Raw genomic sequence first — 55,651 nt, 5'->3', positions numbered from 1 at the left:
CGCGCGCCGCAGCGGCAGCAGCTTCGGCGGCTGATCGATCCATGCAGCGTATCCAGATTGCCGAGCGCGCCCATTGGCGGGCGCGCGCGGAGGAAGCCGGTTTCCGCTTCCACACCATCGACGGCCAGCCGTACTGGGACGAGCGCGCGTACTACGCCTTCACCCTGCGCCAGATCGAACAGGACATCGAAGATCCCAGCGCCGAACTGCACCAGATGGCGCTGGACCTGGTGGGCGATGTGATTGCCAGCGAACGCCTGATGGACCAGTTGGCCATTCCGGCGCATTACCGCGACTGGATCGCCGAGAGCTGGCGCCAGCGCCAGCCGCACCTGTACGGGCGCCTGGACCTGGCGTATGACGGCACCGGCCCGGCCAAGCTGTACGAACTGAACTACGACACGCCCACTTCGCTGTTCGAGGCCAGTTTCTTCCAGTGGCAGTGGCTGGAGGACCAGCGCAACGCGGGCCGCCTGCCGCAGCACGCTGACCAGTTCAACGGCATGCACGAGGCACTGGTCGAGCGCTTCGGCGCGCTGGCCGGGCAGCTGCCGCCGCCGTTGTACTTCAGCGCGGTGGGCAGTTCCGAAGAAGACCGCGGCACGGTGGACTACCTGCGCGATTGCGCGTCGCAGGCCGGCCTGCACGGCCAGGCCATTGCCATTGAAGATATCGGCCTGTCCGAGGACGGCCGTTTCACCGCGCTGGACGATTCGGTGATCGGCACGCTGTTCAAGCTGTACCCGCTGGAAGACCTGATAGCCGAGGAATTCGGCCGCGCGCTGCCCGGGTCGGGTATCCAGCTGCTGGAACCGGCGTGGAAGGCGGTGCTGAGCAACAAGGGCATCCTGCCGCTGCTGTGGCAGCGCAACGTGGGCCACCCGAACCTGTTGGAAGCGCATTTCGACGATGGCAGCACGCTGGCCTCGGGCTGGGTGCGCAAGCCGTTGTTCTCGCGCGAAGGCGCCAACATCGAAATGCACCTGGCCGATGGCAGCACCCAGCGCAGCGACGGCCCGTACGAAGGGCCGGCGATCATCCAGCGCGCGCACCCGCTCACCCGGTTCGACGGCGGTTACCCGCTGATCGGCAGCTGGGTGATCGGCGACCACGCCTGCGGCATCGGCATCCGCGAGGATGACAGCGCGATCACCCGCGACAGTGCGCGCTTCGTGCCGCATGCGATCGTGGACGAGGCGCCGACGCGGATCTACGTCTGATGGCGGTGCGGCGGCCCTTGGGCCGGCGCGGGCGAACAACGCCGGTGCCGGGGCGGCACTTCGATGATGGCCGCACGCTGCACGCCTTCGCCGGACGCGTGGCGGTGCGCTGCCATCGCTGTGACACGCCGGGCTGGGTGGTTGCCAGCTGGCAGCCTCACCGCTGGACGGCGCGCTTCCGTTGCACCGGCTGCAGCGTGGCGCTGGAGAGCGGCGCCTGGGTGGGCGCGGTGCGCATCGATGGCCGCCGCCCGTGCGGTTATTGTGGTCACCAGTGGGTGTGCGTGCACCAGCATCGGCCGTCGGCCTCCACGGCCGTGCCCGAGGTGCTGCCGGCCAAGTGCGCGCAGTGCGGGCGCACCAGCGAAGTGAAAGTCAGCGTCTGCCCGCTGCGCGATGCCGAGCCGGCAGATCCGCATTTCGGCCTGCCGCTGCAGTTGGTTGAGCCCACATGCGCAGGTCTGCTGTGGGCCTACAACGCCGAGCACCTGCACGTGCTGCATGACTACGCGACGTCGGCGCTGCGCGAGCATGGCGGCGTGCACAACGCCTCGATGTTCTCGCGCCTGCCGCAGTGGATGAAGCTGGCCCGCAACCGGGTGCTGCTGCAGCGTGCGGTGGAGCGGTTGCAGCGGCGATTGCTGAAGGGGTGATGCCAAGTTTGGTGCGCGCTGTGGGTCTGTGCCAACCAAGGTTGGCACCTACCGGGGCGCTACCAAGGTTGGCACCTACCAGCGCGGTGTGGCGGTCATAGCAGGCCTTCGCGCTTCACTGCCAGATAGCGGTCGACCAGCGCGGCGGGCAGGGCATCGGCGGTGACGTCCAACACCATCACTTTTTCGGCGCGCAGCGCGTCGTGCGCCTGTGCGCGCTGCTGCAGGTACAGCGCGGTGGCGCCGGCCTGGGCGGCCTCTTCCAGCGTGTTCACTTCGCCTTCCAGAACCCCTTCCAGCTCGCTTTCGCGCAGGCTGGCCACGCACACCAGATGGCGGCGCTGCAGCAGGCGCACCGCAGCCAGCAGGTCTTCGATGTCCTCGTCACGCACGTTGCTGACCAGCATCAACAGCGCGCGCCGCTGCTGGCGCAGGGCCACTTCGGTGGCGGCGGCCAGGTAATCGGTGGCCACCGGTTGCGGTTGCAGGTCGTAGCTGGCACGCAGCAGGTGTTCCACCGTGCCCATGCCACGCCTCGGTGCCACCCAGCGGCGTTCGCCGCCAGCGGCGAACAGGCCCACCGCATCGCCCTGGCGCAGCGCCAGGTAGGCCACCACCAGCGACGCATTCAAGGCATGGTCGAAATGCGAAAGCCCGCCTTCGCTGGCCAGCATGCGCCGGCCGCTGTCGAGCATCAGCAGCAACTGCTGGTTCTTCTCGTCCTGGTACTCGCGCGAGATCAGCTTGCGCGCGCGCGCGGTGGCTTTCCAATCCAGCTGGCGCAGGCTGTCGCCGGTGCGGTATTCCCGCATCTGGTGGAAATCGGTGCCTTCGCCGCGGCGGCGCTTCACGTGTGCGCCCACCAGCCGCGATGCCTGGTCGGCACTGAACAAGGCGAAGCGGGTGAGCGGCACGAAGTTCGGGTACACCCGTACATCCAGCGCGGGCGGCAGGGTACGCTGCTGCCACCACAGGCGCCACGGCGAACGCAGGCGCAGGTGCACGCCGTCGAAACTGAAACGTCCGCGCTGCTGCGGGTGCACGTGGTAGTGCAGGGTGCTGGCATGGCCGGGGCGCAGCTGCAGCTGCTGCGGCAGATCTTCCATGGACCAGCCACCGGGCGCCAGGTCGAACACCTGCACATACTGGGCGCGCTCGGCCTGCAGGCGCAGGCCCACCTCGCGCCGCACGCCCAGCGCCAGCGCTTCGGGCAGTTGCCGCTGCACCTGCGGCGAAGACTGCCGGGCCACCCGCCAGGCATCGAGCAGTGCCAGCACCAGCACTGCCGCGCCCATTGCGGCCCAGCTCCAGCGCGGCAGCAGGCCGGCCAGCACCACGCCGCCCAGCACGGCCCAGGCCACCAGTACAGCCAGCAGCAGCGGCGCAGGCCTCATCGGCGCGGTGCTTCCACCTTGGCCAGCAGGGCGCCCAGCACGTCATCCGGGCCCTGGCCTTCAATCTGCAGTTCCGGGGCCAACGCGATGCGATGGCGCAGCGCAGGCCGGGCGATGTCGCGCACGTCGTCGGGGGTGACGAAATCGCGCCCGGCCAGCACTGCCTGCGCGCGCGCCGCCCGCACCAGGGCGATGCTGCCACGCGGGCCGGCGCCGACGGCGATGCCCGGCCAGGAACGCGTGGCGGCTACGATCCGTACCGCGTAGTCGATCACTTCGTCATCGACGGTGATGGCGGCGGTGGCCTGCTGCAGCGACAGCAGTTCGCCGGCACCGAGCACGCGCGGGACCTGGCTCAGGTCGAAGTCGCTGGCGGCGCGACCACGGGTGATGGCCGTGACCATGTGCTTCTCGTCTTCCAGCTGCGGGTAGTCGATCAGCACCTTCAGCAGGAAGCGGTCCAGCTGTGCTTCCGGCAGCGGATAGGTGCCTTCCTGTTCCAGCGGGTTCTGCGTGGCCAGGGCCATGAACGGCGGCGCCAGGGTGAACGCCTTGCCTTCGATGGTGACCTGGCCTTCCTGCATCACTTCCAGCAACGCCGACTGCGTCTTGGCCGGGGCGCGATTGATTTCATCGGCCAGCAGCAGATTGGTGAACACCGGGCCGCGGCGGATCTTGAAGCTCTCGCTCTTCGGGTCGTACACCGCGTGGCCACTTACATCGCTGGGCATCAGGTCCGGGGTGAACTGCACGCGCCCGTAGTCCAGTTCCAGCGCCTGTGCCAGCGCCCGCACCAGCAGGGTCTTGCCCAGCCCGGGCACGCCTTCGATCAGCACATGGCCGCCGGCCAGCAGCGCGACCAGAATCTGGTCCAGTACATCGGTCTGGCCGATGAAGGCACGGCCAACCGCTTCGCGGATGGCATCAACGCGCTCGATCAGGCCGGTGGCAGTGGCGGACGGAAGCTCAGGGGCATCGGTCATAGCAGGGATCTCATCTGGAGCAGCAAGCGGATGCGCTCGCGCAGGGCGGAGGAATCGTTGGCGGCGGGCACGGTAAGCGCGCTGGCGACGCGCGCTACCGGCCAGCGCAGAAGTTCGGCGATGGCCTGGTCGCGCGCGCCGCCGTCCAGCGCGGCGGCCACCGGCGCGCGCAGGCGCAGCCGGTGCAGGAACAGCGCCTGCACTGCGCGGTACAGGTGTGGCCCCTGGCCGAAGCGCAGCAGCAGTTCGCCGCTGGCACGCACGTGTTCCAGCAGGGAACGGCGTGCCACCACCGGTGACGGCTGCGCACTGCCCAGCCGCTGCGAGCGCGCCCATAGCCAGCCCAGGATCGCCATCAGCAGTGGCACCCATACCGGCCAGCCCTGCAGCACCAGGCGGGCGAACAGCGTGGGCGGCCGCGTGCCGTAGACCAGCCAGACCGTGCCACGGCCATAGTTGGGGTCCAGCAGGTAGCGGGTCAGATCGCGATGGGCGAGGTCGTTCAGGCCACCACGTGGGCGTTGCCCGGGATCCAGCACACGCCTTTCGGTGATGGCCGCGGCGCCGTTGCCGCGCATGAACTCCATATCGGCCAGCACATCGATGCGGCCCTGGCCATGGCGCAGGCGCGCGAACACCAGACCGTGCTCGCTGCCCCAGAGGCGTTCGGCATTGGCCGTAGCGCGGAAGCCGAGCGAGAAACGGCGGCCTTTGCAGAACACCCTCTGGTCGGAATCATCGGCCACAGTGAAGCGCTGGCAGCTGCTGTCGTGGAACAGGCTGTCCACGCCGATGCGATCCAGCAGCGGGCCCTGGGTGCTGCGAGGGGTGTCCTTGTGCCGGCCATTACCGGGTGGAGGCGTGCGCAGCAGCAGATGCCCGCCCTGTTCCACCCAGGCAAGCAGGGCCTGCGCGGTGTGCGGTGCCAGATCGCGGGTGTCCTGCAGCAGCACCAGGGTATCGCCCGCGGCCAGCGGCATGTCGCGCAGCTGCAGCTGCTGCCGCGTCTGTACCTGCAGACCGTCTGCGCGCAGTGCCTGGCCCAGCACGTACAGCGGATTGAAGCTGGCCTCGCCCTGCGGCGGCAGTACCAGGGTCTGGGTGACCTTTTCGTGGGTACGCAGGAACAGGATCGTCAGTGGCACCCCCAGCACGATCAACGCGCCCAACAGCAGCGACCAGAACAGGCGCGGGTTCATGCCTGCCACCGGAACTGCTGCTGCAGTGCTGTGGACAGTGCGTCGAAATCACCACGGTTCGGCAGGCGCCCGCCGTAGGCAGCGAACTGCCACATGCGCACGATGCGCGCGAACAGCTCGCGGTCGCTGGCCTCGGGCATGCGCCGCGATGCGCGCAGGCACTGCGCTTCGGTAGCGCCGGGCGGCAGGACCACGCCGCTGCGGTCCACCACCGTGCCGACGCTGGCGCGATACAGCAGGGCCAGCGCCTGGCGCGGGCAGCCCTGGTCCCACAGCCGCGCGGCCTGGGTGGCCACATCCGGCGGCAGCACGTCAGGCAGGACGATGCTGTCTTCGCGGATGGCGGGGGCCGCTGCGGCCTTGCGCCTGCCGCTGCCACGCAGCCAGGGCAGCCACAACCGGGCAGTCAACAGCAGTACCACCACCAGCAAGCCCAGGCCGCCCCACAGGGCCCACTCGGCAGCGCGCGCCATCCACAGGCGCATGTCCTGGCGAGTCTTGCGCGTGCGATGGCCGTCGGTGTCGTTCTGCAGCGCCTTTTTCTGTTTCGCTTCCTTCTCCGGCGGGTCGATCGGCTGCCATCGGGTGATCTGACGCAGCGGGCGCTGCAGCGGATCTTCGTAGGCGCGGTTCACCGCCTGGCGGAAGCCGGCAGTGTCCACCGGCGCGTCGCCGAAGATCACCGCCGGGGTGTTGACCGGGTCTTCGGCCGCCTTGTCGCGCTTGCCCATGGTCTTTTCGCTCTGCTCCGTCGCACCCGCGCGATCGTCGCTGTCCTGTGCGTGGGCCGGCGCCAGCGGCAGCAGCAGGCACAGCAGCAGCGCCAGCGAAGACGCGGCCGGCAGCAGGCGGTCACGCAGCCGGCGCAGGGCCATTTCCACGTCCCAGGCCTCCATTTCCGTGCGCCGGTTCAGATACAGCCCGAAGCCGGCACCGACGTACAGCGGGCCGACCAGCGCCGAGGCCAGCCAGCACAGCAGATTGAGCAGCAACAGGGCCCACGGCGGAGGCGCCACGCGCACCAGGTCCAGCGCCGCACGCCACGAGTCGGGCAGCAGGTCCAGCGGAATGAACAGGAAGGCCGAGGCGATCGCGCCCAGCACCAGCACCAGTTCGAAGCCCAGACACAGGCAGCACAGCATCATCGCCGAACCGCCCGCACCGGCCGCCACCGCGCGTCGGCGCGGCGCGCGCTGTTCCGGCGGGTTGCCTTCCAGCAGGTTCACCGGCAGGCACAGGCTGCGCAGCCCACTGAAGCGGCGCCAGCCGAGGTAACCCCAGAACCCGGTGTTGCCCCAGTGCCGCTGCGCACGCAGCGCCGCGCGCGGCGCCACCTGTTCGCCGAAGATGCCGCGCGACAGCGCGTACAGCGGCGCGCGTTCGAACAGGGGTTTGCACCACCACATCAACAACCAGGCCCAGCCGAACGCATCCAGCCACCAGGCCAGCGCGTTGAACACGACGAACAGGGGGGCGCTGGCCAGCAGCCAGCTGCCCCATACGCTGCGCGCGTGGCGACGTGCCAGGGCCATGCCCAGTTCCATCGCTTCCCAGCTGCTGCGTGTGCGCAGCGCCACGTTCAGATGTTCAATCCGCACGGTTGCCCCCGCGCCCACCGCGCCACAGCCACAGCAGCACACCGGCCCACAGCAGGCCGCCCACGCCGAATTTCAGCCAGGCTGGAATATCGGCAATGGAGGACCAGAACGCCTCCACGAAGGCCGCCAGCAGCAGCATGAAGGCCGCGCCCAGGCACAGGCGTGCGCCGATGCGCCCGCCCTCCACCAGCGCGTCCACGCGGCGCTGCCGGTCCGGTGCCAGCAGGCGCATGCCCAGCTGCAGGCCCGCACCGCCGGCAATCACGATGGCGGTCAGCTCGAAGGCGGCATGCCCGACCACGAAGCGCCAGAACGGATCGCCATGGCCGATCTGCTGCAGGTGGCCGGCTACCGCACCGAGGGTGACCCCGTTGAACAGCAGCACCAGCAGCGTGCCCAGCCCGGCCAGCAGGCCGCTGGCGAAGGTGCGCAGGGCAATGCCGATGTTGTTGAGGATGTAGTAGCCGAACATCATCCAGTCGGTACCGCTGTCACGCCCCAGGCGGTCGGCCGAGGGGTCGTACATGCGTTCCATGCTGGCAATCTGCGCGTTGTCCATAAGCAGGTACACGCTGTCCGGGTGCCACTGCACCAGTACGAAGCAGGCGATGGCGGGCACCGCGAACATGGCCAGCGCCGCCCACATGCTGCGTGCCTGGCTGCGCACCAGCAGCGGAAAATCAGCGACCAGGAATTCCAGTGCACGCTGCCAGCGCGTGGGCGGCGTGCGGTACAGCACGTCGTGGCCCTGCTGCATCAGCCCCTGCAGGCGCTGCACCAGCTGCGGGCTGTAGCCGCGCTCGCGGGCCAGTGCCAGCTGCTGGCACAGCCGCCGATAGCGCTGGGCGAAAGCGGTGTCACCGGGATCTTCACTGCCCACGGCAGGGCGCCGCCGCCGCAATACGGCCGCGCGCTTCTGCAGCCACTGTTCCAGCGCATGCCATTCCTGCTGATGGCGGGCGACGAACTGTTCCTGTTTCATCGCCGGCCCAACAGCCAGTTGGCCATGGCGTACAGACGCAGCACGCCCACCTGACCGTTGGCCCCGGTGAGGGGCTGGGCCAGCCCAGCCAGTTCCTGCTGGCGGGCCGGCGACAGCCGCGGCGCGCGCTCGGCGAAAGCCATTACCGCCGTCTGCTCTTCCGGCCGCAGTGGTTGTGCCGGTGCCAGCACACTGTCGATGGTGACCGGCGGCGGCAGGTAGAACGGCGGTGCATGCACCACCACGGTGCCGGCGACCAGATCGCCCAGGCGTCGCCCATGTGGATCGAACAGGCTGCTGAGCAGACCCAGGGCGTAGGCGAAGGGCAACATGTCCACGGTGCGCAACAGGTTGCGGGTAATCGCCCCGGTCCAGCCCAGCGGCGCGCCATCGCGCATCACCACGCGCAGCCCGAGCGCTCGCTTGCCGGGGGTACGGCCCCACAGCGCTTCGCAGACGATGGGGTAGGCCCACATCAACAGGAACAGGATGGCCAGATAGATGCCGCGGCCGAACTCGTCCAGCAGCGCCAGCGGAAAGGCCAGCACGAAGCCAGCGCCCACGCGGATGCCCAGGTCGATCAGCCAGGCCAGCGCACGCGGCATCGGTCCGGCAACCGGCAACTGCAGCAGCACGCCTTCGGGCGTGACCACCTCGCGGTAGGTATCGAGCATGGGCGCGACCATCAGGGTGATGTTCGCGGATGTGGGCGCTGGAGTCCTCTCCGGCGTGCGGCCACGGGCATGGGCGGGGTCTCGACGGTTCCTGGTCGGGCCCCGACTGTAGCAGAGCGTGATCGCCGCGGAGCGGCTCAGCCCAGGTATTCGTTCTTCAGACGTACGTAGTGGTCGGCCGAGTAGTGCAGCGATTCGATCTCCTTGTCGCTGAGCGTGCGCGCCGGCCGCGCCGGGTTGCCCACCCACAGCTCGCCTTCGCCCACCACCTTGCCGGGGCCGACCACCGCGCCAGCGCCGACGAAGGCATGGCGGGCGATCTGCGCGCCGTCCAGGATGCATGCGCCCATGCCGATCAGGCTGTAATCGCCAATGCTGCAGGCGTGGATGATGCAGCCGTGGCCGACGGTCACGCCCTCACCGATCAGGGTGGGGTAGCCGGCCTTGTTGTAGGGACTGTGGTGGCTGACATGGATGATGGTGCCGTCCTGCACGTTTGTGCGTGTGCCGATGCGCACATGATTCACGTCACCACGGATCACCGTTCCCGGCCAGATCGACACGTCGTCGGCCAGTTCCACATCGCCGATGAGGGTGCATGCCGGGTCGATGTACACGCGTTCGCCGAGTACGGGCATCTTGTCGCGGAAAGGGCGCAGCGGGGTCATCGGTGTCTCCAGCATTCGGGGCATTCGCGACGATGATACGCGTGCCGCTGCGCTCGCCGGGCATGGCCCGGCGCTACCGCCTATGCCGGCGCGTGCGCGGCCAGCATCTGCCGGAACAGATCATCCAGCCACGCCGCATCCCCATGCCCTGCGGGCAGTCGTGGGCCGTCGGCGCGCGCAGCCAGTTCCGCATCGATGTAATCGCTGATGGCGGCAATGCGTGGCCCGGCGGCGACTTCGGCGCTGGCACGCTTCACCATCAGCAGCGCATCGATGGCCGCGCGTACCGGGCCGTGGGGCAGCAGCCGGTCCAGCAGGTCCTCGAAGGCCATCGGCGGCGGCGTCTGCTCGTGTTCGATCCATTGGCAGGCCAGCAGCGGCCGAAGTACGTACAGGTATTTCTTGGTGCGCACCGTGTCGCCGCGCAGGTAGCCGCGATGGTTGGAGCGGGCCATGTTGAAGTAGTGCCACCACGTGCCCAGCGGCGAGTAGAAGTGCTCGGCGGCCTGCCACAGCTGGGCCACGGCAGCGCCGTCCTGCTGGTAGATGATCGACGAGCGCAGCCATTCGATCAGGGTCGGGTTGGACTTGGATACCAGCCGCAGCGCCTTGCGCAGGTCCCAGCCGCTGACGTCCAGTTCGTCGTCGATGGGCAGCTCGATCACATCGCGCTGCGCCTGGCCGGGGCCGGTGGCTTCGTTCACGCTCAGGTACCACGGCTGGCGGTGCACGTAGATGAAGCGCGCGTCGTAGTCACTGTCCGGCGACGAGAAACCCCAGCCACGGCTGCCCGATTCGCAGGCCAGCAGCACGCGCACGTCATGCGTGCGTTCGATGTCGGCCAGGGTGGAAAGGATGGCGGCGCGCTTGTCCGGCGCGATCGGGTGGATGTCGTCCATGCAGAGCAGATTCGTAGAGTCGAGCGTGCTCGACTGTAACGCACGCGTGGCGCATGCATGCGTGTCGACCAAGGTCGACACCTACCCACCGGTCCCGGTAGGTGTCGACCTTGGTCGACACGCAGGCAGGGGGGTTACGCCACGCGGCCGCGGCGGGCGCGTTCCAGGTGCACCAGCAGCAGCGAGATCGCTGCCGGGGTCATGCCCGGAATGCGCTGGGCCTGGCCGATGGTCTGCGGGCGCACGCGTTCAAGCTTCTGCAGCGCTTCGGCCGACAGGCCGCGCACGATCGCGTAATCGAAATCCTGGGCAATGGGCGTGGCTTCATGCCGCTGCTGGCGTTCGATCTCCTCGCGTTGGCGGTCGAGGTAGCCGGCGTACTTCACGCCGATCTCGACCTGTTCGGCCACCTTGCCATCGGCCACGGCCGGGCCCAGCGACGGCACCTGCATCAGCTGCGCGTAGTCCAGCTCCGGGCGCTTGATCAGGTCCAGCACGTTGGTTTCGCGGCTGACCGCCACGCCCAGCGTCTCCTGCACTTCGCGGCCCAGCGCATTGGCCGGGGTCGCCCACAGCGCACCCAGGCGCGCGCGTTCGGCGGCCACCGCGGCCTGCTTGGTCTCGAAGGCGCTCCAGCGGCGGTCATCGACCAGACCCATCTCGCGGCCGGCCGGGGTCAGGCGCTGGTCGGCGTTGTCCTCGCGCAGCTGCAGGCGGTACTCGGCGCGGCTGGTGAACATGCGGTACGGCTCGTTGGTGCCGTGGGTGATCAGGTCATCGACCAGCACGCCCAGGTACGCCTCGTCGCGGCGTGGGCACCACCCGTCCAGCCCACGCACCTGGCGCGCGGCGTTCAGGCCGGCCAGCAGGCCCTGCGCGGCGGCTTCTTCGTAGCCGGTGGTGCCGTTGATCTGGCCGGCGAAGAACAGGCCGTTGACCAGCTTGGTTTCCAGCGAGGCCTTCAGCCCGCGCGGGTCGAAGAAGTCGTATTCGATGGCGTAACCCGGGCGGGTGATGTGCGCGTTCTGGAAACCGACGATGCTGCGCACCATCTCCAGCTGCACGTCGAACGGCAGCGAGGTGGAAATGCCGTTGGGATAGATCTCGACGATGCCCAGGCCTTCGGGTTCCACGAAGATCTGGTGGCTGGCCTTCTCGGCGAAGCGCACCACCTTGTCTTCGATGGACGGGCAGTAGCGCGGGCCGATGCCTTCGATCTGGCCGCTGTACAGCGGCGAGCGGTGCAGGGCGTCGCGGATGATCTGATGGGTCTGCTCGGTGGTGTGGGTGATCCAGCAGCTGACCTGCTGCGGATGCTCGTCCACCGAACCGAGGAAGGACATGACCGGCCGCGGCGTATCGCCGGGCTGCTCGTCCATCACGCTGTAATCGAGCGAACGGCCATCGATGCGCGGCGGCGTGCCGGTCTTCAGGCGGTCCACCTGGAACGGGCGCTCGCGCAGGCGTGCGGCCAGCGTGGTGGCCGGCGGGTCGCCCATGCGGCCGGCTGCGTACTGGGTGGGGCCGACGTGGATCTTGCCGGCCAGGAAGGTGCCCGCCGTCAGCACCACAGCCTCAGCGTCGAAGCGCAGGCCGGTCTGGGTGATGACCCCGCGTACCGCATCGCCTTCGATGACCAGGTCATCGACGGCCGCCTGGAATACGGTCAGGTTGGCCTGGCCTTCGACGATGGCGCGGATCGCCATGCGGTACAGGTTGCGGTCGGCCTGGCAGCGGGTGGCGCGCACGGCCGGGCCCTTGGAGGCGTTGAGCGTGCGCCACTGGATGCCGGCACGGTCGGCGGCATGTGCCATCGCACCGCCCAGGGCGTCTATTTCCTTGACCAGGTGGCCCTTGCCGATGCCGCCGATGGCCGGGTTGCAGCTCATGGCGCCCACGGTTTCGATGTTGTGGGTCAGCAGCAGGGTGCGCACGCCGGTACGGGCCGCCGCCAGCGCGGCTTCGGTGCCGGCGTGGCCGCCGCCAATGACGATGACATCGTAACGATGGAAGGACGGGTTCATAGGGGCAGGTCAACAGGGGCGGGCGCGCCAGGGGCGCTGCCGGGGTGGCGATTTTAGCGCCATTCGGCGGGGGGCGACGGGGGCGCCAGCAGGCGTGGGTGAAATCAACCCTAAAGTTGGCAGGAAAGTTGCAGATAACCCAATAGCACCCATCGTGGCTGGCGCTCAGGCGTTGGTGACCGGAATTGGAACAGGGGCCGGTACAGGCGCACGATGGGGAAGCAGGGGGCCGGTGGTCGGGGGACTGCCGGCCCCGTTTTTTTGATGGTTTACCGGGAAAGGCCCATCCACGCCATGCGTGGATGCCTTGCGCGAGCATCCAAGACAAACGGCCCCGCATTGCGGGGCCGTCTGCTTTCAGAGGTGCCGACATCCGACAGGGCCGGAACAGGGGGGATCCAGATGTTCCTGTCGGATATCGACGTAGAGCTGTTTGCGACGGCCCCTTAACGTTTTTGTCACTTTGTGACGCGGGCCGTCACCACCCGCGTAGAGTGCGGTCTGAACCGCGTGAATTGCAAGATGGTTCAGCGCTCAACTGTGCGCTGCGTCGCACGATTCATGTTTCCCCGCAGGCAACGGTTCATCGTTCCAGGTTTCGCCACGGGGAACCGTTCGACCTCGGCGCTCGCGGTGCCGGTGCCGGACGTGCCTGCGGAGGCGCGGCCGGGCGGGCTTGGGGCGGTGCGGATGGACGCGCCTGCGGCGGACCCGACGGGCGGTCGGCCTGCGGCGGACGGCGCATCGAATCGAGGTTGCGCCACGGCGACCCGCCGTTGTTCTGCCGGGGCGGCGGCGGCGGACGGTTCTCGCCGCCATTGCCCGGGCGCGGCGGCGGACGGTGGTTGTGCGGCGGCGGGCGGTAGACCGGTCGCGAGTAATACGGATTGCCATAGCCGTAATAGCCATAGCCGCCGTAGTACGGGTACCCCGAATCGTAGGGATAGCCGTAGGGGTAGCGGTACTCCGTCGAGGGGGCACCGTGGTAGTAACCGCCACCGCGGCCACCGCCAACGTAATCGTAGGTTGCGCAGCCGGTGAGGGCCAACATCAGGCCACCGGCAAACAACAGGCGCATTTTCATGTGGAGTCCCCCCAAGGACGGGTGTAGTGCCAGCTTCGGGCGCGCGCGTTGAATCGGCCCTTAATCCCGCCGGCCAGAATGAATGGCGGTGAAGGACTGCATGCTGGCACGCTTGCGTGCATCGCCGCCAGCGCGGGGGCTTACGTTAACCTTGCGTCATGAGCGATTCACTGTTGCCTACCCCCGCCGATGTGCTGGCTGCCGCAGCGCGCATTGCGCCCCATGCCCATGTCACCCCGGTGCTGCGTTCGCACGCACTGGATGCATTGGCCGGGGCGTCGTTGGCCTTCAAGGCCGAGCACCTGCAGCGCGGCGGGGCATTCAAGTTCCGCGGCGCGTGCAATGCGGTGTGGTCGCTGCCGGACGATCAGGCGGCAGCGGGCGTGGTGACCCATTCGTCGGGCAACCACGGCGCTGCGCTGGCGCTGGCGGCGCGTACCCGCGGTATTCCCTGCCACGTGGTGGTGCCGGAAGGCGCGGTGGCCGCCAAGCTGGCCAACATCGCCCGCCACGGCGCCACGCTGTGGCGCTGTCCGCCCACCATCGCCGACCGCGAAGCCACCTGCGCCCAGGTGCAGGCCGATACCGGCGCCACCCTGGTGCACCCCTATGCCGATGCCGCGGTGATGGCCGGGCAGGGCACCGCAGCGCTGGAACTGCTGCACGGTGATGGCCCGTTCGATGTGCTGGTGGTACCCGTGGGCGGTGGTGGCCTGGCCAGCGGCACTGCGCTGGCGCTGCAGCAAGCCAGTCCGCACACCCGTCTGGTGCTGGCCGAACCGGCCGGCGCCGATGACACGGCCCGTTCGCTGGCCGCCGGCACCCGCCAGGGACCGTTCACCCCAGACACGATCTGCGATGGCCTGCGCACCCTGGTCGGGGTGCCCAACTTCGCCCTGCTGCAGGCTGCCGGCGCCGAGGTGATCGTGGTGGATGACGCCGCCACGATGGCCGCCATGCGCCTGCTGTGGGAGGTGCTGAAGCAGGTGGTCGAACCTTCTTCGGCCACGGTGCTGGCCGCGGTGCTGGCGCAGCCGCAGCGGTTTGCCGGCCTGCGCGTGGGCCTGGTGTTGTCCGGTGGCAACGTGGATCTGCCGGCATTGCGCTGGGGGGCGGCGTGAGCCGCGGCCGGCACCGTGCCCGCACCGGCCTGCTGGGCTGGCTGTGGCGGCTGTTCGTGCTGGTGGTGGTGTGGTTGCTGGGCGTGACGGCGTGGATCGTCTGGGTGGGCGAGCGCGACCAGGCAGCCAAGGCCGATGCGATCATCGTGCTGGGTGCTGCCGCGTATGATGCCAAGCCGTCGCCGGTGTTCGAAGAGCGCATCCGCCATGGGCTGGACCTGTACCAGGCCGGCTACGCGCCGTTGCTGATCTTCACCGGCGGCTACGGTGGCAGCGGTGCGCGCTTCTCTGAATCGCAGGTGGCGCGCCGTTATGCGCTGAAGCATGGCGTGCCCGATGACGCGATTCTCATCGAAACCGCCTCGCGCAATACCGTGCAGAACCTGGTGGAAGCCAAGCGCCTGATGGAACAGCGGCACCTGCAGCGGGTCATCATTGTCAGCGACCCGCTGCACATGGCTCGCGCGCTGCGCCTGAGCCAGGCGATGGGGATTGAAGCGCTGGCCTCGTCCACGCCCAGCACGCGCTTCCGCAGCTTCCACACCAGCTGGCGTTTCCTGTTGCAGGAAATCTACTTCTTCCACCGTGACCTGGTGCGCCCGCCGTTGAGTTCGCCGGGTAATACCTGAGCGGTTGCCGCTTCGCTCGCCGGGCATGGCCCGGCGGCACTTCTGGATCAGGGCTGCTTGCGGCGGATCGGGATGGCCGACACGGGGACCGACGCGATGTCGTGGCCGCCTTCGCGGATCGGCGCGCCGGGGTCCGGCGCCCAGGCGTGGGCGTAGATCACTTCCCAACTGCTGGGCAGCTTGCCGTCGGCACGGCGCATCGGTTCGTACGCTGCAGCAGCAGCGGCAAAACGACCGCGCCCGGTCAGCGTGTGGCGGCGGTCCACCCGTGCATTGGTTGCGCCCATCGCGCGCAGCTCGCGCATCAGCGCGGGCAGGTCGTCGTAGGTCAGGGTGAACAGATCGCGGTCCAGCACCGGATCGCGGAAGCCGGCCATCATCAACGCATCGCCGAACTGGGCGATCTGCGCGAAACGACTCACGTGCGGGCGGTCATCGGCGGCGGCGAACGCTTCGTTGAGCTCGATCAGCGTTTCCGGGCCGAAGGTGGAACACAGCAGCAGACCGCCGGGCTTGAGCACGCGGCGGAAGCCGGCAAACACCGCCGGCAGGTCGTCCAGCCACTGCAGGCACAGGTTGCTGAAGATCACATCGACGCTGTTGTCGGCCAGCGGCAGCGCGGCGGCATCGCCGCACAGGCGCTGGAACGGCTTCCACCAGCCGGCCTGGCGTTTGGCCTGGCCCAGCATGGGCAGGGCGACATCCAGCGCGATCACCTGCGCCTTCGGCCAGCGCTTCTTCATCAGCGCGCTGGCGTGGCCGGTGCCCGAACCAATGTCCAGCACCACGGCCGGCGTGCGTGCTTCCAGGTAGTCCAGCGATTCGATCAGCCGCGACTGCACCTCGCGCTGCAGGGCAGCGGCGGCGTCGTAACTGCTGGCGGCGCGGCCGAAGGCGCGGCGGACGTGGCGGGCATCGAAGTAGGACGGCATTGCGAAAGTCTCTTAGAACGTACCGGGGTAGGCGCCACCGTCGATCAGCAGGTTCTGCCCGGTGAGGTAACCGGCCTGTGCGCTGCACAGGAAGGCGCAGGCCGCGCCGAATTCGTCCGGCGTGCCGAAGCGGCCGGCGGGAATCTGCTGGCGGCGGCGCTCGGCCACGGCCTGGGCATCACCGTCCTGGCCCGCTGCATGGGCGAAGTTGGCGCGCAGGCGGTCGGTGTCGAACTGGCCGGGCAGCAGGTTGTTGAGGGTGACGTTGTGGCCGACCGTCCGTCGCGCCAGCCCGGCCACGAAGCCGGTCAAGCCGCTGCGCGCGCCGTTGGACAGCGCCAGCGTGTCGATCGGCGCCTTCACCGAGGACGAGGTGATGTTGACGATGCGGCCGAAACCGCGCGCGATCATCGCGTCCACGGTGGCGCGGATCAGCGCGATCGGCGCCAGCATGTTGGCGTCCAGCGCGGCGATCCAGTCGTCGCGTTCAAACGTGCGGAAATCGCCCGGCGGTGGACCGCCGGCATTGGTTACCAGGATGTCCACCTGCGGACAGGCGGCCAGCGCCTGCGTGCGCCCAGCCTCGGTGGTGACGTCGGCGGCGACCGTGCGCACCTCGGCGGCAGCGGGCAGGGCGCGCAGTTCCTCAGCGGCGGCCTGCAGGGCGGTTTCGCCACGGGCCACGATCACCACGTTCACGCCCTCGGCCACCAGCGCACGCGCGCAGCCCAGGCCGAGGCCCTTGCTTGCGCCGCAGACCAGTGCCCAGCGGCCGGAAATACCGAGATCCATGCGTCAACCCTGCCGAATGCGGAAAGTACTCATTGTCCGCCATCGGCTGGTGACAGGCCGGCAACGAAGTGTTGCAGGGCAGCGGCCACCTGGTCGGCATGGCCGAGGAAGGGTGCATGACCGCCGTGGGCGATGGTCAGTGCCTGCGCGTTCGGTGCCAGCGCTGCGGCGGCCTGCATGGCCGCCGGTGACACCAGGCGGTCGCGCTGGCCGGCGATCCACAGGCTGGGTGTGCCCAGCGCCGGCAGGGCGCCGCGCAGGTCGGTGCCTTCCAGCAGCCGCAGGCCTTCCAGCAGGGCGCGCTCGGTTGGCGCGCCACGTTCCACCAGTCGCTGGCGCAGGGTGCGCAGTTCCTCGCGGGCATGCGCCGAGCCCATCACGTCCAGGGCCAGGAAGCGTTCCAGGGTGCCGGCGAAATCGCTGGCCAGGTCGCGGCCGAACTGCTCGAACACCGCCGGCTCCACAGCGTGGGGCCAGTCATCGCCGCGGACGAAGCGCGGGGTGGCGGCGATCATCGCCAGGCCGCGCACCTTGGGTACCGTGGCCGCCGCATGCAGGGCGAACAGCCCGCCCAGCGACCAGCCACACCACACCGCTGGCGGGGTGGCCGTGGCGATCGCGTTCACCACGTAGGGCAGGCGCAGCGGCGTGCTGTCGTCACGGCTGTGGCCGTGGCCGGGCAGGTCCACCACGTGCAGGGTGAAGTGCTCGGCCAGACGTTCCACCAGCGGCGCGAACACGCCGCCCTGCAGGGCCCAGCCATGGATCAGCACCAGGTCCGGCCCGCGGCCGGTGACATCGATATGCATGCGCGGCCCTGCGTGTATCAGGCGATGGCGCGGTCGAACGGCAGCGACGGCGGCAGCGGATCGGGGGCGAGGGCGGCGCGGCCGACCTGGTCGCGCGCGCTGGCAATGGCGTCCACCAGACCGCGCACCTGTTCGGGCGTATGCAGCGCCGACAGCGTGATGCGCAGCCGCGCCTTGCCTTCAGGCACGGTGGGTGGGCGGATGGCACCGACCAGCCAGCCGGTCTGTTCCAGCGCCTGCGACATCGCCACGGCGGTTTGGTCATCGCCGCACAGCAGCGGCTGGATCGGCGTTTCCGAGGCCATCACGTCCAGGCCCTGGCGGCGTGCTTCGCTGCGGAACAAGGCGATCAGATCGGTCAGGCGCTCGCGCCGCCAATGGTCGCGGCGGGCCAGGCGCACCGCTTCCAGCGCGGCGGCGGCCAGGGCCGGCGGCAGCGCGGTGGTGTAGATGTACGGGCGTGCGGTTTCGGCCAGGTGTTCAATCAGGTCGTCGCGGCCCAGCACCAGCGCGCCAGCGCCACCGAGGGCCTTGCCCAACGTGACCAGCTGCAACGGCACATCGTCCACGCCCAGCCCGGCACCAGCCACGGCACCGCGGCCGTCACCCAGCACGCCTACGCCGTGCGCATCGTCCACATAGAACAGCGCCTGCTGCAGGCGCGCCACCAGTGACAGCGCACGCAGCGGCGCGATATCGCCATCCATGCTGAAGACACCGTCGGTGGCCAGCATGGCCGCGCCGTCGGGCGCGTGCTTGAGCTGGCGCATGGCGCCTTCCGGGTCCAGGTGCGGGTAGCGGCGCAGGCGTGCGCCGGCCAGCCGGGTGGCATCGAGCAGGCTGGCGTGGTTCAACTTGTCCTGCACGCAGACGTCGTTCTCTTCGCTCAGCAGCGCCTGCTGCACGGCCAGGTTGGCGGCGAAGCCGCTGCCGAACAGCAGGGCGCGCGGGTACCCCAGCCAGTCGGCGACTTCGCGTTCCAGTGCGTCGTGCAGCGCGTGGTGGCCGCAGACCAGATGCGAGGCACCGGCACCGGCGCCTTCGCGCGCGGCGGCGTCCTGCAGCGCGTTGACCACACTGAACTGCTGGGCCAGGCCCAGGTAATCGTTGCTGCAGAAGCCGGTGAGCCAGCGCCCGTCAACTTCCAGGCGCACGCCATCGCGGCGCGACACCGTGCGCCGGGGGCGGCGACGGCCTTGGGCATCGCGCAACGCGCGCTGGGCTTGAAGGCGGGCGGTCAGGTCGGGGCGGGCCATGGTGGCTACGGGCGACGACGGGGCGGCTAGGGTAGCGCGTTGCCGTCGTGCCCGCTTGTGCCCCGCGTCACGCGGCGCTGGCACGTGCGCAGCCGCCGATGTCGGCATGCACGGTGCCGCCGTGGTCATGGCCGGCCGCGTCCACCTGCCGCGGCATCGGCTGCAGGCCCAGGCGCGCGAACAGGGCCTGGTCGCGTTCGCCTTCCGGGTTGCCGGTGGTCAGCAGTTTCTCGCCGTAGAAGATCGAATTGGCACCGGCCAGGAAGCACAGCGCCTGCAGCTCATCACTCATGGCTTCGCGACCGGCCGACAGCCGCACCATCGAACGCGGCATGACGATGCGGGCCACGGCAATCATGCGCACGAACTCGAACGGGTCCAGTTCGGCGCTGCCATGGAGCGGTGTACCGGGCACCTGCACCAGCTGATTGATGGGTACCGAATCGGGGTGGGCCGGCAACGTGGCCAGCGCCAGCAGCAGGCCGATGCGCTGCGCGCGCGTTTCGCCCATGCCGACGATACCGCCACAGCAGGTTTTCAGTCCTGCATCGCGCACGTGGCCCAGCGTATCCAGGCGGTCCTGGTACCGGCGGGTGTGGATGATCGAATCGTAGTAATCCGGCGCGGTGTCCAGATTGTGGTTGTAGTAGTCCAGGCCGGCCTCTTTCAGGGCACGTGCCTGTTCGCCGCTGAGCATGCCCAGGGTGGCGCAGGTTTCCAGGCCGAGCGCCTTCACCCCGGCGATCATCGCGGCCACCTTCGGAATATCGCGGTCCTTCGGCGAACGCCATGCGGCGCCCATGCAGAAGCGCGATGCACCGGCGGCCCTGGCCTGGCGTGCCTTGGCCAGCACCGCCTCGGTGTCCATCAGCTTCTGCGCGTTCACGCCGGTGTTGTAGCGCTGCGCCTGCGGGCAGTACGCGCAGTCTTCCGGGCAGCCGCCGGTCTTTACCGAGAGCAGAGTGGACACCTGCACCTGCGCCGGATCGAACTGCGCGCGATGCACGCTGGCGGCACGGAACAGCAGTTCGGGCAGCGGCAGGTCGAACAGCGCCTGCAGTTCATCGTGCTGCCAGTCGTGGCGGATGGCCGATGCCATGGCGGGACCTTGGAGGGGCGTGGAGCGAGGGCGGCAGTGTGGTTGGGCTGGTGAAGTCTGTCAACTGTTCGTGGTGCGCTATGGTTTACAGGATATTGGGCCCTGACCGCACCGCTACACTGGGCCGCCCAGCAACGGAACTGCCATGGATCTGCCGCGCTTCACCTATCACCCCGATCCCATCGCCACCGGTAGCGTGATCGCCGCCGATACGTCGTGCGTGTGCTGCGGACAGTCGCGCGGCTACGTCTACACCGGCCCGGTCTATGCCGAAGAAGAGTACGGACAGGAAATCTGCCCGTGGTGCATTGCTGATGGCTCCGCGCATGAGCGCCTCGGCGTCACGTTCACTGATGAGGAAGGCGTCGGTGGTGGCGGCGAGTGGGATGAAGTCGCTGAGGAGATCATCGACGTGATCGCGCAGCGCACCCCTGGTTTCAACGGCTGGCAGCAGGAACAATGGTGGACCCATTGCGGGGATGCCGCGCAGTTCATCGGCCGCGCCGGTCGCGTTGAACTGGAAGCACAGGGGGCAGCTGCACTTGCCGCGATCCAGGACAGTACTGGACTGGACGACGGCCCACATTGGCAGCACTTCCTGGCGGCGCTGGACAAGGACGGATCCCCCACGGCCTACCTGTTCCGCTGCCGGCACTGCGGCGAAGTGGGCGGCTACCAGGACTGCGACTGACAGGAGCCACGCCTACATGCAGGCACGCCGATACGCTCGTGTTTCCCGATGCGCCACTGCGGTGGCAAGCGCGCTGGCCTGCCTGCTTCCGCTGCAGGGCGGGGCGCAGCAGGCGATGGCCACCGACATTCCCTACGCCACGCCAGACCTTGCCTTGCATGCCCTGCGTGCGCTGCCGCAGGTACGCGAGCGCCAGGACAACGACTGGGTGGTGCTGCACGACATGCAGGGCCAGGTGTTCTGGTCGGTCACCCTGCCGGGCAATGGCTGGCACCCGTCGATCGTTCGCCGGCAACTGCGCGAGCAGCAGGGTGAAGTCAGCGTCGACATGCAGGTGCGCTGCGGCGCTGCCGAAGATGAGTGTGACCGCTTGGTGCAGGTGTTCCAGGCCAGCAACGAGAACCTGCGTGCGGCCGCCAGGTCGTTGGCCGAATCGCCGGACAACGACTGAGCCCGACATGTGCGAAGGGCAACCCAATCGCCTGGGGCTGTAAGCCACTAAAGCCCCGGCGTGCAGTGCAGTGGCTTCAGGCCGCCCTTGCCTGCTGGCGCGCGCGTGCGCGGCGTTCGATGCTGGCGGCGAACAGCGGGGTTTCGCGGCCATTGTGATCGCCGCCGTCGCGCTGGCGTGCTTCGGCCGCTTCTTCGAACGGGGTGCCATGTTCGGCGATGAAGTCCAGGAATTCCTGGGTGGGGTGGGCGACCACGCTGTTGGTGTATTCGCAGGTGGTGTCGTCGATCTTCTTCACGCTTCGCGTCCAGATCACCTGCACCCGGGTGCGCCCGTTCGGGGTGAAGGCATCGGAGGTGGACACCATGCGGCACAGGCTGGGCGTGGCGACCTCGGCCACGTAGTGCTGCACCATCAGGGTCTTGCCGATCATTTCCACATTGATGGACATGCGCGTGCCATCGTCGGTGGTGGTGCTGCCGGCGGAAATATGGTCCGGCGGGCAGCAGCGCTGGTACTCCGCTTCGGGCAGGTTGAACAGCCATTCGGCGATGTCCACCTGTTCAATGGGCAAGTTGATGACGGCGCTGTAAGCCGAGGAGGACAGCTGCTTGTCGCTGATGATGATGTCGGACATGGGCGGGCTCCGCAGGGGTGGGGTGTGTGACCACTATCGGTTGCCGCTGCGCGCAGGGCAGCCACCTGTTGGCATGGTGGCGTGCATCCATGCGGGCAGCGGCGCCAGACCAAGGTATGGCGCCTGCAGCAGACTGCCCGCTTACACCTGGGCCATGCCACCGTCCACGAACAACTCGACGCCATTGATGAAGCTGGCCGCATCCGAGGACAGGAAGGCCACGGCATTGGCCACCTCCTGCGGTTCGCCCAGGCGTGCCAGCGGCACCTGCGCGGCCAGGTGATCGAACAGGTCCTGGCGGGCTTCATCGGGCACCAGGTCGCCCAGGCCAGGGGTGCGGATCGGGCCCGGGCTGACCACATTCACGCGGATCTTCCGGTCCTTCAGGTCCAGCGACCACGAGCGGGCGAAGTTGCGCACCGCCGCCTTGCTGGCGCTGTACACGCTGAAGCTGGCGGTGCCCTGGATCGACACGGTCGAACCGGTCAGCACGATCGAGGCGCCGTCGACCAGCAGCGGCAGCGCCTTCTGCACGGTGAACAGCACGCCGCGCACGTTGGTAGCGAAGATGCGGTCGAAGTGTTCTTCGGTGATCGCCCCCAGCGGCAGCATGTCACCGCCGCCGGCATTGGCGAACAGGATGTCCAGGCGGCCGGCCTGGCGGGCGATCTGCGCGTAGACCGCATCGAGATCGCTCGGCTGCGAGGCGTCGGCACGGATGCCGGTGGCCTGCGCGCCGATGCTGGCCACGGCGGCATCCAGTTCCGGCTGGCGGCGGCCGGTGATGAAGACCGTTGCGCCCAGGCGTGCCAGGTGCTGGGCGGTGGCCAGGCCGATGCCGGTGGTGCCACCGGTGACCAGGGCGATCTTGCCGTTGAAATCAGTGCTCATGGTGTTCTCCTGTAGGGGCTGCCGGGGAGGGAGGTGGCAGCGGGTGGGAGAATGATGGGCGGCCGCGCTTGGGCGATAAATCATGCGCAATGACAATCACTATGCACCTACATGCATAATGTGCGGCATGAACCAGCTCAACGCCATCCATGCCTTTGCCCGCGTGGTCGAGACCGGCAGCTTCACCCGCGCCGCCGATTCACTGGACATGCCCACCACCTCGCTGAGCAAGCTGGTGCGCGAGCTGGAGGCGCACCTGGGCGTGCGGCTGCTGCAGCGGACCACGCGCCGGGTGGCGGTGACCGCCGAAGGCCAGACGTACTACGAGAAGGCTGGCCGCCTGCTGCGCGACCTGCAGGATGTCGATGCCTCGTTCAGTGCGGCACGCGGAACGCCGCGCGGCCTGCTGCGCGTGGACATCGGCGGTTCCACCGCGCGTGACGTGCTGATTCCGCTGCTGCCGGCGTTCATGGCGCGCTACCCGGAGATCCGCATCGAGCTGGGCGTGTCCGACCGCACGGTGAACCTGATCGGCGAGAACGTGGACTGCGTGATCCGCGGCGGCGCGCTGGATGACTCGTCGCTGGTCGCACGGCACCTGGGCGATGCGCGCCTGATCACCTGCGCCAGCCCGGCCTATCTGAAGGCCCATGGAGTGCCGGCGTATCCGCAGGAGCTGCGCAATGGCCACCGCTTGATCAGCTATCTGCTGCCATCGAACGGGCGCGCCGTGCCGTTCCGGTTCCGCGGCCCCGACGGTGCCTTCGAGATCAAGGCCGAGCACAGCCTGGGCATCAATGAAAGCAATGGCCATCTGGCCGCGGCGGTGGCAGGCCTGGGCCTGGTGCAGACCTTCGGTTATGCCGCAGGCGCGGCGCTGCGCAGCAAGGCGCTGGTGGAGGTGCTGCGGCCTTGGCGACCGGCGTCGTACCCGTTCCATGTGGTGTACCCGGATAACCGCCATGTCAGCCCGCGGCTGCGGGTGTTCATCGACTGGCTGGTGGAGGTGATGCCGCCGTTGCTGGGGGCGGCACCCTGAGCCGTAAGCGCAGCATTACCTGCGGCGCGGCCGCACGGATACGTGTGGGTGGTCCGGCACATGCCAGCGCCAAGGGAAGTCCACGGCACGGCTGATGCCGATGCGCGGTCCCACCACGGGTGCGGCCGGCGGTGGCGTGCCGTCGGAGGCGATGACGATGCCACGGTCGGCGCCGACCAGGTCCGCACCATCCAGCTCGCGGGTAATGCCGAAGGCCTGGGAGAGCTTGCCGGGCCCGCTGGCAAGATCGCGCTCGCGCCTGGCAGCCGGCCGCGCCGCCTGCATGGCGGCCACACCGGCCAACGGTTCGGCCGCCCTCAGCAGTACGCCGACGCCTTCGCCGACCTCTCCACACACCGCATTGCTGCCCCAGTGCATGCCATACGTGAAGTACACATAGAGGTGGCCGGCCTCGCCGAACATCGTGGCATTGCGTGCGGTCTGCCCTCGATACGAGTGCGCGGCCGGGTCTTCGCTTCCCGCATAGGCCTCTACCTCCACGATACGCGCGGCGCGGCCGTCGTCACGCACGATCAGCTTGTTCAACAACTGCGGCGCGACCACGGTGGGATGGCGTCGGTAGAAATCGCGCGGCAACGCACTCCACTGGGCGGGAAGCCAATCGGGCGAGGGCAGGGTGTGCGGCATCGGATCGCTCAAGGCCTGGCCTGCTCCTGCTGCATTTTCTGCGCCTCGTTCTGCAGGCCGGGGTCGTGGGATTCGCCCTGTTTGAAGTACCACAGCACCGTGGGCAGGACCATGGCCAAGAGGCCGACGATCAGTACGACAATGACGATTCGGGTCCGCTTGTTCATCTGGATTCCGCAGAAGAGGGATACAGGCGACGAACGCTAGCAGCGGCGCTGTGCAGCGTCTGTGTCGGCGTATCCGACAGGCTGAAGGAGGGGAAACCGGCAGTACGACGGGCACATACCCGATGCCTGTGGCAACCGTCCAGCACGCAGACTGGATGGATGTTGACGGAAAGGCTGCTGTTCATGGCTGGGCGTGTGCAACGTGCCCTGCTGCCCCTGCGCTGTCTGGTCTGTGGCGAGCCCGGCCACGATGGCCTGGATCTGTGCGCAGCCTGTCTGGCCGATATCCCCTGGTCAGGACGCGCTTGCAACCGCTGCGCCTTGCCGCTGCCCGACACCGCACTGCCGGTGTGCGGCACCTGCCGTGACGAACCGCCGCCGCAGACGGCCACGCATGCCAGCCTGTTGTATCTGCCGCCGGTGGACCAGTTGCTGCTGCGCTTCAAGTTCCACCATGACCTGGCGGCCGGGCGACTGCTGGCGCAGCTGATGCTGCGCCATCCCCCGGCGTGGACCTGCCCGCCGCTGGCGCCGGTGCCGCTGCATCGCCGTCGCCTGCGCCTGCGCGGCTACAACCAGGCTGGTGAGCTGTGCCGGTTCCTGCAGCAGCCGGTGTGGCGCGGGCTGTACCGCCGTCGCCATACCGCGCCGCAGTCAGAACGCAGTGCCGAGCAGCGCAGGGAGAACCTGTTCGATGCGTTCGACGTGCGCGGACCGGTGCCCACACAGGTGACGCTAGTGGATGACGTGATGACCACCGGAAGCACGCTGCTGGAAATCGCCGAGACACTGAAGCTGATGGGCGTGGGCGAGATACGCGCGTGGGTCTGCGCACGGGTGCCATGAAGGCATGCGGTTCCGAACGTGTGTAGAGGGCGTGGATGGCCGGCCTTGCGCGCGCGCTAGGATCCAGATTGGATACTGATCGAAGGAGTGGTCATGCTGTCTCCAGACTCGTCCCGCCCAGCATTGGTAACTGCCATTGGCCGCAGCTGGCCGATCCTGCTGCTGTACGGTGTGGTGGCGCTTGGATTTGGCATCGCCGCGGTGGGCTGGCCGCTGTCGGCGGCCACCGCACTGGCGTGGGTGCTGGGGGTGATGGCCATTGCCGAAGGGGTGATCAGTCTGCTGGCGCTGATCAGCGGCGGCAGTGGCGCGCCGCGCGGCTGGCTGCTGCTGTATGCCCTGGCCTCGCTGGGTTTTGGCGTTCTGGCGATCGTCAATCCGCTGGCCACGGCCAGTGTGCTGGTGCTGCTGCTCGCCGTGTGGCTGCTGCTGGCCGGGCTGTACCGCATCGTCTTCGCCATTCGTGTGCGCAAGCAGATCCAGGGCGAGTGGCTGCTGATACTCAGTGGCCTGCTGGCGGTGGTGCTGGGCGTTCTGCTGGCCGCCAACCCGGTGGCAGGCCTGGCGGTCACCACACTGTGGATCGGCATTGGCAGCCTGGTGTATGGGGTATTGCAGATCGTAGTGGCGTTGAAGCTGCGCAAGCTGACGTAGCGTCGAGCGTGCGCGACGGCTGTTCGCGGCAACCAGCGCGGGTCGACCAAGCGGGGCCCAGGTAGAGTCGAGCTTGCTCGACTGCTGTTGGATGGTAGACCAAGGTCGACCGCTACCAAGCAAAGTGGTCGATCCCTACCGGAAATGCGCTTCGATCTCTTCCAGCGACTTGCCCTTGGTTTCCGGCAGCCACAGCGCGGCCACCAGGAAGAACACGAACGTGCAGCCGGCCCAGAACAGGAACATGCTGGCGTAGCCGTAGTGGCCCACCGTGGGCAGGAACAATGCCGCAATCGTGGTCGAAACGAACTGGTTGATCAGCAGCGCGATGCTCATGCCGTTGGAGCGGATGCGGTTGGGCATCAGCTCGGACAGCGCCAGCCATACGCACACACCGGGGCCGACGGCGAAGAAGCCGACGAACACCAGGATGCACGCGGCTACGGCCCAGCCATGGGCCGGCGGCGGTACCGGGCCGATGCGCGCCTGTTCGATGCGCAGCGGCGCCTGCGCGGCGCTGGCCGGGTCGGCGAAGGGATTCAGGTGCAGGCGGCGGAAGAACGTGCCGATCACGCTGTCCGGCTGCACGGTGCCGGCACGCTCGATGCGCAGCTCGCGGTCACCCGGGTTGTCGCTGCGCAACGCGCGCACATTGGTGAAATCGCCGTAGGCGTACGACACCGTCAGTTGCAGCGGCCGCCCTTCGCGGTCGATGCCCGCGCCCAACTGCTGCCACTGCGCGTCATCCAGCACCAGGCGCAGGCCATCGCCCTGTACCGCTGCGTGCAACTGCGGCTGCACATCGGCACGGCCGCGCTCGGCCTGGAAGAACAGGGTGGCGGCTGCCAGCAGCGCTACGCAGATGCCACCACTGCCCAGCATCAACAGGAACTTGCGACCCTTGCGATCGACCAGCAGCAGCGCGGCCACGGTCATCAGCGCGTTGAGCAGCTTGATGGCCACGTCGGCACCATTGGCCACTGAACCCGACAGGCCGGCCTGGTTGAGGATGTTCACCGCATAGGCCAGCACCGAGTTGATGCCGGTGGCCTGGGTGCAGGCCAGCACCACGCAGGCCAGCAGGAAGGGCTTCACGTAGCGGCGGCTGAGCAGCGGCTCACGCTTGCCGTCGGCACTGTGGGCATCCGGTGCCTGGATCTGCGCCAGCGTGGCCTCCACCCGGTCGGGCGCAAGTACACGCTGCAGGCTGCGCCGCGCGTCAACCACGCGCCCACGCCGCACCAGCCAGCGCGGCGATTCAGACAGCCAGAACAGGCCCACGCAGAACACGATGCCCGGGGTCAGGCAGCTCCAGAAAATGGTGCGCCAGGCATGATCCTTGGCCGCGAACAGTGCCTGCGCCTGCTGTGCGTCGGGCAGGCGGCGCGCGGCTTCGGTGGCCGCATCCACCGCATGGGCCTGGTACAGACCGATCAACGCGGCCAGCACCAGGCCAATGGTCAGCAGCAGCTGGAACATGGCCGCACCACGGCCGCGTCGTTCCGGGCTGAGCACTTCGGCCAGGTAAAGCGGCACCACCACGCCGATCAGGCCGCCGCTGATGCCTTGCAGCAGGCGCCCCAGCAGCAGCGGTGTGTAGCCCGAAGCGAGTGCCATGATCGGAATGGATGCGGTGAACAGCACGCCGGCCAGCAGCATGGCGCCACGGCGGCCGATCAGATCGGCCACCAGCCCGGCGAACAGCGAAGACAGCACACTGCCCAGCAGCACCGCCGCCACCACGAAGCCCAGCTGCTGGCTGCTCAGGTGCCAGGCCTGGCTGGCGGTGGCTTCCAGGTAGGGCAGGGCGCCGGCAATGATGCCGATGTCGATGCCGTACAACAGACCACCGAGGCCGCCGATGAACAGCAGGTAGCGAACGGGCCAGCGCGGAGCGGTACGTGCAGTCATCGACAGGTTTCCTGTGCGGCAATTCGGTGCGGATTGCTTCTGTAGAGTCGAGCCATGCTCGACTGCGCTTCGTTCCGGTATCTCGCACGATCAGTCGAGCATGGCTCGACTCTACAAAGGCGTGGTGCGTCAGGCGGGTGCAGCGTTGAGGTCAATCACGTGCCCACCCACCACCACCTGCTGCAGGCGCAGGCTGGCGTCGAGCACCACCAGGTCGGCCAGGGTGTCGGGCGCAATGCGGCCGCGATCCTGCAGGCCCAGGTAATCGGCCGGGAAGGTGGATACGCGCTGCGCGGCGTCGGCCAGGTCCAGGCCCACCTGCACCAGGTTGCGCAGTGCCTGGTCCATGGTCAGCGCGCTGCCGGCCAGCGAACCGCTGGCCAGGCGCACGCAGCCGCCACACTTGTGTACCCGCTGCTCGCCCAGTGCGTATTCGCCATCGGGCATGCCGGTGGCGGCGGTCGCATCGGTGACCGCGTACAGGCGCGGAATCGCGCGCGCGGCCAAGCGGATCACGCCCGGATGGATGTGCTGCAGATCGGGAATGATTTCCGCGTACTGCGCATGCGCCAGTGCGGCGGCGGCAATGCCGGGGCGGTAATGGTCCACGCCGGTCATGCCGTTGAACAGATGCGTGAACCCAGACGCGCCGGCCTGCAAGGCGGCCACGCCTTCGTCGTAGCTGCCGGCACTGTGGCCCAGCTGCACACGGATGCCCATGGCGGCCAGCGCGGGAATCAGTGCGGTGTGCTCGCCGATCTCCGGTGCCAGCGTCATCACCCGGATAGGGGCGAGCGCATGCAGTTGCTGCACCAGTGCCAGGGTGGCCTCGATGGTGCGGTTGGGCTGTGCGCCCAGGCGCTGCGGACTGATGAAGGGCCCTTCCAGATGCACGCCGGCAATGCGCGCGGCATCGGCCTGCGGCGCGGCCTGGGCCGCCGCGACGCCGCGCAGGGCGTGTTCGATCTCGTCCAGCCCGGCGGTCATGGTAGTGGCCAGCAGGGTGGTGGTGCCGAACCGGGTATGGGTGCGGGCGATGGTGCGCGCCACGTCGCCGCCCTGCATCAGGTCCACGCCCGCCGCACCGTGCACGTGCAGGTCGATGAAGCCGGGCAGGATCACCGGCAACTGCAGGTCATCCGCGCCGCTGTGGTCATCCACCTGCAACTGGCGCACGTGTGAATCGAAGTGGACGTGGCCGCGCCGCCAGCCCAGCGGGGTCAGGATGCGGCCGTACAGGGTGCGTGTCGGGTTCATGGCGGTGTCTCGGCGATGATCACTTCGATGCCCAGCCGCTGCAGCCCCTCGCGGGTGGCTTCGTCGATGCCCGGATCGGTGATGACAGCGTGGATCTGGTCGAGGCGGGCGATGCGGTGCAGGCTGACGCGGCCGAACTTGGACGCATCGGTGAGCACCACGATGCGCCGCGCGCGTTCCACCATGCGGTGGTTGAGGCGGGCTTCGGCTTCATCGTGGGTGGTCAGGCCGAACTGCAGGTCCAGGCCATCCACGCCCAGGAACAGGGTGTCGAAGCTGTAGGAGTTGAGGCTGGCCTCGGCCTGGCTGCCCTGCAGCGACAGCGACTGCTGGCGAAGCAGGCCGCCGGTCAGCAGCACGTTGATGCCCGGCGCGTTGGCCAGTTCCCAGGCAATGTTCAGGCCGTTGGTCATCACCGTCACATCGCGGTGGCCGCGCAGGTGGCGGGCCAGGGTCATGGTGGTGGAGCCGGAGTCGATGATGATGTTGTCACCGCCCTGCACCAGCCGCGCGGCGCGGGCGCCGATCGATTCCTTCAGCGGCAGGTTCAGCGCATCCTTTTCGTGGATGTCCTGTTCCTGGGGTGGCGTGCGCACCAAGGTGGCGCCGCCGTGGGTACGGGTGGCCAGGCCCTGTGCTTCGAAATGGCTCAGGTCGGCGCGGATGGTCACCGCCGACACGCCATAGCGCTCCACCAGGTCAGCCACCTGCACGGTGCCGTGTTCGATCAGGCGCTGCAGGATCTGTTGGCGACGGGAGCGGGTGTTGCGCATGGCCATCTCTCGGTTCCGTGTGAAAGGTAGAGATTAGCCGTTCGCAAGAACGCTGGCAGCAGAACTTGCGTTCTGCTTGCGGCTACCGGCCTGGTTGGCGCTGCACGCACGTGCGTACTCGCCCAGGCATTGACCCACCCTGTGCTGCACCAGCGCGGCGGGCGTGTTGGCCAAGGTGCCTTCGCGCACCGCACGGTACTGCTCGGGCAGGTGCTGGCTGAGCAGCACCAGCGGCGGCGCGTGCTGTTCCAGGTTGGCGAACAGGGTCTGCACCGCCTGCACCAGCGCCGGCTCGCCCCAGTAATAGCGGCAGCGGTCGCTGAAGGAGAACGCGCGCAGCAGGCGCAGAGCGGGCTCGTCACCCTGATAGTACGACTGCCAGTACTTCGGCTGCGCCACCATCACGTCATCCAGCACCTGCGGCAGGCGCGAACACTGTGCGGCCGGCAGCAGCTCGGCTTCGATCGCGGCCAGTGCGAACAGCGCTTCGCGATAGGCGAAGGTGGCCGCCGGGCCCACTTTGAGGATGGCGAAGTGATCGCGCACCAGCGCGTGCAGGCCGCTTTCGCGCTGGTAATCGGTGGAATGTGCTTCGAAGACGATGCGCGGTTGCTGTTCCAGGAAGTCGGCCAGTTTGCCCGCCGCCGCTGGGTCGTACTCGTGCACGCTGCTGTGGTCGAAGTCCACGCCCGGCTGCACCACCATGGCGATCACCCGCTGCCAGGCCTCGCGCAGCTGCGGCGTATCGAAGGCATGCTGGTGGATGGCCAGGGTCTGCGCGGCGGCCGCCGGCGTGGTCACCTGCAGGCCTTCAGCCAGCGAGGCTTCGCCACCGGGAATCGGCACTTCGGTACCGATCACGTAGACCGGCGGCGGCAGACCGTGCTCGGCGGCGGTGCGTTCGGCAATCCCGGCCAGCTCGGCCGAACGCGCGGCCACGATGGCATCGGGCAGCGGCACCGGGTCGTCGGCGCAGGACATGCTGCAGTCCAGGTGGATCTTGTGGAAACCGGCGGCCACATAAGCCTCGATCAGCACGCGCGCATGGGTCATCGCTTCGGCGGCGGGGCGCTTCTGCCAGGCATTGGGACCCAGATGGTCACCGCCCAGTATCAAGCGTTCGCGCGGGAAACCTTCTTCATCGGCCAGCGTGCCCACGTAGTCGCGGTACTGCGGCGGCGTCATGCCGGTGTAGCCACCGAACTGGTCCACCTGGTTGGAGGTGGCTTCGATCAGCAGCAGCGTGCCATGGGCCAGCGCCACGTGCATGGCCGCGCGCAGCACCTGTTCGTTGCTGCAGCAGACGCTGTACAGGCCAACGTTGGCACCGGCACGGTGGGAAGCAAGCAGTGTCTGCAGCGGGGACATGGTCAGGCTCCGGTCGATCAGGAAAGCGAGGGGTGGCAGGCCAGCAGGGCGGCACCGCGGGCACCACCGGCATCGCCGAATCGCGGCGGCACGATGGGCGGTACCTGCACGCCGTTGAACAGATGCGCGGCGACGGCCGCGGGCAGCTGCTGGTACAGCGGCGCGTACTGCGACAGGCCACCGCCGAGCACGATCACGTGCGGGTCCAGCGCCAGCACCAGGGCGGCCAGGCTGTGGCCCAGCAGGTCGCGGTGGATATCCAGTGCCTGCCGTGCACGCGCATCGCCTGCTTCGGCGTTGGCGATCACGGCGCTGGCATCGGCAGCGCTGCCGCCCAGGTGGCGCTCGATCATGGCCAGGCCGCTGCCGGACACGTAGCGCTCCACGCAGCCCTGCAGGCCGCAAGCGCAGGCGATCAGCGGCAGGCCGTGGCGCCGCAGCAGGTGGCCGGGCACGCTCCAGTGGCCCCATTCGCCCGCCAGGCCGTTGAAGCCGGACAGCAGGCGACCGTGCAGGCAGAAACCACCGCCGGCAGCGGTGCCGAGGATTGCGCCGAACATGCTGGGGTAGCCTTCGGCGGCGCCGCCGTGTGCTTCGGACAGGGCGAAACATTGCAGGTCGTTGCCGAAGTGCAGCGGGCGCTGCAGGCGGGCCTGCAGATCGGCGGCCACGGTCTGCCCGGTCAATGCGGGTACGTTCGCACTCAGTTGCCGACCACTGCGGCGGTCGCGCACGCCAGGCAGGGCAATGCCGATGGCCGCGGCCGGGCTGCCGAGCGCGGTATCGGCCTCGGCCACCAGGGCCGCCACCGCCTGCAGGAAACCGGCGTAGTCGCCCTGCGGCGTGGCCACGCGGCGGCGCCAGCTGACCTGCAACGTCGTATCGCAGGCCACCAGCTCAATCTTGGTGCCGCCAATATCGATGCCGTAGCAGGCGTGGGCGATCAGCTCAGCCATGGTGGATGGTGACGCCCTGCACGACGCGGTTGACGGTGCCGTCGGGGAACGGGTTGTCCGGGGTCAGGCCGAGCGCGGCCGAACGCTGCAGCGCGTAGAGCTGGGCGAAGCCCAGCCACACCGGCGCCAGCCACGGATCATCGAGCGCTGGCACCGCCAGGGTGTAGTCATCATCGGCGCCGATATCGGCATGCGGGCCGATGGCCAGCACCTGCCCGGCCACGCCGTCGCGGCGCAGCTCTTCCAGCAGATCCTGTTCGTAGCGGCGGGCCAACGCTTGGCCGCTGCGCAGCACTACCACCAGGGTCTGTGCATCCAGCGTCGATTTCGGGCCATGGCGGAAGCCCAGCGGCGTGTTGGCCAGCGCCAGCACGCGGCCGGCGGTCAGCTCCAGCACTTTCAGCGCGCTTTCGCGGGCCAGCGCTTCCAGCGGGCCACTGGCCAGGTAGATCACCCGGTTGAAGGGACGCTGCGCCAGTGCCGCCACCGGTGCATCCCAGGCGGCCAGGCCTTCGCGGCCCAGCGCGCCAATCTGCTTCAGGCGCGCGATGCGGGCCTCCCACGGCGCGCGATCAAACACGGTCAGCGCGGCCAGCAGCATGCAGGTCAGGCTGCTGGTCATCGCGAACGCGCGGTCGCAGCTGGCCGAGGGCATCAGCAGGGTGCAGGTATCGGCACGACCGGCGCCACGCCGGGCCAGTTCGCCATCGGCATTGCAGGTGATGTCCAGGAAGCGCGCCTGCGCCACGTCGCTGCGCACGCGGTCCACCGCGGCCACGCTTTCCGGGCTGGAACCGCTGCGCCCGAACGACACCAGCAGGGTGGGGCGGTCGCGCTGTAGGTACAGCGCCGGGTGGGTCAGCAGGCTGGTGGTGTGCACCACGCGCACCTCGGCCGGCCACTGCGCGTTGATCGCATCGGCCACCATTTCGGCGATGAAGCCGGAGCTGCCGGCGCCGGTGAACAGCACGCGCTGGTTCGGATCGTTGAGGCTGTCGCCAAGGAAGGCCTGCAGGCGGTCGCGGGCACGCGACAGGTCCTGCGCCAGGGTTTCCCACAGCGCCGGCTGCTGGGCGATCTCGGTAGCGGTGTCGGCTCCGCCAAGGCGCTGCCAGGCGGGCACATCGGAAAGCAGGGTGACGTCCATTCAGAGGTTCCAGTTGGGCCAGCGCACCATCTGCGTTTTCTTTCGAAATGTCAAACATCGAAAGCAAAAAGAAAGAAATGGATTGGCGTGACTTGCTCGGGACGGGGCCGATCGCGAAACGCAAGAATCGGTCGGATGCCGTATCGCACAATGCTTAACAGGGGACTGCAAGCGATTACACAAAGTATTGCGGCGCACCAACTTTCGTTTGTATCAAATATATCTTCCTTTTTCCTTTCAGTTTATTGACATCTTTCGAATCGCTGCCCTAGAGTCGGCCCAACCGCTTTCGAAACGCCCGGTGAACGGGTTGGGAGTCTGTGTGGAGAACTGCGTTCGTCGCTCGCCGCTGCTGCTGGCCCTGCTGCCGACATTGATGCTGGCAGCGCCATCGGCCCAGGCCGAGCCGGTCGGCAACCTGCGTTCGGTCAGCGCCAGTGGCAGCCGCGACGGCGTGCAGGGCTGGGATCTGCAGACCGACAGCGGCGCACGCATCCGCATCGAACTGCCGGCCGCGGACATCATCCGGGTGCAGGCCGGCCGCAAGGGCACGCTCACCGGCGCCGGCGACAAGGCCGCGCCGATCGTGCTGCCGCAGCCCAAGGCGCACGTGCAGGCGCAGCTGGAAGAAGACGCACAGGAAATCCGCGTGCGCACCGACGCACTGGTGCTGCATGTACAGCGGCAACCGCTGCGGCTGCGCCTGGAACGCCTGGACAATGGCCAGCCGACCGCGCTGTGGCAGGAACTGCAGCCGCTGGACCTGGATGCCACGCAGAGCGTGCAGGTGTTGTCTTCGCAGGCCGATGAAGGCTATTACGGCGGCGGCCAGCAGAACGGCCGCTACCAGTTCAAGGGCCGCGAACTGGAGGTGTCCTATTCCGGTGGCTGGGAAGAAGGTGATCGTCCGAGCCCGGCGCCGATGCTGCTCAGCAGCCGTGGCTGGGGCATGCTGCGCAACACCTGGAGCGATGGCAGCTACGACCTGCGCCAGGCCGACCAGGCCACCCTGCTGCATCGCGAAGACCGCTTCGACGCCTATTACTTCGTCGGCGCCGACCTGCCGAAGCTGATCGAACGCTACACCCAGCTGACCGGCCGCCCGAACATGGTCGCGCGCTGGGCGCTCTCCTACGGCGATGCCGATTGCTACAACGACGCCGACAACAGCAAAAAGCCCGGCACCGTGCCCGAAGGCTGGAGCGATGGCCCGACCGGCACCACGCCGGATGTGATCGACAGCGTGGCCAGGCAGTACCGCGACCATGACATGCCCGGCGGCTGGATCCTGCCCAACGATGGCTACGGCTGTGGCTACAAGCAGTTGCCGGAAACAGTGAAGGGGCTGGCCGGCTATGGCTTCCGCACCGGTCTGTGGACCGAGAACGGCGTCGACAAGATCGCCTGGGAAGTGGGCAAGGCCGGCAGCCGCGTGCAGAAGCTGGACGTGGCCTGGACCGGCAAGGGCTACCAGTTCGCGATGGATGCCAACCGCCAGGCCTTCGACGGCATCCTCGACAATTCCGATTCGCGCCCGTTCCTGTGGACGGTGATGGGCTGGGCCGGCATCCAGCGCTACGCGGTGGCCTGGACCGGCGACCAGAGCAGCAGTTGGGACTACATCCGCTGGCACGTGCCGACCCTGGTCGGCTCGGGCCTGTCCGGCATGGCCTACGCCAGCGGCGACGTGGATGCGATCTTCGGTGGCAGCGCCGAAACCTTCACCCGCGACCTGCAGTGGAAGGCATTCACCCCGGTGTTGATGGGCATGAGCGGCTGGTCGTCGAACGCGCGCAAGCACCCGTGGTGGTATGACGAGCCCTACCGCAGCATCAACCGCGACTACCTGAAGCTGAAAATGCGCCTGACCCCGTACATGTACGGGCTGGTGCACGAAGCTGCACAGACCGGCGCGCCGCCGGTGCGCGGCCTGATGTGGGACCACCCGCGCGATCCGCATGCGCAGGATGAAACCTACAAGTACCAGTTCCTGCTCGGCCGCGACCTGCTGGTGGCGCCGGTGTACCGCAGCCAGGCCGCCAGCCGTGGCTGGCGCCGCGACATCCACCTGCCGGCCGGCGGCTGGATCGACTACTGGGATGGCCGCCGCGTACAGGCCGGGGCCGAGGGTCGCCAGCTCGACCGCCAGGTGGACCTGGCCACGCTGCCGGTGTTCGTGCGTGCCGGTGCGATCCTGCCGATGTACCCGTCCATGCTGTTCGACGGCGAAAAGCCGCTGGACGAAGTGATCTTCGACCTGTATCCGCAGGGCGATGCGCAGTACACGCTGTACGAAGACGATGGCACCACCCGCCGCTACCAGCAGGGTGAATCGAGCACGCAGGTGGTGCGCGTGCAGGCGCCGGTGCAGGGCAGTGGCTCGGTGCAGGTGCAGATCGATGCAGTGCAGGGCCAGTACAACGGCCAGCTGGCACAGCGCCGCTACGGCCTGCGGGTGCTCAGCCGACAGGCGCCGCGCGCGGTGCAGGCCGCTGACCGCAGGCTGCCCGCGCTGGCCGATGCCGCCGCGTTCAATGCTGCTGCCGAAGGCTGGTACTTCGATGCCAGCGAGCGCCGTGGCACCCTGCACGTGCGCACCGCCGCGCAGGACATCCGCCAGCCGCTGCAGCTGCAGCTGGACTTCGCCGTCGCGGTGGCGCCCGCCGACGATGCCTTCCCGGCCGCACCGGTGCTGGGCCGCGAACTGCCGGCCGACAGCCTGCTGGTGGTCAATCGCCCGGCCGAAGAACCCGGCCACGCGCTGGAAAATGCCTTCGATGATGATCCGGGCACCTGGTTCCGCAGCGTGCGCAACCAGGCCGTGCGCACCGGTGCCCACGAGTGGGTGATCGGCTTCGGCGAGCGGAAGATGATCGATGGCATCGACATTGCGCCGCGCAACGACAAGAACTGGAAGCACGGCCAGGTGCGCGACTACGAGGTCTATCTGGGCGACAGCAATGGCGAATGGGGCGAACCGATCGCGCGTGGCCGCCTGCAGTTGAAGGAAGGCGTGCAGCGCATCGACTTCCCCGCCCACGCCGGCCGCCTGCTGCGCTTCCGCGTGCTGAGCGTGCAGAACCCCGAGGGGGACGGCGCCAGCAGCACCGATCCGATGGTCACCGCCGCACAGGGCAGCGCCCGCGCCTTCGATGCCCTGCAGCCGCGCGATGTGGGCCCGATTGCCCTGTCGACTTTCCATATCCTTGAACACCCGACACCAGAACGGCCGGCCCAGCAGCGCTTTCTCTCGGAACTGCCGGTGCCGGCCGCGCTGGCCCAGCAGGTGCGCGCCGACCACGCCTTCCGTGGCGACGCCGGCATGCGCATGAACGGCCTGCAGTTCCGCCGCGGCCTGGGCGTGGCCGCCAACAGCCGTATCGACCTGCGCCTGCAGGGTGGCTGGCAGCTGCTGCGCGCCGACCTTGGCATCGACGATGCCTGCCGCAGCGCCGGTGGCCTGCAGTTCCAGGTCTGGGGTGACAACCACCTGCTGTACGACAGCGGTCTGGTGAAGGCGCCCGGCGTGGTCAAGCCGGAACTGGATATCCGTGGTCTTTCCACCCTTAGCCTGCGCACGCTGGGTGCACAGGGCAGCCAACCCACCCAGGTCTGTGCGAACTGGGCCAACGCCGTGCTGATCGGCCAGGAGGGCGACTCGGCCAGCATCGTCGCCCCATGACCCCCACGTAACACCGCTCCTCCCCCGCCCATTCCGACTACGGCTTCCGAGCCGTGGCCCGGGAGCGTTTTGCCCGCCAATCGCTTTCGCGCCGCCCACCCGCCGCGCACCCCTGCCAGGAGAGAACCCCGATGTTGCCCGCCCGCCACGCTCGTCCGCCCTGTCGTTCGCTCGCTCCGCTGTCGCTGGCCATTGCCGGCGTGCTGCTGTCGATCGCCCTGCCTGCTGCCGCCCAGGACAGCAAGGAAAGCAAGGACAACGCCACCGACCTGGCCCGTATCGAGGTCACCGGTTCCAACATCCGCCGCACCGACGTGGAAACCGCCTCGCCGGTGCAGGTGATCAGCAAGCAGGACATCCAGAACATGGGCGCGCGCACCCTGCTGCAGGTGCTGGACAACCTGCCCGCCGCACGCCCGGCGCAGCAGGATTCGCGCTCGCTGTTCACTGGCTCCGATGGCGCCTCGCAGGCCAACCTGCGCGGCCTGGGTGCGCAGGGCACGCTGGTGCTGCTGAACGGTCGCCGCCTGTCGTACTACGGCGCGCCGGCGGGCTTCCAGACCCAGTTCGTCAACATCGATGCCATTCCGGCCGCTGCCATTGAACGCATGGAAGTGCTGACCGACGGCGCCTCGGCGGTGTACGGCACCGATGCGGTGGCCGGTGTCATCAACGTGATCACCAAGCGTAATTTCCAGGGCGCGGAAATCACCTTCAGCAATGACACCTCCTCGCGCATCGATTCCTACGGCGAACGCCAGGCCAGCATCACCGCCGGCTTCGGTGACCTGACCGAAAACCGCTTCAACGTGTACGGCGCGGTGAACATGTACCGCCGCGACGCCATTCCGCTGGCCGATTTCTACGACAAGCGGCCGGCCCAGTTCTACGTCAACAACCCCAACTACCTGACCAACCTGCGCCTGGGCGTAGGCAGCAAGCCGGGCCAGTTCAATCCGGGGACCTATTTCGCCTTCGATCCGGTGACCGGCCGCCGCGTGCAGGAAGCCGCGCCGGGCTGCCAGAACGTGCTGCAGGGCCAGGCCGCCGGCCCCAGCTGCGTCTGGGAAACCTGGATGAACAACGAGATCGACGCCGGCGCCAAATCCGAGCGCAACACCGCCTACCTCAACGGCACCTTCCTGGTCGGCGACAACACCGAAATCTTCGCCGAAGCCACGTATACCGACATCGACCTGCGCGCCAACGGTGGCACCCCGCGCACCTACGGCACCACCACCGGCAACCCCAGCAGCTGGTTCTCGCGCGATACCGGCACCACGGTGAACCAGTTCCTGTACCCCTACCTCGGCCCGAACAACGAGTACAACCACGCCAGCCCGGAGCTGAAGGCGCTGATGGGCGGCGTGGTAGGCCTGAACTACCTGCTGCAGGATGCGGGCCCGAACTACTTCGGCCAGCGCAACACCGACCAGAGCTACCGCGTGCTGACCGGCGCGCGTGGCAACGTGGGTGACTGGAACTGGGAAACCGCGTTCGCCACCGCCGGCACGCACTCGGTCACCTACCAGACCATCAACGTGAACCTGAAGGGCTTCGAGAAAGCTTTCGGCCCGTACTCGGTGGACCCGGGCACCGGCCGGGTGATCATCTCCGACCATCCGGCCTATAAGTTCGGTGAGATCAGCGAGGCCAACGCCGCGCTCATCCGCGAAGCCTTCCCGACCTTCGACATCCAGTCGTGGACGCGCCTGCATACCCTGGACGGCAAGATTGAAGGCCCGCTGGCGCAGCTGCCGGCCGGTGAAATGCGCGCGGCGTTCGGCTTCAACGCCAGCCGCGAAACCTTCTACACCCCCGGCAACCCGGACGCCGCTGCGGGCCTGATCACCCAGCAGGGCGGTTCGTGGTTCGATGGCGCGCGCAACACCTATGCGCTGTTTGCTGAAACGGTGGCGCCGATCACCGACAAGCTGGAACTGGACGCCGCGCTGCGCGTGGACAAGTATCCCAACTTCAACGCCAACGTCGCGCCGAAGATCGGCTTCAAGTACCAGGCCTTCGACCGGCTGATGCTGCGCGGCACGTATTCCACCGGCTTCCGTGCGCCCAGCCTGGCCGAATCGGGCAGCGGCGGCGTGTTCGCCCAGCTGGGCGGCTACCGCGACGACGTGCGCTGCGACGAGACCAACGCAATCGCCAACCTGCTGCTGAAGTCGCAGCGCCCCGGCGATGTCGACCTGGGCAAGGGGCTGCTGAACGTGGATTGCAGCCGCACCGTGGCCCGCATGACCCAGCCCAACCAGGACCTGAAGCCGGAAAAGGCGAAGATCACCACCCTCGGCTTCGTCTACGAGCCGGCCAGCTGGCTGTCGGTGTCGGCCGACTACTGGTTCATCTACCGCGACAATGAAATCGTCGCGCCGGATTTCACCCGGGACACCGACATCATCGCCTCCACCCGCTCGCCGATCACCGACGCCGACCGCGCCAACCTGGCCCAGCTGGCTGCCATGTGTGCCGACCCGGCCAGCGGCGTGGCCTGCCCGGGCGTGCTGCCCGGCTACAGCGTGGGCAACGTGGCCAGCGTGGTGGGGCAGTACAAGAACCGCGGCAAGACCCTGGTCGATGGCTTCGACGTGGACGCGCGCAGCCGCTTCTCGCTGGGCGCATGGGGCGGACTGAACATCGGCCTGGCCGCGACCATCGCCAACCGCAACCGCTACTACATGGATGAAGAGAGCGGCTGGTACTACGGCGATGTGGTGGGCTACTACAACAACCCGCGCCTGCGTGCCACGCTCAATGCCGACTGGACCTACAGGCAGGTGACCACCAGCATGTTCGTGAACTACGTGGGCGGCACCAAGTGGGCGCGCGACCGGGTGGACGAAGTGGACAACAATGCGCAGACCTGCACCGCCGGCTATCTGCCCGTGGAGAAGAGCAAGTGCGATGGTGCGCCGTCGTGGTGGACGGCCAACCTGAGCGTGACCTGGCGCCCGGACGATGCCTGGAACCTCAGCTTCACCGTCAAGAACCTGTTCGACCGACTGCCGTTCTACGACCCCAACAGCTTCCTGGGCGATTCCAGCGACTACGCCACCATCTTCGGCCGCGGCTACAGTGTCACCGTGGGCTACAGGTTCCAGTAAACCGATCGTGTGACCCGGCGCGCCGGCTGCAGTTGGCGCGCCTTCAAGAGGAGCGTGAGAGCCATGCAACGTAGGGAATTCATTGCGGCCGGTGCCGCCATCGCCGCCAGCAGCCTGCTGCCGCAGAGCCCCGCCTGGGCACGCGGGCGCACGGTGCGCCTGGCCCTGATCGGCACCGGCATGCGTGGCCTGGTGCTGCTGAAAGAGCTGGTGCGCCGCGATGATGTGGAGGTCGTCGCCCTGTGCGACATCGAACCGATCATGCTGGGCCGCGCCATGGACATGGTGGCCAAGGCCGGCAAGCCCGCGCCGAAGACCTACGGCCAGGACCGCGACAGCAACGCGTGGAAGCGCCTGCTGGAACAGAAGGGCATCGACGGGGTGATCATCGCCACGCCCTGGGAATACCACGCGCCGATGGCGATTGTGGCCATGCAGGCCGGCGTGGCCGTGGGCTGCGAAGTGGTGGCCGGCATCACCCTGCAGGACCACTGGGATGTGCTGAAGACCCAGCTGAGCACCGGCACCCCATACATGCTGCTGGAGAACGTCTGCTACCGCCGCGACGTGATGGCCGCCCTGCAGATGGTGCGGCAGGGCCTGTTCGGCGAACTGGTGCACCTGCAGGCCGGCTACCAGCACGACCTGCGCGGGGTGAAGTTCAATTCCGGCGATCCCAACCAACCCTACGACAGTGGCGTGGAATTCGGTCCCAAGGGCTGGAGCGAAGCGCGCTGGCGCACCGAACACTCGGTGCAGCGCAACGGTGAGCTGTACCCCAGCCACGGCATCGGCCCGTGCGCCATGTACACCGGCATCAACCGCGGCAACCGCTTCACCCACATCAACGCGTTCGCGACCAAGGCCCGCGGCCTGCATGATTACACCGTGGCCAAGAGTGGTGGCACCACCCACCCCAGCACCAAGGTGAAGTTCAAGCTGGGTGACATCGTGACCACCACGCTGGCCTGCGAGAACGGAGAAACCATCCTGCTGCAGCACGACACCTCGCTGCCGCGCCCGTACTCGATGGGCTTCCGCGTGCAGGGCACCAAGGGCCTGTGGATGGACGTGAACCATTCGATCCACATCGAAGGCCGCAGCCCGCCGCACCAGTGGGAAGCGTTCAAGAAGTACCAGGACCAGTACGAGCACCCGCTGTGGAAGCAGAACGCCGACACCGCTGCCAGCGCCGGCCACGGTGGCATGGATTGGTTCGTCATCCACGCCTTCGTGGAAGCGCTGAAGGCCAAGGCACCGATGCCGATCGACATCTACGACGCGGTGACCTGGAGTGCCATCACCCCGCTTAGCGAACAGTCCATCGCCAGCGGCTTCCAGACCCTGGAATTCCCCGACTTCACCGCCGGCACCTGGAAGCAGCGCAAGCCGATCTTCGCCTTCGACGGCACCTACTGACCGGCTCTTGTAGAGTCGAGCCATGCTCGACTGCTTTCAACGCAACGCCGGGCCATGCCCGGCGTTGCTGCTGGCGTCTGCGATACTCTGCACGCAGAAACCCAGGACCCCTCACCCCCATGGCATGGCAGAAGATCAGCGACCTTCCTGACCAACGATTCGTAGGCCCCTACGGCATCGAATTCTGGCGAATCCACGAAGGCCAGGTCTTCCACCAGGGCCGCCTGCTGCGCAAGGCCGATGCGGCCACCTTCGAGTTCATTCCCGCTCACTACTTCATCGCGCGCGACGCGCATGCGGTCTACCACGCCTGGACCCGGCTGCCCGCCATCGACCGTGACAGTTTCCGCCAGTGCGGCGATTACTGGCTGGACAACCGCCATGTGTACTTCGAGTACGAGACATCGCTGAAAGCGCTGGCAGAAGCGGATTGCACCACCTTCCGCAGTCTGGGCGCTGCCTACGGCGCCGATGACAACGGCGCCTGGTACGGCGGACGGCGCATGAAGCAGTGCCTGCGGGGTGACCGGCTGCAGCTTTCACCGCTTGACCCGCTGTTCGCACTGGACGACACCCATGTCTACTGCGATGGAAAGCCGCTGCCCGGGGTGGATCGCGCACGCTGGCGACTGCTGAACGATGGGTTCTCCCGCGACGACAGCCGCATCTATTACCTGGAGCGGAAACTGCCGCGCGTGGATGCGGCGTCGTGGCGGCAGTTGCAGGGCAGCTGGTCGCGGGACCACAAGAACCTGTTCCATATGTTCATGATCGAGACCGACCCGGCGCTGCGTGCGCAGCATGGTTTCGCTCCAGGTGAGTGAATCCATCGGACATCCTGTGCCAGGGGCGTGGATCCGATGCGTCTACTGACATTCACCTGCCCACTCTGCGGCGCACCAAGGCAACGCTTCCCCGTGCGTTCTGCATGGGCACGGCAGGCGAAGTCGGCTTGCCGTGCCTGCGGCATTGTCGTGCGGTCGGATCCCCGATTGGGCATGTACTCCCTCTATGTGCTGTACACGCAGATCATCGCCGTGCTGGCGGCGCTCCCATTGATATGGGCTTATGTCACCGGTGAATGGGCATGGCTTGCCGGTATCTGGCTGGTGGTACTGGTGCTGTGCGGGCTTCCTGGGGCGATCAGGCACGCGCGCAGCCCGATCGTCCGTGCTGGACCGGATCCCAATCGCAGCTATGCGTGCCGGCCGGGCAGGCTGCCTGACGACCCGACCGCGCAATTCACGCCGGGCGGCAGCTCGCCGCGCAGGAATGCCAGCCCATGACCCAGATGGCCAAGGCGTCTACGTTGCTTCTGTGAGGACTTCTGCCGGTCGGCGGTGTCAGGCAAGGCTGACAGAGGCAGGAAAAATGGCGCGCCCGGAGGGATTCGAACCCCCGACCAATGGCTTCGGAAGCCACTACTCTATCCGGCTGAGCTACGGGCGCGTTGTACAACCGCCACACCGTCGGCCAGTGCCGGGGCGGGCATCGCAGCGCCATGAAGACGGTGCGGGAGGGGCATTCTATCCAGTTTCGCCGCACAAATCTCCCCCCGCCTGCAAAGTCGGGCGGAGGGCACAGGAGTATCCTAGTGCGATGGCTGATACCCCCCTTTCCGCGCCGCATCCGGCGCCGACGCCGCGCTGGCGTCATTACTGGTCCCTGATGCGCGCCGATCGCCCGATCGGCACGCTGCTGCTGCTGTGGCCCACCTGGTGGGCGCTGTGGCTGGCCGCTGGCGGCCTGCCGCCGCTGTGGACCCTGTTCGTGTTCACCGCTGGCGTGTGGCTGACCCGCTCAGCCGGTTGCGTCATCAACGACTACGCCGACCGCTGGCTCGACCCGCACGTGGAACGCACCAAGGCCCGACCGCTGGCCACCGGTGCGATCAGCGGCCGCGCGGCGCTGGTGCTGTTCGCGTTGCTGATGCTGGTGGCGTTCGCGCTGGTGCTGACCCTGAACGGCCTGACCATCGGCCTGAGCTTCATCGGCGTGTTCCTTGCCGCCAGCTACCCCTACCTGAAGCGCTACACCCACCTGCCGCAGGTGTATCTGGGCATGTCCTTCGGCTGGGGCATTCCCATGGCGTTTGCCGCCGTGCAGGGCGAAGTGCCCACGCTGGCGTGGCTGCTGTATGCCGGCAACATCCTGTGGTCCACCGCCTACGACACCTGGTACGCCATGGTCGACCGCGAGGACGACCTGAAGATGGGCTCGCATTCCACCGCCATCCTTTTCGGCGAACTGGACCTGGTGATCCAGGGCGTGCTGTATGCACTGTTCCTGGCCACGATGGCGCTGGTGGGCGTGCGCGGCGGGCTGGGCGGCTGCTACCTGGCGGGCGTGGCGGTGGCCGCGGTGCTGGTGGCGTATGAATTCTGGATCTGCCGCAATCGTGAGCGCGGGCCGTGTTTCAAGGCCTTCCTGCACAACAACTGGGTGGGCGCGGCCTTGTTTGCGGGTATTGCCGCGGATCTGGCGCTGCGCTGATGGCGCCCGCCGGGCATGGCCCGGCGCTACCGGTGTGGGTTTGCGCGGATGGCGCACGGCGCCGGCTTTCGTAGAGTCGAGCTTGCTCGATTGCTCTTCGCGGCAAATCCAGGGCAGTCGAGCAAGCTCGACTCTACGACCAATAGGTGGCTGACAGCCCGCATCCCACCGCCCAGAATCGGGCCATCGAACCTGGGAGGGTAGGCGATGGCCTCGACGGCAGCAGTACAGGACGGCTGGATGGCGCGCGCAGCGCTGCGTTCGGCCGCCTGGGCGGAAAAGTGGTTCCCCGATGCGTACGTGTTCGCGGTGCTGGGCGTGGTCATCGTCGCGCTGGCGGCGCTGGGCTTCGGCTCGACCCCGCAGGCCACCGCCAGCGCCTTCGGTGATGGCTTCTGGAGCCTGATCCCCTTCACCATGCAGATGGCCTTCGTGGTCATCGGCGGCTATGCCGTAGCCACTGCGCCGGTGGTGGCGCGCTTCATCGATTTCCTCGCCCGTGTGCCGCGCACCGGCCGTGGTGCGGTGGTGTACGTGGGCCTGGTCAGCATGCTGGCCTCGCTGCTCAGCTGGGGCTTCTCGCTGGTGTTCGGCGGCCTGCTGGTGCGTGCGCTGGCCCGCCGCAGCGAACTGCGCATGGATTACCGCGCCGCAGGTGCGTCGGCCTACCTCGGCCTGGGCGCCGTGTGGGCGATGGGGCTCAGCTCGTCGGCCGCGCAGCTGCAGGCCAACCCGGCCAGCATGCCACCCGGCCTGGTGGAAATCACCGGCGTGCTGCCGTTCACCGAAACCATCTTCCTGTGGCAGTCGATCGCGCTGACCGCGGTGCTGATCCTGGTCTCGCTGCTGATCGCGTGGCTGACCGCACCGGCCGCCGGCAGTGCGCGCACCGCCGAGGATTTCCCCGGTGCCGCACAGGCCGAGCCCGAGCCGCTGCAGCAGCGCACGCGCCCCGGTGAATGGCTGGAGTACAGCCCGCTGCTGACCGTGCTGCTCTCGCTGTTGGCCTTCGGCTGGCTGTTCAACGAATTCGCCAGCAAGCCGGTGGTCACCGCCATCGCCAACCTCAACACCTACAACTTCCTGTTCATTTCGCTGGGCCTGCTGCTGCACTGGCGGCCGCGCAGTTTCCTCAACGCGGTGGCCAAGGCGGTGCCCAGCACCACCGGCGTGCTGATCCAGTTCCCGCTGTACGGTGGCATCGCCATGATCCTCACCCATGCCGCCGGCGGCGATGGGCAGACGCTGGCGCATCGGCTGTCCAGCCTGTTCGTGCACGTGGCCAGCACCGATACCTTCGCCCTGGTGATGGGCGTGTACTCGGCGGTGCTGGGCTTCTTCGTGCCGTCCGGTGGCGGCAAGTGGATCATTGAAGCCCCGTATGTCATGCAGGCGGCCAACGAGCTGAAGGCGCACCTGGGCTGGGCGGTGCAGGTCTACAACGCCGCCGAAGCATTGCCGAACCTGATCAACCCGTTCTGGATGCTGCCGCTGCTGGGCGTGCTGGGGCTGAAGGCGCGCGATATCGTGGGCTTCACCTTCATCCAGCTGCTGGTGCACATTCCGCTGGTGCTGGGCCTGCTGTGGCTGCTGGGCATGACCCTGACCTACGTGCCGCCGGTGATGCCGTAGCGCACCCGGGATCGCACCCGGGGTCAGATCCCTGCCGCAGGCGGGGCTCTGACCCCACCAACCCGCGCGGCTGCGCCACGGCAGTCGAGCAAGCTCGACTCTACCCCGCGGTCTGCTTCTCGATCTCGGCCTTGCGCAGCAGGAACCGCTGCACCTTGCCGCTGGGTGTCTTCGGTACCTGCGCCACGAATTCCACCAGGCGCGGGTACGCATGCGCAGACAGGCGCGAACGCACGTGCTGCTGCAGTTCGGTGGCCAGGCCTTCATCGCCGCTGTAGCCATCGCGCAGGATCACGAAGGCCTTCACGATTTCGGTGCGCTCCGGGTCGGGCACGCCGATCACTGCGGCCTCGGCCACGGCGGCGTGTTCCATCAGCACGCTCTCTACGTCGAACGGTCCGATGCGATAGCCCGACGAGGTGATCAGATCATCAGAGCGGCCGATGAAACTGATCGAGCCATCGTCTTCCCACTCCACCGAATCGCCGGTGCGGTACCAGCCATCGCGCAGCGCGGGGGTCTCGGCGCCGTAGTAGCCGGTGAACCAGAGAATGGGCGACTGCTGCACATCCACCGCCAGGATGCCCGGCGTGCGCGGCGGCAACACGTTGTCGTGCTCATCCAGCACCGCCACCCGGTAGCCGGGCATGGCGAAGCCGGACGAACCGGGCCGCACCGCGTGCGCCAGCGCGTGGTGGTTGTTTACCACCATCCCGGTTTCGGTCTGCCCGTAGTGGTCCAGTACCGTGGTGCCCAGGTGTTCGCGGAACCAGCGGGCGATTTCCGGATTCAACGGCTCGCCCGCGCTGCTGACTACCCGCAGCTGCCCCTTGATCGCGGCGCTGGCCGCAGGGCCGGCACCGATGATCTGCCGGTAGGCGGTGGGCGAGCCGGCCAGGTTGGTGACCCCCAGCTGCTGGATGATCTGGTTCAGGCCGGCCACGCTGAAGCCCGCTTCGCTGAAGGTGGTGGCATGGCCCAGCAGCAGCGGGCCGGTGACCCCGTAGTACAGGCCGTAGGCCCAGCCGGGATCGGCAATGTTCCAGAACACGTCGTCGCCGCGCAGATCCACCGCCAGTTCCATGTAACTGGCAAAGGCCAGCAGGGCGCGCAGCGGTACCGGCACGCCCTTGGGGCTGCCGGTGGTGCCCGAAGTGGACAGCAGGGCCATCAGGTCGTCGCCACGCAGCATCACCGGCGCCCGCTCGGCCGGTGCCTGCCGCGTGCGGGCCAGCCAGTCGATATCGCCGTCGGCCACGGCCTGCCCGGGGCTGGCGATGGTTGCCACGGTGGGGCACCCGCTTACCCCGTCCAGCTTGCCGCGGTTGGCCAGGTCGGTCACCACCAGCGCGGTGCGGCCGGTCGCCAGCCGCGTTTCAATGGCCTTGGGCCCGAACGCGGTGAACAGCGGCTGGTAGACCGCACCCAGCCGCCAGGTGCCCAGGATCACCGCCAGCAGATCGGGCGTGCGCGGCAGCAGGCCGGCCACCACATCGCCGCGGCCAATGCCGGCGTCGGCCAGTACATGCGCGGCGCGCGCTGCGGCCTCGCGCAGCTGTTCAAAGGTGTAGGTGTGCAGATGCGCCCGCGCATCCACCCAGCGCAGGGCCGTGGCATTGCGTCCGCAGTGGCGGTCGCAGCATTCCACGCAGGCATTCACACCGGTCTGCAGATCGCCCTGCAGGCGCGCCTCCCAGTGCGCCAGATTGAAATCCGCCAGGGCCTGGTCGTAGGAAGGCAGTGCTGTGCTGTTGCGGGCCATGCGTGTCTCCGCCAAGGATCAGTCCGACGATAGGCGCGGCCGGGGGCGGCTGCAAATCGGACCAAAGGCGTAGGTGGTCAGCGGGCTTCGTCTTCGCCGAAGCGCACGCCGTTGAAGGTGTGCGTGCAGCAGGTGCACGACGGCACCATGTCCTTCGCCGTCAGTGCAGGCGCCACCCGCTGCAGCACGCCGGCCTCATCCACGTACAGCCCGCTGAAGTACGAGGCCTCGCCCACGCGCACCTGCTCGCGGCGCGGGGCGTTGCCGGTGGCCACGATCCAGGCGATGGGCTCCTGCGTATCCAGCCGCGCGCAGGCTTCCGAATGCACCTGCCCCAGGGCTGGCCCACCTTGGACAACAGGAAGCGGAACAGCGGTGTGTAATCGCGGCCGTGCCGATGCCCGGCGTGCATGGAGCCGCGCGTGGCGTCGCTGGACAGGGTGGCCTTGCGATGGCGCTCGTGGCGATAGTCGCCGCCGTGCACACCGTGGCCACTGTTGCGTGCACGTGCATTCACCCGGCGGAACAGGGGGGCGGAACGGTCCATCGCTCACTCAGTGCAGGGAAGGGCGGTCGATTGTCGGGCGGCCCTGCGCAGCCAGCAAGCGCACGCCCACCTTAATGGGCCCGGCCCGGCGCTGGCATAAGTACATGCGCAACCCGCATGAATCCTTCATGTGCTTGCGGCACAAGGGCCCGCGGGTGTTCATTCACCGCCGTGCACGCGCTCGTAGCCGCGTTGCAACGCGTGGTTAACCTTCGGCTGCAGACCATGCGCACGTCCACCGCATTCCGCGCGTGGCATTTGGAGATCGGACATGGCACAGCAGAACCAGAACCCGAACCAGAAGCAGCAGGGCCAGCAGAACCAGCAGGATCAGCAGCAGGGGCGTGGCCGCGACCAGCAGCAGCAACAGCAGCAGGAACAGCAGCAGCGCAACCAGCGCAACCAGCAGCAGGGCGGCCATGACGAAGAAGAATGACCCGCGTGCAGCCTGCGCGTGAACGGTGAAGCCCCGCCTGGTGCGGGGCTTCGCTCGTAACCGCGGGCGGTTTACAGCACGCCTAACCGCTGCAGCGCCGGCGTGGCGGCCATGTCGTTGGGGTTGGTGCCCGGAAGATCCTGCGGCACTGCCATTCCCATGCCGGCGTACAGATCCACCCAGTGCTGGGAAATCTTCCCGGTCTGCGGGTTGCGGAAGTTCATCGGCTGCAGCGCGAACACATGGTGCGCGCGGAAAGCCCGTTCAATGAAGTCCGAACAGTAGTAACTATCCTCGTTCAACACGTAGGCCGTGTTGTACGGCTTGCCCAGCATCGTGCGCGCCGTGGCGATGGCATCGGCCAGCACCTGCGGCTGCGCCGCACGCAGGCGATACACCACGACCTGCCGCCGCTTGTCCCGGGCATCCTGACGGAACTCCGCCAGCGTCTGCTGCCGCGAGCCCTTTTCATCGGCATGCAGCACCTGCAGTCCGTCCGCACCGTCGGCCACCAGGGCTACGTGGTCGAAGCGGGTACCACCCTCGTGCGCGGTGGCATCGTCGATGGCGGCGCTCAGGCCGGTCTGGCCGGCGCTGACAAACAGCAGATCGCCGGGCCGCGCCTCCACGGCCAGCGCAACGGCCGGCCACAGCGCGGGCAGCAACAGGCCAATCAACAGGAACAGGGCACGCATGGCAGGGCCGGGCGGGTGAAAAACGCGATTGTACGGCGCAGGGTAGGATGGTGCGACCGAACCGGAATCAGGATGATCCCATGCGCTCCCGCCGTTCCCTTGTACTGTTGGCCCCCTTCGTCAGCCTTGCCCTGGCTGCCTGCACACAGGCCCCGCAGGCCCCGCAGGCGCAACCTGCAGACGCCGCACCCGCTGCGGCACCGGCCGCCGAACCTGCACCCGCATCCACCGCAGCCACGGCTACCACCGCTACCACCGCCCCGGCCTGCCCGCACGAGCAGTTCGACACCTTCCTGAAGCATTTCGGCAACGAGATCGCGCTGCAGGAAGCGGCTACCGCCGATCCGCTGCGCGACAGCTACGTCGATGCCGGTGCCGAGCCCGAGCCGAAGACCGTGGAAAAGCTGGTGCCGCTGGCCGACGTCGGTTGGCCGGTGATGCCTGACCCGGCCAGCCTGGGCGCCCGCGGCCGCGAAATGACCGTCACTCCGCAGGCCGACGGCCAGATGCAGGTGCTGATGCGCACCCCCGATACCAGCGACCAGCAGGTCTACACCTTCGCCCGCGCCCCGTGCTGGACGCTGGTCAGCCGGGCCGACGAATCGATCTGAGCCACGCCGGCCGCGCAGCGCCGGTAGAGTCGAGCTTGCTCGACTGCTGTTGGCGCAATGCGAAAGGCAGTCGAGCCAGATCGACGCTACAAAGGACATGCCATGAACACCCGCAGGATGCGAACCTTCGTTCACGCCGCCGCGCTGTTGCTTGCCACTGGTACCGCCAGCGCGCAGGCCCTGCACGCCGATGATGGCGCGTACTTTGCCAGCGCCAGCGCCGAGCAGACGGCGCGCACCGTCCTGGTCGAGCAGACGGCGGCGCTGCAGGCAGCGACCGGGGGCGATCCCGCCAGCCGCTTCCGCCAGGCCGAACAGCTGCAGGCGCAGTGCCTGCGCCATTACGCCTACCTGCACCTGCAGGCCGGTCGGGATGCCCGCGATCGGCGCCCGGCGCAGGCGCTGGACCAGGTCATGGGCCTGTGCAGCCGCATCGCCCGCGCGGGCAGGGCGGCGCTGCATGCCGCGCCGGCCGATGCTGCATGGGCCAACGCGTACCCGTTCCTGCGCGAGCGCGCGCAGCAGGAAGCCGCCCTTCCCAGCAACCCCGCGCTGGATGACGCCGTGGAGGCGCTGGCCGGCCCGGCCATGGACAGCTTCGCGCGGCTGCGCCGACAGATCATGCGCACGGCCGTCTATCCGCAACTGCAGCGCGACGGGCGCCATTGGGACACCGGCGCCGACCGGCTGGCACTTGCCCAGCAGCCCGACCGCGCGCTGCGCGAGGCAGGTTGGAAGGGCTACTGGCAGGGCCTGCAGTCGCGGCGCGATCCGATGGCGTCGGTGCTGCTGGGGCTGGTGCAGGTGAACGACCGCGCCTCGCAGGTGCAGGACCACGCCGCGGCCACCGAGCGTGGCTATCGCCACATGGGGCTGGACACCGCCACCGTGCAGACCACGCTGTCCGCGGTGGAACGCCATGCCACGCAGCGCGATGCGTACCAGCAGCAGCTGCTGCGGCATGCAGAAAACAGCGGCGTGGCGAACCCACAGCCCTGGGATACCACGGTGCTCGATGCCGGCTACGTGCCGCCCGTGCTGACCCTGCAACAGCTGCGCGATACCGCCGCCGATGCCATGCAGCACCTGGGTCCGGCCTACGTGGAAGAGCTGCGCGCGCTGCTGGACCCTGCCAGCCAGCGCATGGATCTGGACACCGCGCGCGGCCAGCGCAGCCAGGATGCATTCCCGGTGTTTGCACCCGATGCACCCGCGCTGTTGTTCGTGGGCCAGCGCAGTGGGGATCTGGAAAGTGACGTGGAGATCGTCCATGAAGCCGGGCACAGCCTGCACGGGCAGTGGATGCAGCGGAACCATGCATCGCCGCTGCAGCTCAACGGCAGCGCGTGGCTGACCGAAGCGTTTGCGATCTACAACGAACTGCGCTTCCGCGACCGCCTGTACCAGCAGGCGCAGGACCCGCGCGCCAAAGCGTATTACCTCAAGTCACTGCTGGACGACATGGTGCTGCAGGTGTTCACCTCGGCCGAAGAGGCCCAGCTGGAGCGATCCATCTACCAGGGCGTGGCCAACAACACCCTGGGCACCGCTGATGATCTGGACCAGCTTACCGGGCAGGTGCTGGCGCGCTATGGCCAACAGCCGCAGCGCTACCCGGAACTGCGCAACGCCTGGATCGGCAAGCGCTTGATGTATGAAGACCCGAACTACCTGGTCAACTACCTCTACGCCGGGCTGCTGGCCGTGCAGTTGTACGCGCTGGACCAGCAGGACCCGGAAGGCTTCCGCGTGCGTTACCTGCAGGTGCTGGGCGAAGGCTTTGATCGCGCACCCCAGCAGCAGGTGGCGCAGCTGCTGGGGCATGCACCCGACTGGTCCGCGCTGGTCGATGCGGACATGCAGGTGTTCGAAGACAGCGTCGCCCAGCTGCGCGTGTTGCATGCGCAGATCGACACCGAGCGGCATCGGTGAAACCGGCGCCGCGCCGGCGGTGGCGCGTTGGTAGGCGCTAACTAGACGGTCTGCACCCGCCAGCCGCGCGCGGCATCGTGCAGTTCACCGCTGCCAGCCACCTCACCGATCCCCAGCACCAGGCCCTGCGCATTGGGCAGGTCTTTCTGTTCGGGGAACCAGCGTCGGTCGGCGGCCACCACAATCAGCAGGCCCTCGTCGTCGCCCATCGGCGCGAACTGCGCCGACGGCGGGCTGAGCGGCTGCAGGCCGAACCGCGCGCTGGCGACGGCACGTACCGCGTCCACATCATCGCTGGGCAGCCCCACCTCGCTCAGGCACTGCAGTTCACTGCCGTGGAAGGCACCGGTATGCGTGCTGGCTGGCAGGCGCTTGCGCCCGATCAATTCCAGGATCAGGCCGTCCGGACCGGTGAAATACACCGACTGCGACTGCCAGTTGCTTTCAAGGGCGAAGTAGTCGATGCCTTCGGGATTGCACTGCAGTGGTGTGCGCTCGCGCAACCACGTCATCGCTTCACCGAAGCGGTTGTCGGGCACGTTGAAGGCTAGATGCACGCCGCCGGTGGCGTGGGTACCCGCCGGTTGCAGGCTGATCGTGCTCCAGCCGACATGCACATGGTGGCCGACCACGCGCTGCTGCAGCACGTCGCGGAAATAGTCCGCCACGGTTTCGACGTTCGACACCGGCAGGGTGAGATGCAGCAGGCGCATGTGTGATCCTCCATGAAGCACTGGGGCGAGTGTAGCGCCGGGCGCCTTTCGCCCGCGTCATAGCCCGCGCAACGAATCGTTACGGCATGCGCAGGCAGGTGCCAACCTTGATTGGCACACTCCGTCCACAACCGTAACAATGCATCTCTCAAGGACGTCTACAGGGGAAGGGCATGCAGGGTCTGATGGCAGAACACCGCGCCGCGGGTGAAACCGCATGGCCATGATCCTGGCGCTGGTGCTGCTGGCACCGCTGCTACCACTGGCCCTGCTGGTGCTGATGTGGCGGCGTGCGCCGCGTTGGCAGGGCAACCCGTGGCTGTATCGGGCCGGCTTCGCCTTCCTGGCTGCGCTGCTGGCGCCCACGCTGCTGATGGCCGGCCATGGTGGCCTGCCGTGCCCCACCTTCGGCGGCCTGATACTGGTGTTCATGCGGCTGGAATGGATTGGCGATCTGCACCTGAACCTGATCGCGTTTGGTAGCAACGACGCCGCGATTCTGTCTGCACCGTTCCTGGTAGTGTTTGCCGCCGCCCTGTTCATCCCGCTGCGCACGGCCCGCCGCGCGCCATGAACCTGGTAGATGCCAACCTTGGTTGGCACGATCTGTCCGCGCCACACATGCGGCCTGCCTCTGAAGGAATACCGATGGTCAGCAAAGACCCAACCAGCGAAAGCCCCGTGGATGCGGCGTTCCGCCCCGTCCTGACCTGGATGGCCAACGAAATCGCCGCCGGCCGCCCGCCGCAGGCGGCAAACGTTCACCTGCGCACCGCCGATACGTGGGCGACCATTACCGGCATCCTCCAGGACTACGGCGAAAGCCTGATTCCGCTGCCAGATACGACCTGGGAATCCTCAGTGTGCCAGTGGTACGGGCATCACTGGCAGGTCCTTGTCGACCTGTATACGGAGGGAGAGGGGCGAAGCGATCTGGTGATGCATGTGGACATCACCGAAGCCGACGGCGGTTTCGCGTACACCCTGCACCTGGTTTATGTTCCCTGATCACACGCGACCGTAGAGTCGAGCATGCTCGACTGCTCCAGCTCTTCGTAGAGTCGAGCTTGCTCGACTGCCGTAGCGAAGAGCAGTCGAGCAAGCCCGACTCTACCAATGCAAAGCGGTCCCGCATCGCCCGGCATTCTAAGCCAGGCAGCCACGCATCGCCCGCCATTCCAAGCCAAGCCGCCGGGTGTGTCCCGGCACATCCATCCAAGCCCGGCCTGGCCCCAGCCGCCATCATCGCGTTGCCTCCCGGCCGCTTGTGCTACTACGGCCCGTGCAGTCCTTTCCCCTTCGGAGCACGACCATGGTCAACCCCGTCGCCCAGGCCCATCGCGGCCCGGGCACCACGCTTTTCAGCCTGCTGAATCCCATACCGTTCGGCTTCTTCGTTGCCGCGCTTGTCTTCGACATCCTCTACCTCAACACCGCCGAGGTGATGTGGGGCAAGTCCGCCGCCTGGCTGATCACCTTCGGCCTGCTGATCGCCATCATTCCGCGCCTGATCAACCTGTTCGCGGTGTGGCGCCGCAAAGGCACTGCCACCGGCGTGGACCGTGTGGATTTCATGCTGAACCTGGTCGCCATCGTGCTGGCCATCTGGAACGCCTTCGTACACAGCCGCGACGCCTATGCGGTGGCGGTGCCGGGCACCGTGCTGTCCGCGCTGACCGTGGCCCTGATCGCGATCGGCTACATCCTGTTGTCACTGCAGGCCCCGGTGCTGCAGGGAGGTCGTCATGGCTGAGCGCATCCTGCCCACGCTGGGCATCCTTTCCCTGGCCGTCATGCTCGCCGCCTGTGCCGGCAAGGCCGAATACCACCCGGCCGACCAGTCCGGTCCGCAGCCGCCGCTGCCCAAGCCGGCCAACTTCCTCATGCCGCCCATGCAGGTGCCCAAGGGCGTGGGCTGGGCCGAAGGCCAGGCGCCGGCCGTGGCCGAAGGCCTGAAGATCGAGCGCATTGCCGCCAACCTGCAGCACCCGCGCCGCCTGCTGACCCTGCCCAACGGCGATGTACTGGTGGTGGAAGGCAATGGTCCCGGCGAAGAACCGGTCACCACGCCCAAGCAGTGGATTGCCGGCAAAGTGAAGGCGCGCTCGGGCAAGGCCGGCAAGGGCGGCAACCGGGTCACCCTGCTGCGGCGCACGCCGGGCACCGATACCTGGACCCAGCACGTCTACATTGAAGGCCTGCATTCGCCGTTCGGCATCCAGTTGATCGGCAACACGCTGTACGTGGCCAACACCGGCAACATCATGCAGTACCAGTACGTGCCGGGCGCCACCCGCATGGCCGACAAGGGCCGCGAGTTCACCGACCTGCCCAGCACCATCAACCACCACTGGACCAAGGAACTGCTGGCCAGCCGTGATGGCAGCAAGCTGTATGTGGGCGTGGGCTCCAACAGCAACATCACCGAAAATGGCCTGGCCGTTGAATACCGCCGCGCCGTGGTGCTGGAAGTGGACGTGGCCACGCGCGGCAGCCGCATCTACGCATCGGGCATCCGCAACCCCACCGGCCTGGACTGGGAGCCGAGCACCGGCGCGCTGTGGGCGGTGGCCAACGAGCGCGACGAAATCGGTGCCGACCTGGTGCCCGATTACCTCACCTCGGTGAAGGAAGATGGCTTCTACGGCTGGCCTTACAGCTATTACGGCCAGCACGTGGATGAGCGCGTGCAGCCGCAGCGGCCCGATCTGGTGGCCAAGGCGATCAAGCCCGACTACGCCATCGGTTCGCACGTGGCGCCGCTGGGCCTGCTGTTCTACACCGGACAGTCGTTGCCCGCGAAGTACCATGGCGGCGCCTTCATCGGCGAACACGGCAGCTGGGACCGTTCACCGCTGAGCGGCTATGAGGTGGTGTATGTGCCGTTCAAGGACGGCAAGCCGACCGGCCGCCCGCAACCGGTGGTGACCGGGTTTGCATCGAAGGATGAGAAGACCCTGATGGGTGCGCCGGTGGGCATGGCGATGGATGCCGACGGCGCCCTGCTGGTGGCAGACGACGTAGGCGACGTCGTCTGGCGGGTCTCGGCAAAGTAACGGAAGTGGAGAGGCGAGCCATGCTCGACTGGTTTGGCTCCAGGCTGTCGTAGAGTCGAGCTTGCTCGACTGCTTCTGCCAAGGGCAGTCGAGCAAGCTCGACTC

Annotated in this window: 53 protein-coding genes and 1 tRNA gene (1 of these 54 cut by a window edge); 24 read left to right on the top strand and 30 right to left on the bottom strand. The window is 67.9% G+C overall.

Features of this window, described 5'->3' with window-relative positions; genetic code table 11:
- The 3 genes in view from RTY46_RS14245 to RTY46_RS14235 are tightly spaced (at most 7 nt apart) and all read left to right on the top strand, a layout consistent with a single transcriptional unit that may run on beyond the window.
- Positions 1–34 carry the 3' portion of a DUF1190 domain-containing protein gene (locus RTY46_RS14245; RefSeq protein WP_108751249.1) on the top strand. 536 nt of this gene lie to the left of the window's left edge, so only the last 34 of its 570 coding nucleotides appear in the window; the start codon falls outside the window, past its left edge; its stop codon occupies positions 32–34.
- A gap of 7 nt (positions 35–41) precedes the next feature.
- Positions 42–1,220, top strand: a complete 1,179-nt coding sequence (locus tag RTY46_RS14240) for a glutathionylspermidine synthase family protein (protein ID WP_312709138.1) — start codon at positions 42–44, stop codon at positions 1,218–1,220.
- Positions 1,220–1,873 (top strand): hypothetical protein, encoded by a 654-nt coding sequence (locus RTY46_RS14235; protein ID WP_312709137.1) that lies wholly within the window; start codon positions 1,220–1,222, stop codon positions 1,871–1,873. Before RTY46_RS14240 ends, RTY46_RS14235 begins: the two co-directional genes overlap by 1 nt.
- A 95-nt stretch (positions 1,874–1,968) precedes the next feature.
- On the opposite strand, the gene RTY46_RS14230 is transcribed toward RTY46_RS14235, so the two are convergent.
- From RTY46_RS14230 to RTY46_RS14185, 10 genes are all read right to left on the bottom strand, one after another.
- Complete coding sequence (locus tag RTY46_RS14230) at positions 1,969–3,267, bottom strand: DUF58 domain-containing protein (RefSeq protein WP_312709135.1); 1,299 nt, start codon at positions 3,265–3,267, stop codon at positions 1,969–1,971.
- Complete coding sequence (locus tag RTY46_RS14225; RefSeq protein WP_312709133.1) at positions 3,264–4,250, bottom strand: MoxR family ATPase; 987 nt, start codon at positions 4,248–4,250, stop codon at positions 3,264–3,266. The genes RTY46_RS14230 and RTY46_RS14225 overlap by 4 nt, the downstream gene beginning before the upstream one ends.
- Positions 4,247–5,449 (bottom strand): DUF4350 domain-containing protein, encoded by a 1,203-nt coding sequence (locus RTY46_RS14220; protein ID WP_312709131.1) that lies wholly within the window; start codon positions 5,447–5,449, stop codon positions 4,247–4,249. The genes RTY46_RS14225 and RTY46_RS14220 overlap by 4 nt, the downstream gene beginning before the upstream one ends.
- A complete protein-coding gene (locus RTY46_RS14215; protein ID WP_312709130.1) occupies positions 5,446–7,047 on the bottom strand; it encodes a DUF4129 domain-containing protein in 1,602 nt (533 codons plus the stop codon). The genes RTY46_RS14220 and RTY46_RS14215 overlap by 4 nt, the downstream gene beginning before the upstream one ends.
- Positions 7,037–8,029, bottom strand: a complete 993-nt coding sequence (locus RTY46_RS14210) for a stage II sporulation protein M (protein ID WP_312709129.1) — start codon at positions 8,027–8,029, stop codon at positions 7,037–7,039. Before RTY46_RS14210 ends, RTY46_RS14215 begins: the two co-directional genes overlap by 11 nt.
- Positions 8,026–8,715 carry an RDD family protein gene (locus RTY46_RS14205; protein ID WP_312709128.1) on the bottom strand — a complete coding sequence of 230 codons (690 nt, stop codon included), beginning with the start codon at positions 8,713–8,715 and terminating at the stop codon, positions 8,026–8,028. Before RTY46_RS14205 ends, RTY46_RS14210 begins: the two co-directional genes overlap by 4 nt.
- A gap of 125 nt (positions 8,716–8,840) precedes the next feature.
- Positions 8,841–9,371 carry a gamma carbonic anhydrase family protein gene (locus tag RTY46_RS14200; RefSeq protein WP_312709127.1) on the bottom strand — a complete coding sequence of 177 codons (531 nt, stop codon included), beginning with the start codon at positions 9,369–9,371 and terminating at the stop codon, positions 8,841–8,843.
- An 80-nt stretch (positions 9,372–9,451) separates the two neighbouring features.
- Positions 9,452–10,270: a nucleotidyltransferase domain-containing protein gene (locus RTY46_RS14195; protein WP_312709125.1), complete on the bottom strand. Its 819-nt coding sequence runs from the start codon at positions 10,268–10,270 to the stop codon at positions 9,452–9,454.
- A 134-nt stretch (positions 10,271–10,404) separates the two neighbouring features.
- Positions 10,405–12,294 (bottom strand): tRNA uridine-5-carboxymethylaminomethyl(34) synthesis enzyme MnmG, encoded by a 1,890-nt coding sequence (gene mnmG / locus RTY46_RS14190; protein WP_312709124.1) that lies wholly within the window; start codon positions 12,292–12,294, stop codon positions 10,405–10,407.
- A gap of 583 nt (positions 12,295–12,877) precedes the next feature.
- Complete coding sequence (locus RTY46_RS14185) at positions 12,878–13,378, bottom strand: hypothetical protein (protein WP_312709123.1); 501 nt, start codon at positions 13,376–13,378, stop codon at positions 12,878–12,880.
- A gap of 158 nt (positions 13,379–13,536) precedes the next feature.
- Here RTY46_RS14185 and RTY46_RS14180 point away from each other — a divergent pair, with 158 nt between their 5' ends.
- Together RTY46_RS14180 and RTY46_RS14175 are read left to right on the top strand one after the other, a co-directional pair.
- A complete protein-coding gene (locus RTY46_RS14180) occupies positions 13,537–14,499 on the top strand; it encodes a pyridoxal-phosphate dependent enzyme (protein WP_312709122.1) in 963 nt (320 codons plus the stop codon).
- Positions 14,484–15,128 carry a YdcF family protein gene (locus RTY46_RS14175; RefSeq protein WP_164275080.1) on the top strand — a complete coding sequence of 215 codons (645 nt, stop codon included), beginning with the start codon at positions 14,484–14,486 and terminating at the stop codon, positions 15,126–15,128. Before RTY46_RS14180 ends, RTY46_RS14175 begins: the two co-directional genes overlap by 16 nt.
- A 47-nt stretch (positions 15,129–15,175) precedes the next feature.
- Here RTY46_RS14175 and bioC read toward each other — a convergent pair whose 3' ends face one another.
- The 5 genes from bioC to bioB all read right to left on the bottom strand — a co-directional run bounded on the left by bioC (position 15,176) and on the right by bioB (position 20,016).
- The gene (gene bioC, locus RTY46_RS14170; protein ID WP_312709121.1) at positions 15,176–16,060 is read right to left on the bottom strand and encodes a malonyl-ACP O-methyltransferase BioC; all 885 of its coding nucleotides are present in this window, start codon (positions 16,058–16,060) and stop codon (positions 15,176–15,178) included.
- Between the two features lie 12 nt (positions 16,061–16,072).
- On the bottom strand, positions 16,073–16,852 hold the full coding sequence (locus RTY46_RS14165; RefSeq protein ID WP_312709120.1) for an SDR family oxidoreductase: 780 nt from the start codon (positions 16,850–16,852) through the stop codon (positions 16,073–16,075).
- Positions 16,853–16,881: 29 nt separating this feature from the next.
- Positions 16,882–17,661 (bottom strand): pimeloyl-ACP methyl ester esterase BioH, encoded by a 780-nt coding sequence (gene bioH, locus RTY46_RS14160; RefSeq protein WP_312709119.1) that lies wholly within the window; start codon positions 17,659–17,661, stop codon positions 16,882–16,884.
- Between the two features lie 17 nt (positions 17,662–17,678).
- Entirely contained in the window at positions 17,679–18,917 is a 1,239-nt protein-coding gene (gene bioF / locus RTY46_RS14155) for an 8-amino-7-oxononanoate synthase (protein WP_312709118.1), read from the bottom strand.
- Between the two features lie 67 nt (positions 18,918–18,984).
- A complete protein-coding gene (gene bioB, locus RTY46_RS14150) occupies positions 18,985–20,016 on the bottom strand; it encodes a biotin synthase BioB (protein ID WP_312709116.1) in 1,032 nt (343 codons plus the stop codon).
- Between the two features lie 145 nt (positions 20,017–20,161).
- On the opposite strand from bioB, the gene RTY46_RS14145 reads away from it, so the two are divergent.
- The gene (locus RTY46_RS14145) at positions 20,162–20,707 is read left to right on the top strand and encodes a CbrC family protein (protein WP_312709114.1); all 546 of its coding nucleotides are present in this window, start codon (positions 20,162–20,164) and stop codon (positions 20,705–20,707) included.
- Positions 20,708–20,723: 16 nt separating this feature from the next.
- A complete protein-coding gene (locus RTY46_RS14140) occupies positions 20,724–21,158 on the top strand; it encodes a hypothetical protein (RefSeq protein WP_312709113.1) in 435 nt (144 codons plus the stop codon).
- Between the two features lie 76 nt (positions 21,159–21,234).
- Here RTY46_RS14140 and RTY46_RS14135 read toward each other — a convergent pair whose 3' ends face one another.
- Both RTY46_RS14135 and RTY46_RS14130 read right to left on the bottom strand, forming a co-directional pair.
- Positions 21,235–21,795, bottom strand: a complete 561-nt coding sequence (locus RTY46_RS14135; protein ID WP_312709111.1) for a hypothetical protein — start codon at positions 21,793–21,795, stop codon at positions 21,235–21,237.
- Between the two features lie 141 nt (positions 21,796–21,936).
- The gene (locus tag RTY46_RS14130) at positions 21,937–22,686 is read right to left on the bottom strand and encodes an SDR family oxidoreductase (RefSeq protein WP_312709109.1); all 750 of its coding nucleotides are present in this window, start codon (positions 22,684–22,686) and stop codon (positions 21,937–21,939) included.
- 127 nt (positions 22,687–22,813) lie between these two features.
- Here RTY46_RS14130 and RTY46_RS14125 point away from each other — a divergent pair, with 127 nt between their 5' ends.
- The gene (locus RTY46_RS14125) at positions 22,814–23,725 is read left to right on the top strand and encodes a LysR family transcriptional regulator (protein WP_312709108.1); all 912 of its coding nucleotides are present in this window, start codon (positions 22,814–22,816) and stop codon (positions 23,723–23,725) included.
- 15 nt (positions 23,726–23,740) lie between these two features.
- Here RTY46_RS14125 and RTY46_RS14120 read toward each other — a convergent pair whose 3' ends face one another.
- Both RTY46_RS14120 and RTY46_RS14115 read right to left on the bottom strand, forming a co-directional pair.
- Positions 23,741–24,373 carry a DNA-3-methyladenine glycosylase gene (locus tag RTY46_RS14120; RefSeq protein ID WP_312709189.1) on the bottom strand — a complete coding sequence of 211 codons (633 nt, stop codon included), beginning with the start codon at positions 24,371–24,373 and terminating at the stop codon, positions 23,741–23,743.
- An 8-nt stretch (positions 24,374–24,381) separates the two neighbouring features.
- Entirely contained in the window at positions 24,382–24,540 is a 159-nt protein-coding gene (locus RTY46_RS14115) for a hypothetical protein (protein WP_312709107.1), read from the bottom strand.
- A gap of 183 nt (positions 24,541–24,723) precedes the next feature.
- Here RTY46_RS14115 and RTY46_RS14110 point away from each other — a divergent pair, with 183 nt between their 5' ends.
- Positions 24,724–25,386 carry a ComF family protein gene (locus RTY46_RS14110; protein WP_312709106.1) on the top strand — a complete coding sequence of 221 codons (663 nt, stop codon included), beginning with the start codon at positions 24,724–24,726 and terminating at the stop codon, positions 25,384–25,386.
- A gap of 93 nt (positions 25,387–25,479) precedes the next feature.
- Positions 25,480–26,040: a DUF308 domain-containing protein gene (locus tag RTY46_RS14105; RefSeq protein ID WP_312709105.1), complete on the top strand. Its 561-nt coding sequence runs from the start codon at positions 25,480–25,482 to the stop codon at positions 26,038–26,040.
- A gap of 135 nt (positions 26,041–26,175) precedes the next feature.
- Here the strand turns inward: RTY46_RS14105 and RTY46_RS14100 are convergent, their stop codons facing one another.
- The 6 genes from RTY46_RS14100 to RTY46_RS14075 all read right to left on the bottom strand — a co-directional run bounded on the left by RTY46_RS14100 (position 26,176) and on the right by RTY46_RS14075 (position 33,452).
- Positions 26,176–27,951 (bottom strand): MFS transporter, encoded by a 1,776-nt coding sequence (locus RTY46_RS14100; protein ID WP_312709104.1) that lies wholly within the window; start codon positions 27,949–27,951, stop codon positions 26,176–26,178.
- A 129-nt stretch (positions 27,952–28,080) separates the two neighbouring features.
- Entirely contained in the window at positions 28,081–29,208 is a 1,128-nt protein-coding gene (nagA, locus tag RTY46_RS14095) for an N-acetylglucosamine-6-phosphate deacetylase (protein ID WP_312709103.1), read from the bottom strand.
- On the bottom strand, positions 29,205–29,981 hold the full coding sequence (locus RTY46_RS14090) for a DeoR family transcriptional regulator (RefSeq protein ID WP_312709188.1): 777 nt from the start codon (positions 29,979–29,981) through the stop codon (positions 29,205–29,207). Before RTY46_RS14090 ends, nagA begins: the two co-directional genes overlap by 4 nt.
- 33 nt (positions 29,982–30,014) lie before the next feature.
- Entirely contained in the window at positions 30,015–31,349 is a 1,335-nt protein-coding gene (locus RTY46_RS14085; RefSeq protein WP_312709101.1) for a D-tagatose-bisphosphate aldolase, class II, non-catalytic subunit, read from the bottom strand.
- A gap of 17 nt (positions 31,350–31,366) precedes the next feature.
- Complete coding sequence (locus RTY46_RS14080; RefSeq protein ID WP_312709099.1) at positions 31,367–32,305, bottom strand: ROK family protein; 939 nt, start codon at positions 32,303–32,305, stop codon at positions 31,367–31,369.
- Positions 32,298–33,452, bottom strand: a complete 1,155-nt coding sequence (locus RTY46_RS14075) for an SIS domain-containing protein (RefSeq protein ID WP_312709098.1) — start codon at positions 33,450–33,452, stop codon at positions 32,298–32,300. The genes RTY46_RS14080 and RTY46_RS14075 overlap by 8 nt, the downstream gene beginning before the upstream one ends.
- A 322-nt stretch (positions 33,453–33,774) precedes the next feature.
- Here RTY46_RS14075 and RTY46_RS14070 point away from each other — a divergent pair, with 322 nt between their 5' ends.
- The 5 genes from RTY46_RS14070 to RTY46_RS14050 all read left to right on the top strand — a co-directional run bounded on the left by RTY46_RS14070 (position 33,775) and on the right by RTY46_RS14050 (position 42,955).
- Positions 33,775–37,134 (top strand): TIM-barrel domain-containing protein, encoded by a 3,360-nt coding sequence (locus RTY46_RS14070; RefSeq protein ID WP_312709097.1) that lies wholly within the window; start codon positions 33,775–33,777, stop codon positions 37,132–37,134.
- Positions 37,135–37,265: 131 nt separating this feature from the next.
- On the top strand, positions 37,266–40,250 hold the full coding sequence (locus RTY46_RS14065; RefSeq protein WP_312709095.1) for a TonB-dependent receptor: 2,985 nt from the start codon (positions 37,266–37,268) through the stop codon (positions 40,248–40,250).
- 63 nt (positions 40,251–40,313) lie between these two features.
- Complete coding sequence (locus RTY46_RS14060; RefSeq protein WP_312709093.1) at positions 40,314–41,669, top strand: Gfo/Idh/MocA family oxidoreductase; 1,356 nt, start codon at positions 40,314–40,316, stop codon at positions 41,667–41,669.
- Between the two features lie 119 nt (positions 41,670–41,788).
- Positions 41,789–42,493 carry a DKNYY domain-containing protein gene (locus RTY46_RS14055; protein WP_312709092.1) on the top strand — a complete coding sequence of 235 codons (705 nt, stop codon included), beginning with the start codon at positions 41,789–41,791 and terminating at the stop codon, positions 42,491–42,493.
- 174 nt (positions 42,494–42,667) lie between these two features.
- Positions 42,668–42,955 carry a hypothetical protein gene (locus RTY46_RS14050; protein WP_312709091.1) on the top strand — a complete coding sequence of 96 codons (288 nt, stop codon included), beginning with the start codon at positions 42,668–42,670 and terminating at the stop codon, positions 42,953–42,955.
- Positions 42,956–43,041: 86 nt separating this feature from the next.
- On the opposite strand, the gene RTY46_RS14045 is transcribed toward RTY46_RS14050, so the two are convergent.
- Positions 43,042–43,118: transfer RNA gene (locus RTY46_RS14045), tRNA-Arg, on the bottom strand.
- 150 nt (positions 43,119–43,268) lie between these two features.
- Between RTY46_RS14045 and ubiA the strand changes: the two genes are divergently transcribed.
- Both ubiA and RTY46_RS14035 read left to right on the top strand, forming a co-directional pair.
- On the top strand, positions 43,269–44,162 hold the full coding sequence (gene ubiA, locus RTY46_RS14040; protein WP_312709090.1) for a 4-hydroxybenzoate octaprenyltransferase: 894 nt from the start codon (positions 43,269–43,271) through the stop codon (positions 44,160–44,162).
- A 207-nt stretch (positions 44,163–44,369) separates the two neighbouring features.
- A complete protein-coding gene (locus tag RTY46_RS14035; protein ID WP_312709089.1) occupies positions 44,370–45,794 on the top strand; it encodes a TIGR00366 family protein in 1,425 nt (474 codons plus the stop codon).
- 100 nt (positions 45,795–45,894) lie between these two features.
- On the opposite strand, the gene RTY46_RS14030 is transcribed toward RTY46_RS14035, so the two are convergent.
- Entirely contained in the window at positions 45,895–47,556 is a 1,662-nt protein-coding gene (locus RTY46_RS14030) for an AMP-binding protein (protein ID WP_312709087.1), read from the bottom strand.
- Between the two features lie 77 nt (positions 47,557–47,633).
- Positions 47,634–47,885, bottom strand: a complete 252-nt coding sequence (locus RTY46_RS14025; protein ID WP_312709085.1) for a hypothetical protein — start codon at positions 47,883–47,885, stop codon at positions 47,634–47,636.
- Positions 47,886–48,374: 489 nt separating this feature from the next.
- Between RTY46_RS14025 and RTY46_RS14020 the strand changes: the two genes are divergently transcribed.
- The gene (locus RTY46_RS14020; protein ID WP_180886923.1) at positions 48,375–48,539 is read left to right on the top strand and encodes a hypothetical protein; all 165 of its coding nucleotides are present in this window, start codon (positions 48,375–48,377) and stop codon (positions 48,537–48,539) included.
- A gap of 71 nt (positions 48,540–48,610) precedes the next feature.
- Here the strand turns inward: RTY46_RS14020 and RTY46_RS14015 are convergent, their stop codons facing one another.
- Positions 48,611–49,234, bottom strand: a complete 624-nt coding sequence (locus RTY46_RS14015; RefSeq protein ID WP_312709083.1) for a YiiX/YebB-like N1pC/P60 family cysteine hydrolase — start codon at positions 49,232–49,234, stop codon at positions 48,611–48,613.
- Between the two features lie 80 nt (positions 49,235–49,314).
- Here RTY46_RS14015 and RTY46_RS14010 point away from each other — a divergent pair, with 80 nt between their 5' ends.
- Entirely contained in the window at positions 49,315–49,845 is a 531-nt protein-coding gene (locus tag RTY46_RS14010) for a hypothetical protein (protein WP_312709080.1), read from the top strand.
- A 117-nt stretch (positions 49,846–49,962) separates the two neighbouring features.
- Complete coding sequence (locus tag RTY46_RS14005; RefSeq protein ID WP_312709186.1) at positions 49,963–51,777, top strand: M3 family metallopeptidase; 1,815 nt, start codon at positions 49,963–49,965, stop codon at positions 51,775–51,777.
- Between the two features lie 41 nt (positions 51,778–51,818).
- Here RTY46_RS14005 and RTY46_RS14000 read toward each other — a convergent pair whose 3' ends face one another.
- On the bottom strand, positions 51,819–52,490 hold the full coding sequence (locus RTY46_RS14000; RefSeq protein ID WP_312709079.1) for a VOC family protein: 672 nt from the start codon (positions 52,488–52,490) through the stop codon (positions 51,819–51,821).
- Between the two features lie 217 nt (positions 52,491–52,707).
- On the opposite strand from RTY46_RS14000, the gene RTY46_RS13995 reads away from it, so the two are divergent.
- The 4 genes from RTY46_RS13995 to RTY46_RS13980 all read left to right on the top strand — a co-directional run bounded on the left by RTY46_RS13995 (position 52,708) and on the right by RTY46_RS13980 (position 55,546).
- Positions 52,708–53,064 carry a hypothetical protein gene (locus tag RTY46_RS13995; protein WP_312709078.1) on the top strand — a complete coding sequence of 119 codons (357 nt, stop codon included), beginning with the start codon at positions 52,708–52,710 and terminating at the stop codon, positions 53,062–53,064.
- 74 nt (positions 53,065–53,138) lie between these two features.
- A complete protein-coding gene (locus RTY46_RS13990) occupies positions 53,139–53,498 on the top strand; it encodes a hypothetical protein (protein WP_312709077.1) in 360 nt (119 codons plus the stop codon).
- 304 nt (positions 53,499–53,802) lie between these two features.
- Positions 53,803–54,243, top strand: coding sequence for a DUF2231 domain-containing protein (locus RTY46_RS13985; RefSeq protein ID WP_312709076.1), 441 nt, complete (start codon positions 53,803–53,805; stop codon positions 54,241–54,243).
- Complete coding sequence (locus RTY46_RS13980) at positions 54,236–55,546, top strand: sorbosone dehydrogenase family protein (protein ID WP_108763140.1); 1,311 nt, start codon at positions 54,236–54,238, stop codon at positions 55,544–55,546. Before RTY46_RS13985 ends, RTY46_RS13980 begins: the two co-directional genes overlap by 8 nt.
- Positions 55,547–55,651 lie beyond the last annotated feature (105 nt).

It is taken from the genome of Stenotrophomonas sp. (assembly GCF_032056425.1).
In the GTDB taxonomy this organism is placed as follows: domain Bacteria; phylum Pseudomonadota; class Gammaproteobacteria; order Xanthomonadales; family Xanthomonadaceae; genus Stenotrophomonas.
The sequence above is the reverse complement of the archived record's forward strand: the minus strand, read 5'-3'. Positions and strand labels throughout refer to the sequence as shown.

Bases quoted from the DNA above. Each gene is read 5' to 3' on its own strand.
- RTY46_RS14240 (WP_312709138.1), top strand. From the start codon at position 42: ATGCAGCGTATCCAGATTGCCGAGCGCGCCCATTGGCGGGCGCGCGCG.
- RTY46_RS14235 (WP_312709137.1), top strand. From the start codon at position 1,220: ATGGCGGTGCGGCGGCCCTTGGGCCGGCGCGGGCGAACAACGCCGGTG.
- RTY46_RS14230 (WP_312709135.1), bottom strand. From the start codon at position 3,267: ATGAGGCCTGCGCCGCTGCTGCTGGCTGTACTGGTGGCCTGGGCCGTG.
- RTY46_RS14225 (WP_312709133.1), bottom strand. From the start codon at position 4,250: ATGACCGATGCCCCTGAGCTTCCGTCCGCCACTGCCACCGGCCTGATC.
- RTY46_RS14220 (WP_312709131.1), bottom strand. From the start codon at position 5,449: ATGAACCCGCGCCTGTTCTGGTCGCTGCTGTTGGGCGCGTTGATCGTG.
- RTY46_RS14210 (WP_312709129.1), bottom strand. From the start codon at position 8,029: ATGAAACAGGAACAGTTCGTCGCCCGCCATCAGCAGGAATGGCATGCG.
- RTY46_RS14205 (WP_312709128.1), bottom strand. From the start codon at position 8,715: ATGGTCGCGCCCATGCTCGATACCTACCGCGAGGTGGTCACGCCCGAA.
- RTY46_RS14200 (WP_312709127.1), bottom strand. From the start codon at position 9,371: ATGACCCCGCTGCGCCCTTTCCGCGACAAGATGCCCGTACTCGGCGAA.
- RTY46_RS14195 (WP_312709125.1), bottom strand. From the start codon at position 10,270: ATGGACGACATCCACCCGATCGCGCCGGACAAGCGCGCCGCCATCCTT.
- mnmG (WP_312709124.1), bottom strand. From the start codon at position 12,294: ATGAACCCGTCCTTCCATCGTTACGATGTCATCGTCATTGGCGGCGGC.
- RTY46_RS14185 (WP_312709123.1), bottom strand. From the start codon at position 13,378: ATGAAAATGCGCCTGTTGTTTGCCGGTGGCCTGATGTTGGCCCTCACC.
- RTY46_RS14180 (WP_312709122.1), top strand. From the start codon at position 13,537: ATGAGCGATTCACTGTTGCCTACCCCCGCCGATGTGCTGGCTGCCGCA.
- bioC (WP_312709121.1), bottom strand. From the start codon at position 16,060: ATGCCGTCCTACTTCGATGCCCGCCACGTCCGCCGCGCCTTCGGCCGC.
- RTY46_RS14165 (WP_312709120.1), bottom strand. From the start codon at position 16,852: ATGGATCTCGGTATTTCCGGCCGCTGGGCACTGGTCTGCGGCGCAAGC.
- bioH (WP_312709119.1), bottom strand. From the start codon at position 17,661: ATGCATATCGATGTCACCGGCCGCGGGCCGGACCTGGTGCTGATCCAT.
- bioF (WP_312709118.1), bottom strand. From the start codon at position 18,917: ATGGCCCGCCCCGACCTGACCGCCCGCCTTCAAGCCCAGCGCGCGTTG.
- bioB (WP_312709116.1), bottom strand. From the start codon at position 20,016: ATGGCATCGGCCATCCGCCACGACTGGCAGCACGATGAACTGCAGGCG.
- RTY46_RS14145 (WP_312709114.1), top strand. From the start codon at position 20,162: ATGGATCTGCCGCGCTTCACCTATCACCCCGATCCCATCGCCACCGGT.
- RTY46_RS14140 (WP_312709113.1), top strand. From the start codon at position 20,724: ATGCAGGCACGCCGATACGCTCGTGTTTCCCGATGCGCCACTGCGGTG.
- RTY46_RS14135 (WP_312709111.1), bottom strand. From the start codon at position 21,795: ATGTCCGACATCATCATCAGCGACAAGCAGCTGTCCTCCTCGGCTTAC.
- RTY46_RS14130 (WP_312709109.1), bottom strand. From the start codon at position 22,686: ATGAGCACTGATTTCAACGGCAAGATCGCCCTGGTCACCGGTGGCACC.
- RTY46_RS14125 (WP_312709108.1), top strand. From the start codon at position 22,814: ATGAACCAGCTCAACGCCATCCATGCCTTTGCCCGCGTGGTCGAGACC.
- RTY46_RS14120 (WP_312709189.1), bottom strand. From the start codon at position 24,373: ATGCCGCACACCCTGCCCTCGCCCGATTGGCTTCCCGCCCAGTGGAGT.
- RTY46_RS14115 (WP_312709107.1), bottom strand. From the start codon at position 24,540: ATGAACAAGCGGACCCGAATCGTCATTGTCGTACTGATCGTCGGCCTC.
- RTY46_RS14110 (WP_312709106.1), top strand. From the start codon at position 24,724: ATGGCTGGGCGTGTGCAACGTGCCCTGCTGCCCCTGCGCTGTCTGGTC.
- RTY46_RS14105 (WP_312709105.1), top strand. From the start codon at position 25,480: ATGCTGTCTCCAGACTCGTCCCGCCCAGCATTGGTAACTGCCATTGGC.
- RTY46_RS14100 (WP_312709104.1), bottom strand. From the start codon at position 27,951: ATGACTGCACGTACCGCTCCGCGCTGGCCCGTTCGCTACCTGCTGTTC.
- nagA (WP_312709103.1), bottom strand. From the start codon at position 29,208: ATGAACCCGACACGCACCCTGTACGGCCGCATCCTGACCCCGCTGGGC.
- RTY46_RS14090 (WP_312709188.1), bottom strand. From the start codon at position 29,981: ATGCGCAACACCCGCTCCCGTCGCCAACAGATCCTGCAGCGCCTGATC.
- RTY46_RS14085 (WP_312709101.1), bottom strand. From the start codon at position 31,349: ATGTCCCCGCTGCAGACACTGCTTGCTTCCCACCGTGCCGGTGCCAAC.
- RTY46_RS14080 (WP_312709099.1), bottom strand. From the start codon at position 32,305: ATGGCTGAGCTGATCGCCCACGCCTGCTACGGCATCGATATTGGCGGC.
- RTY46_RS14075 (WP_312709098.1), bottom strand. From the start codon at position 33,452: ATGGACGTCACCCTGCTTTCCGATGTGCCCGCCTGGCAGCGCCTTGGC.
- RTY46_RS14065 (WP_312709095.1), top strand. From the start codon at position 37,266: ATGTTGCCCGCCCGCCACGCTCGTCCGCCCTGTCGTTCGCTCGCTCCG.
- RTY46_RS14060 (WP_312709093.1), top strand. From the start codon at position 40,314: ATGCAACGTAGGGAATTCATTGCGGCCGGTGCCGCCATCGCCGCCAGC.
- RTY46_RS14055 (WP_312709092.1), top strand. From the start codon at position 41,789: ATGGCATGGCAGAAGATCAGCGACCTTCCTGACCAACGATTCGTAGGC.
- RTY46_RS14050 (WP_312709091.1), top strand. From the start codon at position 42,668: ATGTACTCCCTCTATGTGCTGTACACGCAGATCATCGCCGTGCTGGCG.
- ubiA (WP_312709090.1), top strand. From the start codon at position 43,269: ATGGCTGATACCCCCCTTTCCGCGCCGCATCCGGCGCCGACGCCGCGC.
- RTY46_RS14035 (WP_312709089.1), top strand. From the start codon at position 44,370: ATGGCCTCGACGGCAGCAGTACAGGACGGCTGGATGGCGCGCGCAGCG.
- RTY46_RS14030 (WP_312709087.1), bottom strand. From the start codon at position 47,556: ATGGCCCGCAACAGCACAGCACTGCCTTCCTACGACCAGGCCCTGGCG.
- RTY46_RS14020 (WP_180886923.1), top strand. From the start codon at position 48,375: ATGGCACAGCAGAACCAGAACCCGAACCAGAAGCAGCAGGGCCAGCAG.
- RTY46_RS14015 (WP_312709083.1), bottom strand. From the start codon at position 49,234: ATGCGTGCCCTGTTCCTGTTGATTGGCCTGTTGCTGCCCGCGCTGTGG.
- RTY46_RS14010 (WP_312709080.1), top strand. From the start codon at position 49,315: ATGCGCTCCCGCCGTTCCCTTGTACTGTTGGCCCCCTTCGTCAGCCTT.
- RTY46_RS14005 (WP_312709186.1), top strand. From the start codon at position 49,963: ATGCGAACCTTCGTTCACGCCGCCGCGCTGTTGCTTGCCACTGGTACC.
- RTY46_RS14000 (WP_312709079.1), bottom strand. From the start codon at position 52,490: ATGCGCCTGCTGCATCTCACCCTGCCGGTGTCGAACGTCGAAACCGTG.
- RTY46_RS13995 (WP_312709078.1), top strand. From the start codon at position 52,708: ATGGCCATGATCCTGGCGCTGGTGCTGCTGGCACCGCTGCTACCACTG.
- RTY46_RS13990 (WP_312709077.1), top strand. From the start codon at position 53,139: ATGGTCAGCAAAGACCCAACCAGCGAAAGCCCCGTGGATGCGGCGTTC.
- RTY46_RS13985 (WP_312709076.1), top strand. From the start codon at position 53,803: ATGGTCAACCCCGTCGCCCAGGCCCATCGCGGCCCGGGCACCACGCTT.
- RTY46_RS13980 (WP_108763140.1), top strand. From the start codon at position 54,236: ATGGCTGAGCGCATCCTGCCCACGCTGGGCATCCTTTCCCTGGCCGTC.